General features: G+C 71.6%; 36 protein-coding genes and 1 pseudogene. 28 read left to right on the top strand and 9 right to left on the bottom strand.

Annotated features, from left to right (window positions below):
* The 13 genes from CRP55_RS48540 to CRP55_RS48600 all read left to right on the top strand — a co-directional run bounded on the left by CRP55_RS48540 (nt 1) and on the right by CRP55_RS48600 (nt 24,199).
* The gene (locus CRP55_RS48540) at nt 1-10,023 is read left to right on the top strand and encodes a non-ribosomal peptide synthetase (protein WP_097328897.1); all 10,023 of its coding nucleotides are present in this window, start codon (nt 1-3) and stop codon (nt 10,021-10,023) included.
* On the top strand, nt 10,020-11,660 hold the full coding sequence (locus CRP55_RS48545) for an ABC transporter ATP-binding protein (protein WP_097328898.1): 1,641 nt from the start codon (nt 10,020-10,022) through the stop codon (nt 11,658-11,660). The genes CRP55_RS48540 and CRP55_RS48545 overlap by 4 nt, the downstream gene beginning before the upstream one ends.
* Complete coding sequence (locus CRP55_RS48550; protein ID WP_097328899.1) at nt 11,653-13,485, top strand: ABC transporter ATP-binding protein; 1,833 nt, start codon at nt 11,653-11,655, stop codon at nt 13,483-13,485. The genes CRP55_RS48545 and CRP55_RS48550 overlap by 8 nt, the downstream gene beginning before the upstream one ends.
* Before the next feature lie 3 nt (nt 13,486-13,488).
* Complete coding sequence (locus tag CRP55_RS48555) at nt 13,489-14,283, top strand: alpha/beta fold hydrolase (RefSeq protein ID WP_097328900.1); 795 nt, start codon at nt 13,489-13,491, stop codon at nt 14,281-14,283.
* Nucleotides 14,280-15,071 carry a siderophore-interacting protein gene (locus CRP55_RS48560; protein ID WP_097328901.1) on the top strand — a complete coding sequence of 264 codons (792 nt, stop codon included), beginning with the start codon at nt 14,280-14,282 and terminating at the stop codon, nt 15,069-15,071. Before CRP55_RS48555 ends, CRP55_RS48560 begins: the two co-directional genes overlap by 4 nt.
* Entirely contained in the window at nt 15,064-16,404 is a 1,341-nt protein-coding gene (locus CRP55_RS48565; protein WP_245923936.1) for a cation:proton antiporter, read from the top strand. The genes CRP55_RS48560 and CRP55_RS48565 overlap by 8 nt, the downstream gene beginning before the upstream one ends.
* Nucleotides 16,401-17,153, top strand: a complete 753-nt coding sequence (locus CRP55_RS48570) for a 2,3-dihydro-2,3-dihydroxybenzoate dehydrogenase (protein ID WP_097328902.1) — start codon at nt 16,401-16,403, stop codon at nt 17,151-17,153. Before CRP55_RS48565 ends, CRP55_RS48570 begins: the two co-directional genes overlap by 4 nt.
* 23 nt (nt 17,154-17,176) lie before the next feature.
* Complete coding sequence (locus tag CRP55_RS48575) at nt 17,177-18,352, top strand: isochorismate synthase (RefSeq protein ID WP_245923941.1); 1,176 nt, start codon at nt 17,177-17,179, stop codon at nt 18,350-18,352.
* Nucleotides 18,342-19,901 carry a (2,3-dihydroxybenzoyl)adenylate synthase gene (locus CRP55_RS48580; RefSeq protein WP_097328903.1) on the top strand — a complete coding sequence of 520 codons (1,560 nt, stop codon included), beginning with the start codon at nt 18,342-18,344 and terminating at the stop codon, nt 19,899-19,901. Before CRP55_RS48575 ends, CRP55_RS48580 begins: the two co-directional genes overlap by 11 nt.
* 1 nt (nt 19,902) lies before the next feature.
* On the top strand, nt 19,903-20,529 hold the full coding sequence (locus tag CRP55_RS48585; protein WP_097328904.1) for an isochorismatase family protein: 627 nt from the start codon (nt 19,903-19,905) through the stop codon (nt 20,527-20,529).
* Between the two features lie 11 nt (nt 20,530-20,540).
* A complete protein-coding gene (locus tag CRP55_RS48590) occupies nt 20,541-21,788 on the top strand; it encodes a lysine N(6)-hydroxylase/L-ornithine N(5)-oxygenase family protein (RefSeq protein ID WP_097328905.1) in 1,248 nt (415 codons plus the stop codon).
* A 7-nt stretch (nt 21,789-21,795) separates the two neighbouring features.
* Nucleotides 21,796-23,688 (top strand): ATP-binding protein, encoded by a 1,893-nt coding sequence (locus CRP55_RS48595; protein WP_245923942.1) that lies wholly within the window; start codon nt 21,796-21,798, stop codon nt 23,686-23,688.
* Nucleotides 23,689-23,764: 76 nt separating this feature from the next.
* Entirely contained in the window at nt 23,765-24,199 is a 435-nt protein-coding gene (locus CRP55_RS48600) for a hypothetical protein (RefSeq protein ID WP_097328906.1), read from the top strand.
* A 415-nt stretch (nt 24,200-24,614) separates the two neighbouring features.
* On the opposite strand, the gene CRP55_RS48605 is transcribed toward CRP55_RS48600, so the two are convergent.
* On the bottom strand, nt 24,615-25,193 hold the full coding sequence (locus CRP55_RS48605; RefSeq protein ID WP_245923944.1) for a TetR/AcrR family transcriptional regulator: 579 nt from the start codon (nt 25,191-25,193) through the stop codon (nt 24,615-24,617).
* 134 nt (nt 25,194-25,327) lie between these two features.
* Here CRP55_RS48605 and CRP55_RS48610 point away from each other — a divergent pair, with 134 nt between their 5' ends.
* From CRP55_RS48610 to CRP55_RS52625, 5 genes are all read left to right on the top strand, one after another.
* Nucleotides 25,328-26,770 carry an MFS transporter gene (locus CRP55_RS48610; protein WP_097328907.1) on the top strand — a complete coding sequence of 481 codons (1,443 nt, stop codon included), beginning with the start codon at nt 25,328-25,330 and terminating at the stop codon, nt 26,768-26,770.
* Between the two features lie 146 nt (nt 26,771-26,916).
* Nucleotides 26,917-27,324, top strand: coding sequence for a CU044_2847 family protein (locus CRP55_RS48615; RefSeq protein WP_179855682.1), 408 nt, complete (start codon nt 26,917-26,919; stop codon nt 27,322-27,324).
* Nucleotides 27,321-29,051, top strand: coding sequence for a VMAP-C domain-containing protein (locus CRP55_RS48620; RefSeq protein WP_097328908.1), 1,731 nt, complete (start codon nt 27,321-27,323; stop codon nt 29,049-29,051). The genes CRP55_RS48615 and CRP55_RS48620 overlap by 4 nt, the downstream gene beginning before the upstream one ends.
* Complete coding sequence (locus CRP55_RS48625; protein WP_097328909.1) at nt 29,048-30,046, top strand: AAA family ATPase; 999 nt, start codon at nt 29,048-29,050, stop codon at nt 30,044-30,046. Before CRP55_RS48620 ends, CRP55_RS48625 begins: the two co-directional genes overlap by 4 nt.
* A gap of 10 nt (nt 30,047-30,056) precedes the next feature.
* A complete protein-coding gene (locus CRP55_RS52625; RefSeq protein ID WP_097328910.1) occupies nt 30,057-33,494 on the top strand; it encodes an ATP-binding protein in 3,438 nt (1,145 codons plus the stop codon).
* On the opposite strand, the gene CRP55_RS48635 is transcribed toward CRP55_RS52625, so the two are convergent.
* On the bottom strand, nt 33,491-34,414 hold the full coding sequence (locus tag CRP55_RS48635; RefSeq protein WP_097328911.1) for an AbfB domain-containing protein: 924 nt from the start codon (nt 34,412-34,414) through the stop codon (nt 33,491-33,493). The genes CRP55_RS52625 and CRP55_RS48635 overlap by 4 nt on opposite strands.
* A gap of 172 nt (nt 34,415-34,586) precedes the next feature.
* Here CRP55_RS48635 and CRP55_RS48640 point away from each other — a divergent pair, with 172 nt between their 5' ends.
* Nucleotides 34,587-35,603 (top strand): lipase chaperone, encoded by a 1,017-nt coding sequence (locus CRP55_RS48640; RefSeq protein WP_097328912.1) that lies wholly within the window; start codon nt 34,587-34,589, stop codon nt 35,601-35,603.
* On the opposite strand, the gene CRP55_RS48645 is transcribed toward CRP55_RS48640, so the two are convergent.
* From CRP55_RS48645 to CRP55_RS48655, 3 genes are read right to left on the bottom strand one after another with little or no spacing between them, the layout of a single operon-like run.
* Nucleotides 35,600-37,162, bottom strand: coding sequence for a bifunctional AfsR/SARP family transcriptional regulator/alpha/beta hydrolase (locus CRP55_RS48645; protein WP_097328913.1), 1,563 nt, complete (start codon nt 37,160-37,162; stop codon nt 35,600-35,602). The two genes, CRP55_RS48640 and CRP55_RS48645, sit on opposite strands and share 4 nt — an antisense overlap.
* The gene (locus tag CRP55_RS48650) at nt 37,162-37,797 is read right to left on the bottom strand and encodes a class I SAM-dependent methyltransferase (protein ID WP_097328914.1); all 636 of its coding nucleotides are present in this window, start codon (nt 37,795-37,797) and stop codon (nt 37,162-37,164) included. The genes CRP55_RS48645 and CRP55_RS48650 overlap by 1 nt, the downstream gene beginning before the upstream one ends.
* The gene (locus CRP55_RS48655) at nt 37,794-38,651 is read right to left on the bottom strand and encodes an alpha/beta fold hydrolase (protein WP_097328915.1); all 858 of its coding nucleotides are present in this window, start codon (nt 38,649-38,651) and stop codon (nt 37,794-37,796) included. Before CRP55_RS48655 ends, CRP55_RS48650 begins: the two co-directional genes overlap by 4 nt.
* 257 nt (nt 38,652-38,908) lie before the next feature.
* Between CRP55_RS48655 and CRP55_RS48660 the strand changes: the two genes are divergently transcribed.
* The 4 genes from CRP55_RS48660 to CRP55_RS48675 all read left to right on the top strand — a co-directional run bounded on the left by CRP55_RS48660 (nt 38,909) and on the right by CRP55_RS48675 (nt 43,978).
* A complete protein-coding gene (locus tag CRP55_RS48660; protein ID WP_143235495.1) occupies nt 38,909-40,861 on the top strand; it encodes a hypothetical protein in 1,953 nt (650 codons plus the stop codon).
* Nucleotides 40,862-40,877: 16 nt separating this feature from the next.
* Complete coding sequence (locus CRP55_RS48665; protein ID WP_097328917.1) at nt 40,878-41,792, top strand: aminoglycoside phosphotransferase family protein; 915 nt, start codon at nt 40,878-40,880, stop codon at nt 41,790-41,792.
* Between the two features lie 114 nt (nt 41,793-41,906).
* A complete protein-coding gene (locus CRP55_RS48670; protein WP_097328918.1) occupies nt 41,907-42,926 on the top strand; it encodes an adenosine deaminase in 1,020 nt (339 codons plus the stop codon).
* 41 nt (nt 42,927-42,967) lie between these two features.
* Nucleotides 42,968-43,978, top strand: a complete 1,011-nt coding sequence (locus tag CRP55_RS48675; RefSeq protein WP_097328919.1) for an aldo/keto reductase — start codon at nt 42,968-42,970, stop codon at nt 43,976-43,978.
* 19 nt (nt 43,979-43,997) lie between these two features.
* Here the strand turns inward: CRP55_RS48675 and CRP55_RS48680 are convergent, their stop codons facing one another.
* Entirely contained in the window at nt 43,998-45,305 is a 1,308-nt protein-coding gene (locus CRP55_RS48680; protein ID WP_245923946.1) for an alpha/beta fold hydrolase, read from the bottom strand.
* Between the two features lie 198 nt (nt 45,306-45,503).
* Nucleotides 45,504-46,061 (bottom strand): TetR/AcrR family transcriptional regulator, encoded by a 558-nt coding sequence (locus CRP55_RS48685; RefSeq protein ID WP_097328920.1) that lies wholly within the window; start codon nt 46,059-46,061, stop codon nt 45,504-45,506.
* Nucleotides 46,062-46,145: 84 nt separating this feature from the next.
* Between CRP55_RS48685 and CRP55_RS48690 the strand changes: the two genes are divergently transcribed.
* Genes CRP55_RS48690 through CRP55_RS48700 form a run of 3 tightly spaced genes read left to right on the top strand, consistent with a single transcriptional unit; the run spans nt 46,146 to nt 49,413 of the window.
* Nucleotides 46,146-47,795, top strand: a complete 1,650-nt coding sequence (locus tag CRP55_RS48690; protein WP_097328921.1) for an FAD-binding protein — start codon at nt 46,146-46,148, stop codon at nt 47,793-47,795.
* Between the two features lie 18 nt (nt 47,796-47,813).
* Nucleotides 47,814-48,767, top strand: a complete 954-nt coding sequence (locus CRP55_RS48695) for a LysR family transcriptional regulator (RefSeq protein WP_097328922.1) — start codon at nt 47,814-47,816, stop codon at nt 48,765-48,767.
* Between the two features lie 28 nt (nt 48,768-48,795).
* Nucleotides 48,796-49,413, top strand: a complete 618-nt coding sequence (locus CRP55_RS48700) for a dihydrofolate reductase family protein (protein ID WP_097328923.1) — start codon at nt 48,796-48,798, stop codon at nt 49,411-49,413.
* On the opposite strand, the gene CRP55_RS48705 is transcribed toward CRP55_RS48700, so the two are convergent.
* On the bottom strand, nt 49,360-49,956 hold the full coding sequence (locus CRP55_RS48705) for a DUF4232 domain-containing protein (RefSeq protein WP_097328924.1): 597 nt from the start codon (nt 49,954-49,956) through the stop codon (nt 49,360-49,362). The genes CRP55_RS48700 and CRP55_RS48705 overlap by 54 nt on opposite strands.
* Nucleotides 49,957-49,976: 20 nt before the next feature.
* Complete coding sequence (locus CRP55_RS48710) at nt 49,977-50,309, bottom strand: hypothetical protein (protein WP_097328925.1); 333 nt, start codon at nt 50,307-50,309, stop codon at nt 49,977-49,979.
* A gap of 21 nt (nt 50,310-50,330) precedes the next feature.
* On the opposite strand from CRP55_RS48710, the gene CRP55_RS48715 reads away from it, so the two are divergent.
* Nucleotides 50,331-51,188, top strand: a complete 858-nt coding sequence (locus CRP55_RS48715) for an arylamine N-acetyltransferase family protein (protein WP_097328926.1) — start codon at nt 50,331-50,333, stop codon at nt 51,186-51,188.
* Nucleotides 51,185-51,547: pseudogene (locus CRP55_RS48720) on the top strand (IS5 family transposase); the annotation flags it as partial. The gene CRP55_RS48715 and the pseudogene CRP55_RS48720, both read left to right, overlap by 4 nt.
* Between the last annotated feature and the right edge of the window lie 18 nt (nt 51,548-51,565).

The raw sequence follows: 51,565 nt of genomic DNA on the forward strand, positions 1-51,565 counted from the left end.
TTGACGTACGCCGAATTGCAAGCGCGAGTGGAACGACTGGCTCGCGTGCTGGTGTCTCGCGGCGCCGGCCCGGAGAAGGTCGTGGCGGTGCTGTTGCCCCGCACCGAGGACGCTGTGGTGGCGTGGCTGGCCGCGCTGAAGTCGGGCGGCGTCTACCTGCCGATCGACGTGGACTACCCGCGCGAGCGCATCGACTATCTGCTGGAGGACGCGGCGCCGGCGGTCGTGGTGACGCCTTCAATGCTGGGCGAGGCCTCCGACGCCGCGCTGCCGGTCATCGATCCGTGCTCGGGTGCCTACCTCATCTACACCTCGGGATCGACCGGGCGGCCCAAGGGCGTCGTGGTCGAGCACGCCAGCCTGGCCAACCTGTTCCACCACCACCGGGAGCGTGTGTTCGCGGTCGACGGGCGGATCGCGGTGGCGCTGTCGGCGGCGCTGGTCTTCGACACCTCGTGGGAGGGGCTGCTCTGGCTCGTCGCCGGGCACGAGCTGCACCTGCTCGACGACGAGACCCGCCGCGACGCCGACCTGTTCGTCGGCTACGTCCGGCGGCACCGCATCGACTCGCTCGACGTGGCGCCCTCGCTCGGGCAGGAGCTCGTCAACGCCGGGCTGCTGACCGGCGACCACACACCGGCGCTGGTGCTGCTCGGCGGCGAGGCGGCGGGCCCGGTCCTGTGGGACGCCCTGCGAGAGGCGCCCGGCACGAAGGGCGTCAACCTCTACGGGCCGACCGAATGCACAGTGGACACGTTGATGGCGCACGTCGCGGACAGCGAGACGCCACTGGTCGGGCGCCCGATCGGCAACACCCGGGCGTATGTCCTCGACGGTTGGCTGCGGCCGGCCCGGACCGGTGAGCTGTACCTGTCGGGCGGTCAGCTCGGCCGTGGTTACAAGGACCGCGCGGGCCTGACGGCGACACGGTTCGTGGCCGATCCGTGGGTGCCGGGGGAGCGGATGTACCGCACCGGCGACGTCGTCCGGTGGACGGCCGACGACCAGCTCGAGTTCGTGGGCCGGGCCGACGACCAGGTGAAGATCCGGGGCTTCCGGGTCGAGCCAGGTGAGGTGGCCGCGCTGCTGAGCGAGCACCCTGACGTGTCGCAGGCGGTCGTGCTCGCGGTTGAGGGCCGTCTGGTGGCGTACGTCGTGGGAGATTCCGGCGGTCTGCGTGAGTGGGCCGCTTCGCGGATGCCGGACCACCTCGTGCCCGCGGCCTTCGTGGCCCTGGAGCGGATGCCGGTCACGGTGGCCGGCAAGGTGGACAAGCGGGCGCTGCCGGCGCCCGACTTCGGGGCGCTCAGCGGCGGTGCGGCCCCGCGCACCGCGGCCGAGGAGACTCTCTGCGGCCTTTTCGCCGAGGTGCTCGGGCTGCCGGCGGTCGGCGTCGAGGACAGCTTCTTCACGCTCGGCGGCGACAGCATCGTGTCGCTCCAAGTCGTCGCCCGGGCCCGGACGGCGGGCCTGCACATCACACCGCGGCAGATCTTCGAGCTGCGAACCGTGGCGGCCCTCGCCGCCGTCGCGGCGCCGGCCACCGCGGCCCCGGTCGCCGACTCCAGTGCGGCGCTGGGTGACGTGCCGCTGACCCCCATGCTCGCCTGGCTGCGGGACAACGGCCCGGCCACGCGCTACAGCCAGTCCATGGCGCTGCGGGCGCCCGCCGATCTGACCGCGGCGCGGCTCGAGGCCGTCGTGCAGGCGCTGCTCGACCGGCACGACCTGCTCCGCGCGCGCTGGAACCCGGCCACCGGCCTGTCCGTGCCGCCGCCCGGGTCGCTGGCCGCCGCCACCGTCATCGGCGCCGACCGCCTGCGGCCCGAGCAAGGCGTTCCGCTGCGCGTGACGTGGACCCCGGGGCAGGTCGAGTTCGTCATCCACCACACCGTCGTCGACGGCGTCTCGTGGCGGATCCTGCTGGCCGACATCGCCGCCGCCTGGGATGACGTGCTCGCCGGGCGGCCGATCGCGCTGCCGCCGGCCGGCACCTCGTTCCGGGAATGGGCGCGGTCCCTGCGTCCCGACCCGGCCGAGCTGCCGTACTGGCGCGACGTGGTCGCCATCGACGAGCCGCTGCTCGGCGCCCGGCCGGTCCGCGACACCGTCACCAACGCCCGAACCGTCTCTCTCGACGTGGACGCCGCCCTCATCGACACGATCCCGGCCACGTTCCACACCGGCGTCACCGAGGTGCTGCTGGCCGGGCTGGCCGTGGCCCTCGGCGGCCGGGACGTGCTGGTCGAGCTGGAAGGGCACGGGCGCGACACCACCGAGGCCGACCTGTCGCGCACGGTCGGCTGGTTCACCACCGAATACCCGGTGCGCCTGAGCCCGGGCGGCACCGATCCGGGTGTCGCGCTCAAGCGCATCAAGGAACAGCTGCGGGCCGTGCCCGGCAACGGCGCCGGGTACGGCCTGCTCCGCCCGCAGCTGGACGGACTCGCGGAACCGCAGATCCTCTTCAACTACCTCGGCCGGTTCACCGGCGGCGGGCCGGACGGCGCGGACTGGAGCCCGCTCGGCGGACTGGGCGGCGACGCCGACCCGGAGATGCCCCTCGGGCGGGCCCTGGACATCAACGCGTCGGTGCTCGACGACCGGCTGACGGTGACATTGACCTACCCGGACGGCGTGCTCACCGAGGAGAGCGTGCGGGCGCTGGCCGATTCGTGGTTCGCGGCGCTGGCCGACCTGGCGAAGGCGAAGGGCGGCCGTACCCCGTCCGACCTGCTCCTGGCCGGCGTCACCCAGGAGGAGATCGACGCCCTGGAGCCGGAGGACGTGTGGCCGCTGTCGCCGTTGCAGGAGGGCTTGGTCTTCCTGGCCGCGCTGGCCGGCGAGGTCGATCCGTACGTCGTGCAACAGGTCCTCGACCTTGACGGCCCGGTCGATCCCGGCCGCATGCGGTCCGCCGGGCAGGCGCTGCTCGACCGGCACCCGTCCCTGCGAGTTTCCTTCGTGGACGGTCCCGACGGCACGCTGCGGCAGGTGGTCGCCGGCCAGGTGTCATTGCCGTGGCAGTTCCTCGACCTCACCGAGGAGGAGTTCGAACGGTTCGCCGCCGGCGATCGCGCGCGCCCGTTCGACCTCGCGAGCGCGCCCCTGCTGCGCCTGACGCTCGTGCGGCTCTCCGAGCAGCGGCACCGGCTCGTGCTCACCAACCACCACGTGCTCCTCGACGGCTGGTCCACGCCGCTCGCGGTACGGGAGCTCTTCGACCTGTACGCCGGGCGGTCCCTGCCCGCGCCGCGCCCCTACCGTGACTACCTGCGGTGGCTCCTCGGCGCCGACCGGGCCGCCGCCGAGACCGCCTGGCGTGAGTCCCTGGACGGCCTCGACCAGCCCACGCTGGTCGCGCCGGGCGCGGGCGCCGTGCTCGACAGCCGGCCCGGCAAGCTCGAGAGCGAACTGCCGCGCGAGGTGACCGACCGGCTCACCGCGCTCGCCCGCGACCGGCAGGTCACCCTCAACACCGTCGTGCAGGCGGCCTGGGCGGTGTTGCTGGTGCAGCTCACCGGCCGTACCGACGTCGTCTTCGGCACCACCGTGTCGGGCCGTCCGCCCCAGGTGCCCGGCGTCGACGAGATGATCGGCTTCTTCATCAACACCCTTCCGGTACGGGCGGCGCTCGACCCCGCGGAGAGCTGGGCCGCCCTGCTCGACCGCCTCCAGGCCGGGCAGTCGAAGCTGCTGGGGCACCAGCACCTGCCGCTGACCGACGTGCAGCGCCTCGCCGGGCTGGGCGAGCTGTTCGACACGCTCACCATCTTCGAGAGCTACCCGCTCGACACCGGGGCCCTGCACGACTCGACCGGCTCGGCCGGGCTGCGGATGACGGACGTGACCGGCGACGACGCCCCGCACTATCCGCTCACCCTGGCCGTCGCGCCGGGGGAGCGGCTGCGGCTGGGCCTGGCCTACCGCGCGGACGTCTTCACCGCCGCGCGGGCTTCGGAGATCCTCGACCGGTACGGGGCTCTGCTCGCCGACCTGACCGCCGACCCGTTCCGGCCGGTCGGGCGCGCCGTTGCGGAGCACTCCTTCGCGGATCCGGTGGCTTTCCCCGAAACCACGCTGCCCCAACTGTTCGCCTCCGCTGTCCGAGCCAACCCTGGCCAGGTCGCGGTCGTTTTCGAGGGCGCGACCCTCACCTACGCGGACCTCGACCAGCGCGTGGCCGCCCTGGCCGGCTGGCTTCGCTCGCGGGGCGCCGGCCCGGAGACGGTCGTCGCGGTCGCGATCCCGCGGTCGCTCGACCTCGTCGTGGCTCTCCACGCGGTCCACCGGGCGGGGGCGGCCTACCTTCCGCTCGACCCGTCGCATCCCCGGGAGCGCAACGACTTCCTGCTCGCCGACTCCGGCGCGACCATCGTGCTGACGTCCGCTGAGCACACGGGCACGCCCGTGCCCGAGGCGCCCGACCTGCCGGGCGACGCGGCCGCGTACGTCATCTACACCTCCGGCTCGACCGGCAAGCCCAAGGGCGCCACGGTCTCGCACCGGTCGATCGTCAACCGGCTCCTCTGGATGCAGGACCAGTACCGCCTGCAGCCGGGTGAGCGGGTCCTGCAGAAGACCCCGGCCGGCTTCGACGTGTCCGTGTGGGAGTTCTTCTGGCCGCTCATCGCCGGAGCCACCCTGGTCGTCGCCCGCCCCGACGGCCACCGCGACCCGGCCTACCTGGCCGACGTGATCTCCCGCGACGAGGTGTCGACCGTGCACTTCGTCCCGTCGATGCTGCGCGCCTTCCTGGCCGCCGCCCCTTCGGTGCCTCCGCTGCGGCGCGTCATCTGCAGCGGCGAGGCCCTGCCCGGCGACCTGGCCCGCCGCTTCGGCGAGGTGCTGCCCGGCGTCTCGTTGCACAACCTGTACGGCCCCACGGAGGCCGCCGTCGACGTCACCTTCCACGAGGTCGACACCACGGCCGACGGCCCCGTGCCGATCGGCCGCCCGGTGTGGAACACCGAAGTCCACGTGCTCGACCCGTGGCTGCGCCCGGTCCCGGCGGGCGTGACCGGCGAGCTGTACCTCGGCGGTGTCCAGCTGGCCCGTGGCTACCTGGGCCGGCCCGCGTTGACCGCCCAGCGCTTCGTGGCCAGCCCGTTCGGCGCCGCCGGCGACCGCCTGTACCGCACCGGCGACCTGGCCCGCTTCACCGAGTCCGGCGCCCTCGAATACGCCGGTCGCACCGACGACCAGGTGAAGATCCGCGGCCTGCGCGTGGAGCCGGGCGAGATCGAGGCCGCCCTGACCGCCCTCCCCGGCATCTCCGCCGCCGCCGTGGTCGCCCGCGACGACGGCCCGGCCCGCCGCTTGGTCGCCTACGTCGTCGCCAGCGACGCCCCCACCGACCTTGCCGGCGCCCTCGCCGAAACGCTTCCCGAGCACCTGGTTCCCGCCGCGTTCGTGCACCTGAAGGAACTTCCGCTCAGCCCCAACGGAAAGCTGGACCGTCGCCGCCTTCCCGCGCCGGACTTCGCCGCCCAAGCGGGCGACGGCGAGCCGCGCACTCCGGCCGAGGAGCTTTTCGCCGGCCTCGTCGCCGCTGTGCTCAGGCTTGACCGGGTCGGCATCCGGGACAGCTTCTTCACCCTCGGCGGCGACAGCATCCTCGCCCTTCAGCTGACCGCCCGGGCCCGCGCGGCCGGCTGGCGTCTGTCGACCCGGGTCGTCTTCGCCCGCCCGACCGTGGAGGGCCTGGCCGCCGCCGCGGTTCCGCTGGAAGCATCGCGTTCGGAGGCGACCGACGCCTTGGGTGACGTTCCGCCGACCCCGTTCATGCGAACCCTCGACAACCCGGCCGACCCGCACCTGACCCAGTCGATGGTGATCAGCACGCCCGCGGGCCTGACCCGCGCGGCATTGATCGAACGCCTCCAGAGGCTGATCGACCACCACGACATGCTCCGCGCCCGCTGGACCGGAACCGCCCTGCACGTCCCGCCACCCGGCACCGTCAACGCCGCCGACCTGCTCTCGCCCGGCGTCGCCCCGGCGGAGGGCCGCATGCTCAGCGCCGAGCTCCTGGACGGCGACCGCCTGCGCCTGACGATCCATCACCTCGCGGTCGACGCCGTCTCCTGGCCGATCCTCCTGGCCGACCTGGCAGCCGACGGACCTCTGCCCACGGTGGGCACGTCGTTCCGCTCGTGGGCTCTGGCTCTGGAGGCCGCCACCCGCCCGGAGGAGACCGGCCACTGGGATGCGGTTCTCGCCGGCCCGCCCGCCTATCTCGCCGACGTCCAGCTCGACCCGGCGACCGACACGCTCGGCACGCTCGACCAGGTGACCGCCCGAGTCCCCGTCGGTGGCCTCATCACGACGATCCCGGCCGCCTATCGCGCCAACGCGCAGGACGTGCTGCTGACCGCTCTGGCCGTGGCCACCGGCCGAGACCTGCTGGTCGAGCTGGAGGGCCACGGCCGCGAGGAGCAGATCCTCCCGGGCGCCGACCTCTCCCGCACGGTCGGCTGGTTCACCACAGCCCATCCGGTACGCCTCAGCGCCTCGGGGATGTGGCCGACCGCCCTGAAGCGAGTGAAGGAACAGTTGCGCGCAGCCCCGGACGGCGGCATCGGCTACGGCCTGCTCCGCCGTACCGACCCGCGCCCGCCGATCCTGTTCAACTACCTCGGCCGCGCGGAGGGTGAGGGTCTCCGCCGTGCGGAAGAGAAGGGCTTCGCCCGCGCGGAGGGAGTCATTCCAGGACGCGCTGAAGGTGGTGCTCTCGGTCATGAGGGCGCGGGGCGGGCCTGGGAGCCCGTCGAAGGGATACGCGGGGACGCCGGCGATGAGGTGCCGGCTCGGCATGTGCTCAGTGTTGAGGCGACTGTGGTCGGGGACGAGATCGTGCTGTCCGTTGCCTATCCGCGGGGCGCGGTGACGGAAGCCGGCGTGCGCGAACTGCTCGGAGCGTGGACCACGGCGCTGGCCGAGCTGGACGCGGCGCCCGGTGACGGTGGGCTTACGCCGTCCGACGTACTGGCGAAGGTGGACCAGGCGGCGCTGGACGAGCTGGGTGAGCGTTACCCGGATCTGGTTGACGTACTGCCACTGACGCCGTTGCAGGAAGGGCTCTTCTACCTGCACGCGCTGGACGGGGCCGGAGACGTCTATCTCGTGCAGCAGCAGCTCGAGCTCGACGGGGCACTGGACGCGGGCCGCCTGAAGAAGGCCGCCGGGGCGCTGCTCGACCGGAACCCCAACCTGCGGGCCGCTTTCACGACGACGGCCGATGGGCTGCCCGTTCAGGTCGTTCCGGCCCGGGTCGAGCTGCGCTGGCAGGAGACCGCCGCGGCCAGCCGTGGGGAGGCCGATCTTTTGGCCGACGCCGAGCGGAGCCGGGCCTTCGACCTGGCTGAGGGGCCGTTGATTCGGTTCCTGCTCGTGAAAATGGGGGCGGACCGGCATCGGCTCGTCATGACGCAGCACCACGTCATCGTGGACGGCTGGTCGGGGCCTCTCATGGTCCGGGAGCTTCTTTCGGCGTACGCCGGGAAAGCTCCTGGGAAATCGCGGTCCTACCGGGACTTCCTGGCCTGGCTGGCCGCGGCCGACCGTGATGCCGCGCGGCGGGCCTGGAGCGAGGCGCTCGCCGGGGTCGCCGAGCCGACCCTGGTCGCGCCGGGCGGCACCGGGCGCCAAGCGCGGCTGCCGGGTGAGGTGACCGCTCAGCTGCCGCCGAGTGTCGTCGATTTCGCGCGTGGGCAAGGGGTTACGCCCAACACGTTCGTGCAGGCGTTGTGGGCCGTGCTGCTCGGGCGGCTCACCGGGCGCGACGACGTCGTGTTCGGGGCGACCGTCTCGGGGCGGCCGCCGGAGCTGAGCGGGGCCGAGGAGACGGTCGGGCTCTTCATCAACACCGTGCCGGTGCGGGCGAAGCTGCCGGCCGGTGAGAGCTGGGACGCCTTCCTCCGGCGGTTGCAGCAGGAGCAGGCCGGACTGCTCGCACACCAGCACCTCGGCCTGGCGCCGATTCAGCAGCTCGCCGGGGTGGGGGAGCTGTTCGACACGCTGCTGGTGTTCGAGAGCTACCCGGTGGACGAGGACCGGCTCGACGAGAGCCAGCGTGACGCCGGCCTCAAGCTGGCCGGTGTCACCGGGCGGGATGCCACCCACTACCCGCTGACGCTGGTCGCGGCCGAGGACGACGGATTGCATCTGGCCCTGGAGTTCCAGGCCGACGTGTTCGGCGAGGACTTCGCGCGGCTGCTGCTCGACCGGTTCATGGCGCTCGCGGCGGAGGTGGCGGCGAATCCGCGGACACCGGTGGACCGGGCCGACGCGCTCACCGCCGGGGAACGCCACCGCCTGCTGGCCGAGTGGAGCGGCGACTCCCTTCCGGTGACGCCGGAAACGCTGCCGGACCTGGTCCGCCGGTGGACCGGCCCGGCCCTGGTCGTCGAGGACCGGCGGTGGAGCTACGCCGACCTGGTGGCCGAGATGGACGGTCTCGCCTCGGTTCTGGTCGACCGCGGGGCCGGACCCGGCGAGATCGTGGCGCTGCTGCTGCCGCGCGGCGAGCACATCGTTCCGGCCATCTTCGGGGCGATGGCCTCCGGCGCGGCCTACCTGCCGATCGACCCGGAATATCCGCCGGCCCGGATCGCCGCGATGCTCGACGACGCACGGCCGGTCGTCACGCTCGCCGTGCGGTCCACGGCCGAACTGCTTCCGGCCGGCACGGCCACGTTGGTGCTCGACGAGCCGTACGAGCGGGGGACCGGAACGCCACAACCGATCAGCCCGGACCATCCGGCGTACGTCATCTACACCTCCGGGTCGACCGGCCGGCCCAAGGGCGTGCTGGTGCCGCACCGCACCGTGGCGACCCTTCTGGCCAGCCACACCGCGCGGATCCTCGGGCCGGCGGCGGAAAAGCTGGGGCGGCCGCTGCGGGTGGCGCACAACTGGTCGTTCGCGTTCGACGCCTCCTGGCAGCCGCTGCTCGCGCTGCTCGGCGGCAACGAGCTGCACCTGGTCACCGACGGGCCTCGCCGCGACCCCGAGCTGCTCGCGAAACTGTTGCGGGACAACACGATCGACATGATCGAGGTGGCGCCGTCGCACCTCGACCAGCTCCTCGCGGCCGGCTTCGACGCGGCCGGACTGGCCGTGCTCGGCGTCGGCGGTGAGGCGGTGCCCGACCCGCTGTGGGCCGGGATGGCCGCGCTGCACGACACCGAGTCGTACAACTTCTACGGGCCGACCGAGTGCACGGTCGACACGATCGTCCAGCGGGTCAAGGAGGTGCCGCGGGCGCTGATCGGGCGGCCGGTCGCCAACACCACGCTCTACGTGCTCGACGGCCGGCTGCGGCCGGTGCCGCCGGGCGTGGCGGGGGAGCTCTACATCGGCGGGGCGCAGCTCGCCCTCGGCTACCTGCACCAGCCGGGGCTGACGGCGACGCGATTCGTCGCGGATCCGTTCGACCCGGCGCCGGGCCGGAGGATGTACCGCACCGGCGACGTGGTCCGGTGGACTGCGGACGGCCGCATCGACTATCTGGGCCGCTCCGACGACCAGGTGAAGATTCGGGGCTACCGCATCGAACTGGGCGAGGTGGCCACCGTCCTGTCGCAGCATCCGTCGGTCGGGCAGGCGGTTGTCGTCGCGGATGCGGGGCGCCTGATCGCGTACGTCGTCGGGAAAGCTCTTGACCTGAGATCCTGGGCCGCCGAAAGGCTGCCGGGCCATCTCGTCCCGGCGGCCGTCGTCGAGCTGGAAGCGTTGCCGCTGACCGTCAACGGCAAGCTTGACCGCGCCGCGCTGCCCGCCGTCTCGTACGTCTCCGAGACGCGCGCGCCGCACGGCGAGGCGGAGGAGAGGCTCGCGGCGCTCTTCACCGAGGTGCTCGGCGTGCCGGTCGGCGCCGAGGACAGCTTTTTCGACGCGGGCGGCGACAGCATCGCGGCCATGCGGCTGACCAGCCTGGCCCGCGCGCGGGGAGTGGAAGTCCGTCTGTCCGATCTGGTCGCGCTGAAGACCGTGGCGGCCCTGGCCGAGGTGACCCGATGAGCCCGTCCGTTCTGCTGCGCTGGGCCGTCCGCGACTCGGCCAAGGGGCTCACCGCCTCCTGGATCGGCGGTCTCGGCTATCAGGCCGGGCTGATCCTGCTGCCCTGGTGTCTCGGCCGCGCCCTCGACGAGGGCATCACGCCGGGCGACCGCGGCCCGCTGCTCTACTGGGCCGCGGCCACGCTCATCGTCTCGGTCGCGCTGACCGGGGCCGAGTTCGCGATGCGGTGGTGGGCCACGCTGGCCGGCGTCCGCACCGGCAACCGGCTGCTGCTGCGCCTCAGCGAGCGGGTGCTCGGCTGGGATTCGGCCACGGCACACCGGTTCTCGGCCGGCGACCTCGTCACCCGCGGCACCCGCGACGTCGAGCAGATCACCATCTGGATCTCGACCGTGCCGTCGCTCGCCAGCGGGGTTCTCGGCTTCCTCACCGTGCTGGTCGTGGTCGCGACGCTGGACCCGATGCTGGCCATCGTCGGCCTGAGCACGGTGCCGCTGCTGATCGCGGTCAACCTCTGGTACCCGCGCCGCTACGAGGGCGCCAACGCCGCGCTCTCGGCGGCGCACGGGGCTCGCGCGGACGCGGTGGAGGACCTTCTTTCGGCGAGTACGGCGGTACGGGGTCTCGGCGGTGAACAGGTGCTCATCGAGCGCCACCACGAGGTGAGCGCCACGGTCCGCGATCGCACCCTGGCCTTGGCCCGGATCGCGGCCGGCTGGGCGGCCAACGCGCCGTTCGTGCCGTGGCTGGCCACGGCGATCGGTGTGGCGTTCGGCGGTCTGGCCGTGCTGGACGGGCGGTTCTCGGTCGGTGGGCTCGTTTCCTTCGCGAGCTGGATGACGTTGCTGGGCCGGCAGGTGATGATGCTGACGTTCCGGTTCGGGCAGCTCGGTGACGCGTGGACGGCCGCCGGGCGGATCGAGACGGTCCTGAGTGCTAATTCGGAAATGCCCGAAAAGTCGTTGAGAGAGTTGGCCGCCGGGTCGTTGACCGCATCCGGTGTCACGGTGCGCCTCGAAGGCCGCGAACCGCTGCGGCTCCCGGATTTCCGCGTCGACCCGGGCGAAATGGTCGCCGTCGTCGGGCCGGTCGGCACGGGCAAGTCGACGCTGCTGCGTCTGCTGGCCCGGCTCGCCGACCCGGCGACGGGCGCCATTCGTTACGGCGGCACGGATCTGCGCGACGTGGCGATCGCCGACGTGCGCGACACCATCACGATCGTCGGCCAGCGCCCGCTGCTGCTCTCCGGAACGATCGCGGAGAACCTGCGCCTGGGCCGCGCCGAGCTCACCGACGAGCAACTGCGCGACGCCTGCCGGATCGCCGGGATCCTCGAGCACATCGAGTCGCTGCCCGAAGGCTTCGCCACCGTGGTGGGCGAGCGCGGCAGCACCGTCTCCGGCGGCCAGCTCCAGCGCCTCGCCCTGGCCCGGGGTCTGTTGCGCAGGGCCCGGGTGCTGCTGCTCGACGACGTCACCTCGGCCGTGGACGCCCGCACCGAGCAGCGCATCCTCGACGGCCTCCAAGGCTTGGACGTGACGATCGTGTTCGCCACTTCTCGTACGGCGGTCCGGGACCGCGCCGACCGCGTCGTCGACCTCGGCGTCCACGAGGGAGAGCTGGTGTCCCATGGCTGACGTCCGCCTGCTGACCGAGGAGCCGGACCAGCGGCACGTGCTGCGCCGCGTCTGGCCGCATCTGCGGGAGCACCGCCGGGCGATGGCCGGGGCCATCGCGGTCAACCTGCTCTCCACGCTGTCGCTCACGCTGGTGCCGTTGATGATCGGCCGGGCGGTGGACGAGCTTCTCGACGGCGACCGTACGGGGCTGCTGGTCACCGCCGGGATCGTGCTGGGCCTGGTCATCGCCCGGACGGTGCTGCTGCGCTGGTCGGAGCTGCTGCTCACCCGGGTCGGCGAGAAGGTGGTGCACAGCCTGCGCGACCTGGTGGTCGAGCGGCTCGGCACCACGTCGCTGCGCTTCCTCGAGGCGCACCGCGGCGGGGACCTCCTCCAGCGGGCCACCGTCGAGATCGCAGAGCTGGCCACGTTCGTACGGAGTCAGTTGCCGGACCTCATCTCGCTCGGCGGCTACCTGGTGTTCAGCGTGATCGTGCTGCTCTCCTCGTCGTGGCAGCTGTTCGGGCTCCTGGTGCTGGTGTTCGGGCCGCCGATGTGGTTCATCTCTAAGCGGTTCCGGCGGGCGGCGGCCGGCGCGTACCCGGCCGAGGCGGCGGCTCAGGCGACGCTGGCCGCGACCTTCTCGGAGAGCCTGCTGGCCCGTGAGCAGCTCCAGATCGACGGCGCCACCGGCACGTGGCTCGGCCGCCTTCGAGGGGACGCCGACGCCTACTTGAAGACCGCCCGGACCGCACAGCGAGGCGCCACCTGGATCGACGCGACCTGGATCGTGCAGGGCCTGACCAGCGCCGCCCTGTTGATCGCCGGCGGCTACCTGGCCACCGAGGGAGTGGTGACCATCGGCGTCGTCGTCACCTTCGTCCTGGCCAGCCGCGACCTGTTCAGCTCCATCGACGACTTCACTTTGGTCGCCGGCGAAATGCTCGAGTCGCGCGTGGGCTTGGCCCGCTTGCTCGACCTGTTGGAAGTCACCGCATCACCCTTGACGCCTCTAAATGCCGAAAAATCGGGCAGTGCCGGCGCGGTCGAGGGCGTGGGCGGGGCGGTCGAGGGCGTGGGCAGTGGGCGCGCGGTGGAAAAGAGCGCGGCTTCGGATCGGGCGGCGGAGTCGGGGGCTGTCGACGGTAGCGGCGCGAGTGCGGGGGTGCGCGTCGCGGGTGGTGGGTTGAGGGCTGAGGCGGTCACCTATGGCTATCGGCCCGGGGAGCCTGTGTTGCACGGGGTCAGCGTTCACTTCAAGGCCGGTGAGCACGCCGGGATCGTGGGGGAGACCGGGTCCGGGAAGACCACGCTGGCCAAGCTGCTCTGTGGGCTCTATCTGCCCGATGCGGGAGCGGTGCGGCTGGGCGACGCCGACCTCAGCGGGCTCGGCGCGGGTGAGGTGCGGCGGCGGCTCGTGCTCATTCCGCAGCAGGTTCACATGATTGCCGGGAGCTTCGCCGACAACCTCGCCCTCACGCCGGGGCGGCCGGGGCCGGAGGACTTCGCGCGGGCGGCCGAGCGGCTCGGGCTCGGCGGATGGGTGGCCGGGCTGCCCGGTGGCTTCGACGCCGAGCTGGGGCGGCGCGGCGAGCGCTTCTCGGCCGGCGAACGGCAGCTCGTCGGGCTGCTGCGGGCCGCCATGACCGAGCCCGAGGTGCTCATCCTCGACGAGGCCACGGCCGACCTCGACCCGGGCACCGCGCACCGCATCGAGGAGGCCCTGGCCCGCCTGCGCCGCAACCGGACCGTGCTGGTCATCGCCCACCGGCCGTCCACCATCGACCGCCTTCCCCGCGTCGTGCGCCTGCACGCCGGGCGGATCACATCCCTGGAGGACTGACCGATGCCCGTCATCGACGGCCTGCACTACGCCGAGGCCGGCCATGGCCCCGGGGTGCTGCTGCTCGCCGGCAACGGCGCGCGCGGGCGCACCTGGCACCTGCACCAGGTGCCCGCGCTCGTCGAAGCCGGCTACCGGGTCGTCACCTACGACGCCCGGGGCCTGCCGCCCAGCGACACCCCCGACGTGGTCACCATGGCCGATCTGGTCGCCGACGCCGCCACCCTGATCGAGCGCCTCGATCTGGGCCCGTGCCGGATCGCCGGTTCCTCCATGGGCGCCCGGGTCGCCGCCGAGCTCTGCCTCGAACGGCCCGACCTGGTCGACCGGGCCGTCCTGATGGCCACCTTCGGCCGGCGCAGCGCCTACCAGGCCGCGATGACCGCCGCCGAGCGCAGCCTGCAGGCGGCCGGGATCGAGCTGCCGGACGCCTACCTGGCCGTGGTGCGCGCCGCCTTCAACCTGTCGCCGCGGACCCTCGCCGACGACCGGCAGGCCCAGGACTGGCTCGACGTCTTCCAGATTCCGTTGCCGGGCGCGGCCGGGACGCCCAGCCGGCAGGAGGCCGGTGCCGAGGAGGACCGGCTGAAGGCGTACGGCGGAATCGAGAGCCCCTGTCTGGTCGTGGGTTTCGCCGACGACCTCATCGCGCCGGCGAACGGCGGGCGCGAGGTCGCCCGGGCCATCCCCGGCGCCCGGTACGCCGAGATCCCCGACGCCGGCCACTACGGATATCTGGAACAGCCCGAACGGCTCAACGCCGAGCTTCTCACGTTCTTCGATGGAGAGATCGCATGACCATCCAGGCCCGCGAGGTCGAACTCGTCTGGCACGACCTCACCCCCCGGCTGCTGGAGGTGATCCGGGTCGAGCGGCTCACGCCCGGCATGGCCCGCGTCACGCTCGGCGGCGAGGAGCTCGACGGCTTCAAGTACGGCGCGCCCGACGACCACGTAAAGGTGTTCTTCCCGGAGGCCGGCGCGGAGCTGCCCGTCATGCCGACCCTCGGCGAGGAAGGGCTGGAGCCGCCGCCGCCCGGCTCGCCGCTGCCCATCTACCGCGACTACACGATTCGGTACCTGCGCCCGGAGGTTCGCGAGCTCGACATCGACTTCGTGCTGCACGAGCACGGCCCGGGCGGCTCGTGGGCGGCCACCGCCAAGCCCGGACAGCGCGTGGGCATCCTGGGCCCGCGCGGGTCGAACCTGGTCCCGTACACCTTCGACTGGTATCTGCTCGGGGCCGACGAGACCGCCCTGCCCGCGCTCGCCGCCTGGCTCGAGCAGCTTCCGGCCGGCGCCACCGTGCTCGCCTTCGCCGAGGTGGCGAACGAGCAGGAGAAGCACGCGCTGGACAACGTCCGCTGGCTCTACCGCGATCGCGGCCAGACGCTCGGCGCGGCGATCGAGCAGCTGAGCCTTCCCGGGGGCGACGGCTACGTCTGGATCGCCGGTGAGGCAACGGGATTGAAGCCGATCCGCCGCGAGCTTCGGGGCCGGGGCCTCAACCGCAAGTGGATGGAGATCGACGGCTACTGGAAGAGGGGCGTCGAAAACCTGGACCACCACGAGGACGACGGTGAGTAGCCCGCTGCCCAGCCTCGCGCCGCACACCCTGCTGGTCTTCCTGCTCCAGGTGTCGCTGCTGCTGATGGTCGCGCTGGCGCTGGGCCGGCTGGCCACCCGCTTCGGCCTGCCCGCGCTCGTCGGCGAGCTGCTGACCGGCGTCATTCTCGGCCCGTCGCTGCTGGGCGCGCTGGTCCCCGGCGCCTTCGCCTGGGTGCTCCCGGCCGACGCCGACCAGCTGCACCTGGTCGACGCCGTGGGGCAGTTCGGTGTGCTCCTGCTCGTCGGAGTCACCGGCGTACAGCTGGACTCCGCAATGCTGCGCAAGCGCGGCATCACCGGAGCCAAAGTCAGCCTCGCGGGTCTTCTGCTGCCCCTGGCGCTGGGCATCGCGGCCGGGTTCCTCGTGCCGGCCGCGCTGCTGACCCAGACCAGCGACCGCGGCACCTTCGCGTTGTTCCTCGGCGTCGCCATGTGCGTGACGGCCATCCCGGTCATCGCCAAGACGCTGTCCGACATGGGCTTGCTGCATCGCGACATCGGCCAGCTGACGCTGGCCGCCGGCATGGTGGACGACGCCGTCGGCTGGTTCCTGTTGTCGGTGGTCTCGGCCGCGGCGACCACGGGGGTACGGGCCGGGGCGGTGACGCTGTCGGTGGTTTACCTCATCGGCTTCGTGGTGGCCGCGCTCGTCGTCGGCCGTCCGCTGGTGCGCTGGGTGCTCGACCTGGCCGGCAAGGCCGGTGACGGCGGGCCGCGGGTCACCGCGTCGGTGGTGCTGATCCTGCTCGGCGCGGCCGCCACCCACGCCATGGGCATGGAGGCGCTGTTCGGCGCGTTCATCGCGGGCATCCTCATCGGGCAGGCCCGCGCGGCCGAGAAGCCCGACCCGCGGCCGGGCCGCTCGATCTGGCAGGACCTGTCGCCGCTGCGCACGATCGTGCTCTCGGTGCTGGCGCCCCTTTTCATGGCCACGGCCGGCCTGCGGATGGATCTGACCGCGCTGGCCGATCCCAAGGTGCTGCTGGCCGGCATCGCCCTGCTGCTGGTGGCGATCGCCGGCAAGTTCGCCGGCGCCTACATCGGCGCGCGGGCCAGCAGGCTGTCGCACTGGGAATCGATCGCGCTCGGCGCCGGCATGAACTCGCGCGGCGTCGTCGAGGTCGTCGTGGCCACGACCGGCCTGCGCCTGGGGGTGCTGTCCATCGCCACGTACACGGTCATCGTGCTCATCGCCGTCATCACCTCGGTGATGGGACCGCCGATCCTGCGCTGGTCGATGTCGCACGTCGAGATCACCGAGCTCGAGCAGGAGCGAGCTCTCGCATTCTCCGGACAGGGGGCACGGGCATGAGCGGCATCGCATTCGTCACCGGCGCCGGCCAGGGCATCGGCCGGGCCGTGGCGCTCGCCTTCGCCGAGGCCGGCACCCGGGTGGCCGCGGTCGACCGGGAGGCCAAAGGCGTCGAGCAGCTGGCCGCCGAGCATGACGGCATCACCGCCTACGTCGCCGACGTCTCCCGCTCGTCGGAGGTGCAGGGCGTGGTCGAGGCGGTGGAGCTCGGGATCGGGCCCATCACGGTGCTGGCCAACGTGGCCGGCGTGCTGCGCACCGGCGCGGTCGTCGACTTCTCCGACGACGACTGGGCGGCGTTGTTCGACGTCAACGTGGGCGGGGTGTTCCGGGCCAGCCGGGCGGTGGCCCGGCGGATGGTGACGCGGCGGGCCGGGGTGATCGTCACGGTCTCGTCCAACGCGGCCGGGATCCCGCGCTCCGGCATGGCCGCCTACGCCGCCTCCAAGGCCGCCTCGACCGCGTTCACCAAGAGCCTCGGGCTCGAGCTGGCCCCGTACGGCATCCGCTGCAACGTGGTCGCCCCCGGCTCCACCGACACCCCGATGCAGCGGTCCCTGTGGGACGACAAAGGCCCGGACACGGTCATCGCGGGCGATCCCGCGACGTTCCGCACCGGGATCCCGCTGGGCCGGCTCGCCGAGCCCGAGGACGTCGCCGACGCGGTGCTGTTCCTCGCCTCCGACCGCGCCCGGCACATCACCATGCACGACCTGTACGTCGACGGCGGCGCGACGCTCCGGGCCTGAGCCTGAGAAGGAGAACCATCCAAGTGACTACCGTCTCCGCCGCGACCACCGCGGCCGAGCTGCTGGCGGGCTACCGCCCGGGCCGCTCGTCGCTGTTCGCCTCACCGAGCGGCACCCTGCTCGCCGAGGGCACCTATTTCGCGGTTCCGCCGTCGGGCCGCCGGGACGGCCTGGCCGACCTGGCCCACCGGGTCGACGCCGTCCTGGGCGTCGCCGAGGCGGCCGGTCACGAGGTCCGCGCCGTGGTGGGCGCGGTCCCGTTCGCCCCCGACGCGCCGGCGCACCTGGTGGTGCCGGCGCGGCTGCGGCGCGGCGGCCCGCCGATCTCCGCCACCGCCGGCGAAGCGACCATCCAGGTGAAGGAGATCCGGCCGGTGCCGGACCCGAGCCGCTACACCGCCGCCGTGGCCGAAGCCGTCCGGCAGATCAACGCCGGCCGCTACACCAAGGTGGTGCTGGCCCGGTCGCTGCGGGCCGACGCGCCCGGCTTCGACCCGGCCCCGGTGGTGCGGGCGCTGGCCGGCCGCGACCCGAGCGGCTACACCTTCGGCGTCGACCTCGGCGGCGGGCGCACGCTGTTCGGGGCCAGCCCCGAGCTGCTGGTCTCCCGCCGCGGCACCCGAGTCACGGCCAACCCCCTGGCCGGCTCGGCCGCGCGCAGCGACGACTCGGCCGAGGACGCCCGCCGGGCCGAGGCGCTGCTGCGCTCGGAGAAGGACCGGCACGAGCACGCGGTGGTCGCCACCGCTGTCGCCGACGGGCTCCGCCCGTACTGCCGCGATTTGCATGTGCCCTCCGAGCCGTCGCTGGTCCGCACGGCCACCATGTGGCACCTGTCGACCCTGATCACCGGAACCGTGGCCGACCTGGCGGCCTCGGCGCTGCGGCTGGCGACCGCGCTGCACCCCACCCCGGCCGTCTGCGGCACGCCGACCGCCGCCGCCCGCGCCGCCATCAGCGAGCTGGAGCCGTTCGACCGCGGCTTCTACACCGGCATGGTCGGCTGGGTCGACGCCTCGGGCGACGGGGAGTGGGCGGTCACCATCCGCTGCGCCACCGCCGACGAGGACGGCCTCGACCTGTTCGCCGGGGCCGGCGTGGTGGCCGGATCCGATCCGCGAGCCGAGCTGGCCGAGACCACAGCCAAGCTCGGGACCATGCTCGCCGCTCTGGGATTGGAGCACTCCGATGTCCTTTGAGGACCTGTATCGCGCGCGCGGCTACTGGATCGGCCAGACGTTCGACGACCTTCTCCAAGCCGCTTTTGACAAGCACGGAAGCCGCGTCGCCATCGTCGACGGCGACCGTGAAGTCACCTACGCTGAGCTCCGAGACCGCGCGCTGCGCCTCGCCGCGGGCTTCCACGGCCTAGGGATCGGCAAGGGCGACCGGGTCGTCGTTCAACTGCCGAACACGGCTTCGTACTTCGAGGTCATCTTCGCGCTGTTCCGGCTGGGCGCGCTGCCGGTCTTCGCGCTGCCCGCGCACCGGGCGGCCGAGATCGGCTACTTCTGCTCGCACACGTCGGCCGTCGCCTTCGTGACGACCGGGGTGCACGAGGGCTTCGACCACCGGAGCCTCGCGGCGGCCGCCGGCACCGCCCGGATGATCGTCGACGAGGATCTCGCGTCGCTGTACGCCGATCCGGCCGGCCTGCCGGACGGTCCCTCTGCCGACGAGCTGGCCTTCCTTCAGCTCTCCGGCGGCAGCACCGGGCTGCCCAAGCTGATCCCGCGCACCCACGACGACTACCTCTACAGCGTGCGCGAGAGCGCCGACATCTGCCGCCTGACGCCCGACAGCGTCTACCTCGCGGTGCTGCCGGTGGCGCACAACTTCACGATGTCGTCGCCGGGCGTGCTCGGCGTGCTGCACGCGGGCGGCCGCATCGTGCTCGCCCGCCGGCCCGACCCGGCGACCGTGCTGCCGCTCATCGCGGTCGAGCGGGTCACCATCACCGCGGTCGTGCCGCCGCTGGCCCAGCTCTGGATCGACGCGGTCGCGGCCATGGACGAAAAGCCCGACCTGTCCAGCCTCCAGGTGCTGCAGGTGGGCGGCGCGAAGCTGGGCAGCACGGTCGCGGCCCGGGTCGAACCGGTGCTCGGCTGCCGCCTGCAACAGGTGTTCGGCATGGCCGAGGGGCTCGTCAACTACACCCGCCTCGACGACCCGGACGAGATCGTGCTCACCACGCAGGGGCGGCCCATCTCGCCGGACGACGAGATCCTCGTGGTGGACGACGCGGACGAGCCGGTCGAGCGGGGCGAGGTCGGCCATCTGCTGACGCGAGGCCCGTACACCATCAAGGGCTATTGGAACGCCGAGGAACACAACAGGACCGCGTTCACGGCCGACGGCTTCTACCGCACGGGTGACCTGGTGCGGCACCGGGCGGACGGCTATCTCGTGGTCGAGGGGCGGGCCAAGGACCAGATCAACCGGGGCGGCGAGAAGATCGCGGCCGAGGAGGTGGAGAACCACCTTCTCACCCACCCGGCCGTGCACGACGTGGCCGTGGTCGCCATTCCGGACGCGTATCTGGGCGAGCGGACGTGTGCCTTCGTCGTGCCGCGTCCGGGTCTTTCCCTCACGTTGCCCGAGATCCGTTCCTATCTGAGGGAACGCGGGCTGGCCGCCTACAAGATTCCCGACCGCCTGAACGTGGTCGGGGCATTCCCCGTCACCGGCGTCGGCAAGATCAGCCGGCGTGAGCTGCGTGCGGCCCTGCGATCGCTGAAGGAAGGCTGACATGCTCCCGCGCATCACCCCGTACCCCCTCCCCACCGGTTTCTCCCTGACCAGCGCCCGCGTCGGCTGGCGCCCGGACCCCCGGCGGGCGGCCCTGCTCGTGCACGACATGCAGAACTACTTCCTCGCCCCGTTCGGCACCGCCGACCACGCCCTGATGGCCCGGGTCATCGACAACATCGCGGCGCTGCGCAAGCACGCCCACGAGGCCGGCATGCCGGTCGTCTTCTCGGCCCAGCCCGGCGGGCAGAGCCTGGCCGAACGCGGTCTGCTGCAGGACTTCTGGGGCGACGGCCCGCCGCCGTCGCAGAGCGCCCTGGCCATCACCGACGCCCTCACTCCCGGCCCCGACGACGTCCAGATCACCAAGCGGCGCTACAGCGCCTTCGCCGGCACGCCCCTGGCCTCGTTGCTCGAAGGCCGAGACCAGCTCATCGTCACCGGGGTCTACGCGCACATCGGCGTGCTCGCCACCACCCTCGACGCGTTCATGCGTGACATCCAGCCGTTCGTCGTCGCCGATGCCGTCGCCGACTTCAGCCCCGCCCACCACCGGGACGCGCTGCGGCACGTCGCCGACCGGTGCGGCGTGGTCGGCACGGCCTCCGAGATCGCCACCTTCCTCTGAAAGGCACAACCATGATGGTGTACGACCTCGTCGGCATCGGCTTCGGGCCATCGAACCTGGCGCTGGCCATCGCCATCGAAGAGCACGACACCCCGCTGAACGCGGTCTTCCTGGAGAAGCAGGAGGACTTCGGCTGGCACCGGGGCATGCTCTTCGAGGACGCCACCATGCAGGTGTCGTTCCTCAAGGACCTGGTCACCATGCGCAACCCGGCCAGCGACTTCAGCTTCGTGTCCTATCTGCACGCCCACGACCGCCTGGCCGAGTTCATCAACTTCAAGTCGATGTACCCGCTGCGCGTCGAGTTCCACGACTACTTCATGTGGGCGGCCCGGCGGATGAGCCACCTGGTCCGCTACGGCCACACGGTCACCGACGTCGTGCCGGTGGTCGACGAGAACGGCGAGGCGTGGGCGGTCGACGTCATCAGCCCGCGCGGCACGTTCCGGGCCCGCAACGTCGTCGTCGCGGTCGGCCTCGAGTCGAGCCTGCCGCCCGACGTCACCCCCGGACCGCGGGTCTGGCACAACCTCGATCTGCTCCATCGGGTGGCTTCCTTCGACGTGCCGCAGCCGCAACGGTTCATCGTCGTCGGTGCCGGGCAGAGCGCCGCCGAGTCCGTCGCCTACCTGCATTCCCGCTATCCCACGGCCGAGGTCAACAGCGTTTTCTTCCGGTACGGCTACAGTCCCGCCGACGACAGCAACTTCGCCAACCAGATCTTCGACCCGGCGGCCGTCGACCTCTACTACGACGCACCGGCCGACGTGAAGCGGATGCTGTTCGACTACCACCGCAACACCAACTACTCGGTGGTCGACGGCGAGCTCATCGAGGAGCTGTACCGGCGTACGTACAGGGAAAGGGTTTTGGGCCGAGATCGTCTGCACATGATGCGCGCCTCGCGGATCGCCGATCTGACGCCACGCGCGGACGGGGTGACCGCCGTGGTCGAGCACATGCCGACCGGCGAGCGGCAGACCCTGGAGGCCGATGCCATCGTCTACGCCACCGGATATCGCCCGGTCGACGTGACCCGGCTGCTCGGCACGGCGGGCAAGCACTGCCTGCGCGACGAGGAGGACCTGCTGCGGGCCGAACGCGACTACCGTCTCGTCACCGACGCGGGGCTGAGCGCCGGAATCTACCTCCAGGGCGGGACCGAGCACGCGCACGGCATAACAGCCACCCTGCTGTCGGCCGGCGCGATCCGGGCCGGTGAGATCGCCCGCTCAATTTCCGCGGCGGGGCGCCGATAGGACGAACGTGCCGGAGCAGCTGTACCTGCTCGCGAACCTGGTCATCATGGTCGCCTACGCGGGGATCATGGTGGCCATCGTGGTGCCCGTGAGCCGCGAGGGTCAGCTGCGCAGCAACCGGCTGGCCCTGGCCACCGCGCTCATCTTCTTCAGCTGCGCGGTCGGGCACGGGCTGCACGCGTGGACGGCGTACAGGGCGATCGTCGACCACACCGGCCACCTGCCCGGCTGGGAGCTCGCCCTGTGGGACGCCCTGACCGCCGCGGTGGGCGTCTACTACTGGTCGCTGCGCCGCAGTTACGGGGTTCTGCTCGGTCCGGGCGCCATGTACGTCTCGCCGGGTGAGGAGAAGCGCCTGGCCGAGGCCCGCTCGACACTGGCGGCCGTGGTCGAGTACACCGACGACGCCATCATCGGTCTCGGCATGGGCGGCCTGGTGACCGCCTGGAACGGCGGCGCCGAGCGCCTTTTCGGCTATCGGGCCGACGAGATCATCGGACAGCCGGTCTCGATCCTGGCCGACGACACCGGCTTCGCCGAGCAGCAGGAGGTCCGGGCCCGCATCGCGGCCGGCGAGCGTGGCGTCTACTACGAGGCCCGGCGGCTGCACAAGGACGGCTCGCCGGTCGAGGTCTCGCTCAACGTGGCACCCATCCAGGAGGTCAACGGCGTGGTCACCGGCGTCTCGGTGGTGGCCCGCGACATCCGCCAGGCCCGGGAGGCGGCCGAGCGGCAGCGGGCGCTGGAGGAGCGCACCCATCAGGCCCAGCGCATGGAGAGCCTCGGCAAGCTGGCCGGCGGCATCGCCCACGACTTCAACAACATCCTGGCCATCATCGTCAACTACACCGAGTTCGCCATCGAGGAGAGCGAGAGCAATCCGGGTGTACGGGCGGACCTGACCCACGTGCGCACGGCGGCCGACCGGGCCATGGGCCTGACCCGGCAGCTGCTCACCTTCACCCGGGGCGACACGGTGCAGCCGCAGGACGTCGACCTCAACCTGGCCCTGGCCGAGGTGCGCGACATGCTGGAACGCACCATCGGCGAGCACATCACACTGGTCGCCCGCCCCGCCCCGGCGCCGGTGGTCGTGCGCGCCGACCCGGGTCAGCTCCAGCAGATCCTGCTCAACCTGGCCATCAACGCCCGCGACGCGATGCCCGACGGCGGCTCCCTGGTGCTGGAGGCCGGCACGGCCGAGCTCGACGGCGACGAGGTGAAGATGCAGCCCGCCCTGCCGGCCGGCCGCTACGCCCGCCTCCAGATCAGCGACACCGGCGAGGGCATGCCGCCGGAGGTGGTCCAGCGCATCTTCGAGCCGTTCTTCACCACGAAACCCCGGGGCCGGGGTACGGGCTTGGGCCTGTCAACGGTCTACGGCATCGTGACGGAGGCGGGAGGAGCCCTGAACGTCTACTCCGAGCCCGGCGTGGGCACGACATTCCGCATCTACCTACCGTTGGCCGCGGTCACAGGCGAAGCGGCGGTGGCGGCCCGTCCGGCCGCCCCACCACCGGGAGACGGCCGCACGATCCTGGTCGTGGAGGACGAGATAGACCTGGCCCGGGTGGTGACCCGCATCCTGACGGCCGGCGGCTACCACGTGCTGCTGGCCGACAGTGCCCCACACGCGTTGGAGTTGTTCGCGGAAAGGCCCTGCGACGCCCTGCTGACCGACGTCATCATGCCGGAGATGTCCGGCCCCCGCCTGGCCGAACTGATCCACCAGCAGCGCCCCGACCTCCCCGTCGTCTACATGTCCGGGTACAGCAACGGCCTGCTCGGCGAGACCCGCGTTTTGGACCCCGGCATCCCCTTCGTCGAGAAGCCGTTCACCCGCCAGGACCTCCTCCACAAGGTGCATGACGCCCTGGTGCCCGCCCGGGTAGCCCCGTAGCGCTACAGGGCTTATCTGCCGCATGTTCCTGCCGACTGTGTGGGGCAGACGTCGAGGCTGGTGCCGGGAGAGTTTCATGCATGTACGGCTGTTGAGCGACTCGTGCACCAAGGGATGGGCCAGTTGGGGTCACGGTGAGCTGTGGCTGACCGAGGACGCGCTGGTACGGGTGGGCAGGCCGGCCCTTACCGCTCGAGCCGTGCTCGGTGGAGCTGCGGGGGCGGTCGGTGGCCTGCTCGGTGGCGCCTTGGCCACGGCAGCCCTCGCGGGGCTCTCGAAGCCGGCGCCGACGCAGGACATCGAGATCGAGCCGGGCGCCTGGTTCGGTTACATCGCCGCGCGGAAGGATGTGTTGATCTTTCCCTACGCGCGAATCATCATGGCCACCTTCAAAGAAGGACTGACCACCAGTAGCCTGACGATCCGGCTCCGTGACGGCTATGACGCCAAGCTTTTGTGGAAGCGGTCTCCCGCAGCGGCCCGCGTAATCCGATCCGTGCTGCCGGTCTAGCCCTTGCCCACCTGGTCGGCGCGGGGGAGGTGCTCGACCGTGGTGCCGGCGCGGCCCAGGATCGGCTACTGCGCCGACAACCCGCTCACCGGGCACGGGTCGCCGATCGTGCGACCGGCCGGAGTCTCGGGCCGCGTCGAGTGATGTGACGACTCGGCCGGAGCCGGTGCTCACCGAGGACCAGGCCGTTCAGTTGGCGCTCTCGCCCGAGCTCTGTCTGTTTCCCTGAACCCGCGAAGGTGTGGTCGGAACGGGAAAACGCAGCGAAGGAGTTGCACATACCGCTACCGTCGCAATCCTGATGATCTTCCGTGCGCGGTGACGGCAGCTGCCGCGTGCGGAGCAGGCGAATCGCCCGGGAGACCACCCGAAAGCTGGATGACCGGCCGGCTCAGGGGGTCACCCGGGCGATTCGTTATTCGACGGGCGGAACGCCCTGCGTGAGCGTCGCCAGCATGGCGTCGAGGCGGGGGAGGGGGTCGTCGAGGGTGCCGGCCAGGTAGTCGTCGTACCAGACGCGGAAGACGCCGGTGGCGTTGACGACCAGGACGCGTACGCGCCAATCGTCTTCGTCTTTTCCGGACAGCGCGGCCAGCCGCCGTACGATCTCCGCCTCCTGCTCCGGAGGCACCCCGGCGTGCGCGGCCCGCAGATGCTGTGACTGCCGCGCCACGTGCCGCAGGGCCGCCAGCCACTCGCGATGGTCGGCCACGAACGCGCCCACCTCGCGCATCGCCGCGCTGATCAGCTCGGCCGGGGCAAGGCCGGCCGGCGCGGACGCCAGGTGGTCCGTCACGATCGCGGCCATCCGGCGGATCGGGTCGGTGACCACGTCCTCCTTGGCCGCGAAGTAACGGTGGAACGTGCGCGGCGCGATGTCGGCCGCGGCGCAGATGTCGGCCACGGTCACGTTGTCGTACCCGCGCTCCATGAACAACCGCCACGCCACCTCGACGGTCTTGACGCGGTTCTGCTCGCGCTTGCGGTCCCTCAACCCGGTGATCGCCCGCTCCTCTCGTGTTTGTGACGGCGCTCTCAGAGAGCCCGGTAGGCCATGCCCTCGCAACACTATCGTGGCAGTCTCTGCCTCGTGGCAGAGTCTGCCACTTTGAGAGGTGGGGAGATCTCATGGCACAGGCTGTCTCGACGACGCCTTCGGAAGCGCCGCCGGCGCCCAAGGCGTGGTCCGGGAAGCAGATCGTCGTCCTGCTGGTGATCGGCGTCGGCGCCCTGATGGTGTCGCTGACCCAGTCGCTGCTCGTGCCCGTGCTGGGCGAGCTCGCGGTCGACCTCAACGCGACACAGGACGGCGTCGCCTGGCTGCTGACCTCGACGCTGCTGGTCGGCGCCGTGGCCGTGCCCGCCTTCGGCCGGCTCGGCGACCTCTACGGCACCCGCCACCTGGTGATCGTCGCGCTGGGCGCTCTCGTCGTCGGCTCGCTGGTCTGCGCGCTGTCGAACAGCCTGGAGATGATGATCGTCGGCCGTGCCGTCGTCGGCCTGTCGGTGGCCACGGTCCCGCTGAGCATCAGCCTGATCGGCGTCATCCTGCCCAAGGAGCACGCCGGCGCCGGCATCGCCCTGATCAGCGCGATGCTCGGCGTGGGCGGCGCGCTCGGCCTGCCGCTGGCCGGTGTCATCGCCCAGTACGCCGACTACCACGTGCTGTTCTGGGTCTGCGTGGCCGGCGGCGTCATCGCCATCCCCGGCATCCTGCTGCTGGTGCCCTCACCCAAGCCGGCCGCCAAGGGCCGCATGGACATCCCCGGCACCGTCCTGCTCGGCGCGGCCATGCTGGCCCTGCTGCTCCCGCTGGCCCAGGGCGAGTCGTGGGGCTGGACCGACCCGCTGACGCTGGGTCTGCTGGCGGCCGCGGTGGTGCTGCTGGCCGCGTTCGTGCTGATCGAGCTGCGCATCACGTCGCCGCTGGTCGACGTCCGTACGACGGCCCGCCCGGCCCTGCTGCTGACCAACATCGCGTCGCTGTTCGTGGGCTTCGCCCTGTTCGCCACCCTGATCGGCACGGCCACGTACGTGCAGGCGCCTGAGGCGACCGGCTACGGTTTCGGCAAGTCCATCCTGGTCGGCGGCCTGTGCATGCTCCCCGGCGGCCTGGCCATGCTGGTCCTGTCACCGTTCTCGGCCAAGCTGGCCCCGCGCACGGCCCTGATCATCGGCTCCCTGATCATCGCGGTCGGCTTCGCCAGCCGCATCTGGCTCACCGGCAGCCTGTGGGAGGTCATCCTGGGCGCCACGATCGCCGGCGCCGGCACGGGCATCGCGTACGCCGCCATGCCCGGCCTGATCATGCACGCCACCCCGCGAGGGGAGCTGGCCGCCGCGAACGGCTTGAACGCCCTGTTCCGCAGCGTGGGAAGCTCCCTGGCCAGCGCCATCGGCGGCGCCATCCTGGCCGCCAAGACCTTGGACCTGGGCGGCCACGCCCTCCCGTCCCTGGGCGCCTACCAGCTCCTGTTCGTCATCTGCGCCGGGGCCGCCGTGGTCGCCGCCCTTCTGGCCCTGGTCATCCCCAAGCACTCGGCCACCGCCGACGCTGCTCTGCCGGAGTAGGACCCGAACCGCCAGTACCGGCCCGGCTCTGAGGAGCCGGGCCGGTACTGATTCATCCCCTGGGGTACCGGACGGAAAGCTGATAGTGCCCAGGCCCGCGACGGTAGATGCTCGATCCACCCCATACCGTCCGGGAGGGACCAAACGTGCCCACTGAGCTCATGCGTGTACAGGCCGACGACGGCAGCGCCGTGCTGATCGAGATCGACAAGCCGGACTCCGGGTTCGGTGAGGTCGCCTTCGACGGCGCCGTCTTCAAAGCGAAGGAGACGCTCGAGCAGGCCCTCGACGGTGTACGGAACATCGCGCTCAAGGCGCTCGACGAGTTCCGCAACAATGACAGGCGCGGTCATGGTCCCGACTCTGTTGAGCTCGAGTTCGGCGTGAAGTTCAAGGCCGAGGCGGGGGCCGCTGTATTCGCCAAGACCGCGGCCGAGGGTCACATCGTCGTACGAATGGCCTGGTCGGGCCGGGAGCATCCGGTGGGCCGCCCGGCCTTCGACGACGAGGACGACCCGAGGGCGACCGATGACTTCGAGGAGCCGCGGGCTTGACCGAGGCGTTCTGGCAGGCGCGGGTGGACATCCCGGGCACGATCCGGTGGGGGTCAGGCTTCCTGGTCACCAACCGGCACGTCGTCACCTGCGCTCATGTCGTACGAGGACACGAGGAAGCGCAGGTGACGCTGCGCGACGGCACTACGGCCAAGGGAACCGTGCTCCGCCACGGGCCGTGGTGGACGCCGCAGTCCGAGGGCGCCGACGTCGCGGTGCTGGAACTGACCGAGCCGGTCGATGTGCGCCCAGCGCGATTGGGCCCGTACGCCGCTTTGGAAATTTACGCCGGGCAGTCCCTCGACATCTTCGGTTTCCCGGACCGTCATCGGGAGAACGGCGTCCACACCGGCTACACCGCCGAGCCGCACCACTTGGTCGGAGCCGACATCCAGCTCAGCGCGACCGACGCGATCGGCGTCCGGCTCCAGGAGGGCTTCAGCGGCGCCGCCGTGGTGCACGGGCCCACCCAGCAGGTCGTCGGCATGGTGCGCAAGGCGGCCACCGGCGACGAGCGGATCGGTCTGATGGTGCCGGTCGGCACGCTGGTCGAGCATTGTCCGGCCCTCGGCGAGCAAATTTGGCTGGGGCCCTTCGACCCCGCGGTTTACCGCGGACTGCGGGAGGCTCTTCGGAGGGTCCACTGCCGTCCGGAGCGGCTCCGCCGGATTCTGAGCTTGGTGCGCCGGCAGGTGCCGGCTCTGCGTGCCGACCTCCGCACCGTCGAGGGCGTCGTCGAGGCGCTCGTCGTGGACACGGTCACCGTCGACGACCGCGAGACGAGATATCACCTGCGCGGCATGCTGGGCGAGCTGGAGAGCGACCCGGTGGACGAATGGGTGATCCGGGAGCTCGGCGCCGGTGAGAGGACGGAGCAGCGGGCCGTACGCCCAGGCCCGCTCCACGACGGCGGGATCGTCGTCTGCCTGGAGCCCATCGCGGGCGGCGGCGGCGAGTCGTACCGCCTGAAGATCTGGACCGTGACCGAGGCCGACGGCCTACTGGAAGAGCCGGTCGCCGACGTTTCCGGCCTGGCCCGCGGCGAGTGGCAGGAGCGCGTCGAACACGAGCTGCTCCGGGCGCTGGAGCGGATTCCGCGCACTGTCCGCGAGGTGGCCGTCGAGTTCGTCCTGCCACGAATGTTCCTGAGCGAACCGGTCGACGAGTGGTTCGACCACCGTGAGGACACGCCGCTGGGCGTCAGCCGGCCGGTCATGGTGCGTGATCTCGACTGGTTCATAAACGGGGAAGCGGACGTTCTCGCGCAGCGGACGGATGATCTGCGATCGCGGCGGGCGGGGGTCGGCGACGCGCTGATGTGGCGCGACTGTACCGACCCGCTGCCGAGGTTGCGTTCCTTCAAGGCCTGGCTGCGTATGAATGGGAGCCCGCGGGCGTTTGGCCTGGCCGGCGAGTGGTCGCGGCCCGAGTTCGTCGTCGCCGCGGTGGCCGCCGGCCCGCCGGTGCTGCTGTGGCAGCGGCGCCCGTGCGCGTCCGGCGTGCACGCGGAGGACGTCGAGTGCACCGGCCGCCGGTTCGTGCGGGAGCTGAAAGAGGAGCTGGCCGGCGTGCCGGTCGACGCGCTGGCGGACAAGGTCCGCCAGCTCCGGGCCGTGTCGATGGCCGAGGAGGACGCGGGCCACTGCGGCAGCGGGCTGGTGCTGCTTCGGGACGACGGCCAACGCCGCCCCATGGTGCTGGGATTCGCCGAACAGGAGCAGGGATGACCGTTGCCGACGACGCGTGGCATATCTACCGGGGCATCGGGGAACCGCACGACCGGATCACCTCGTTGCCGCCGCCACCACCCTGGCGTGCCTTCGACGTGGACCCTGGCTTGGCAAGCGAGCCGGCGTGGGTGCCCGAGACGCGCGAGCGTGAGCGCCGGGCGGGATCGGGCTACCGCCCCGACGCGGACACCGTCCAGAAGGTCAACGCCGCGCTCTACCTCCGCCGCCCGCTATTGATCACCGGCGCGCCCGGCACCGGCAAGTCCACCCTCGCCAGTGCCATCGCGTACGAGCTGAAGCTGGGCCGGGTGCTGCGCTGGAACGTGACCAGCCGGGTGACCCTACGCGACGGCCTCTACCAGTACGATCCGCTCGCGCGCCTCTATGCGGCCAGCCGCGTCGAGCGTGAGCAGGCCGGCGAGGACCTCGGCCGGTACCTGCGGCTCGGTCCGCTCGGCACCGCCCTGCTGCCCCGCCGCCGTCCCCGGGTGCTGCTCATCGACGAGGTCGACAAGGCCGACCTGGACCTGCCGAACGACCTGCTCACCATCTTCGAGGACGGCGAGTTCGAGATTCCGGAGCTGCTGCGCAACGCCGAGCACCAGCCCGAGGTGGAGGTCGGCACGATCGACGGCGCCCAGCGCGTCGTCGTTCGTGACGGCCGGGTGCGGTGCAGCGCCTTCCCGATCGTGGTGATGACCAGCAACGGCGAACGCGAGTTCCCGCCCGCGTTCCTCCGCCGCTGTGTCCAGGTCTCGATCGCCACCCCGGACGAGAACAAGCTACGGCAGATCATCGAGTCGCACCTGCCGGACATGGCGCCCGGCAGCGCCGACGTGATCCGGCAGTTCCTGGAGCAGCGCGGCGACGGCCGGCTTTCCACCGACCAGCTTCTGAACGCGATCTACCTGGTGCATGCGGCGGCGATCGACAACGATGGGGCCCGGCAGGATCTGGCCGAGGCCGTGATGACCTCGCTGGTTTCGGAGTGAGCGCGGCCGCGTGAGCAGTCTCAACGACATCATCCGAGCGTTGCGCGGCGCCGGGATCGAGCCAACCGCCCAAGAACTCGCCGAGTCTCTGTGGCTCGCCGCCCAGATAGCTAGTGCCGGCGGGGACCCCAGCGAGGCCGGCCCGGGCCCCCTGCGGCCCGCGCCGGCCACCCGGGCCGAGCCGCCCCCGCCGCCGCCGGTCCGGCCGCCCGAGCCGGCGCGGGCTGAGCCGCCGCCCGGCGAACTGGAGCTGGAAGCGTCCCTGCCCGCCGACAGCCGGGCGGACTTCCCGGCGATGAAGCCGCGGCCGGTCAGGCTTGAGGAGCGGCTACCGTTCCAGCGCGCGCTGCGGCCGCTGCTGCGCCGGGTGCCCGCGCCCGGGCTGGGCGTGCTTGACGAGGAGGAGACCGCCTCCCTCGCCGCGGAGATGCCGCCCGGAGTGCGATGGCTGCCCGTCCTGCGTCCGGCCGCGGAGCTGTGGCTGGACGCCGTCGTGGTGATCGACCAGGGCGACTCCATGCTGATGTGGCAGGACCTGGCGACCGACGTGGTCGGCGCGCTGCGCGAATCCGGCGCGTTCCGCCAAGTCGCCCGCTATCGGATGGACGGCGCGAGCGGCGAGATCGGTGAGTGGGGCGGCCGCGCCCTGACACCATGGCGGCTCGTGGATCAAGGCAACCGCCGCCTGACGATCGTGGTCAGCGACTGCGTCGGCCCGGCCTGGCGTTCGGGCGCGGCCGGGAACGCGCTGCACACCTGGGGACGGCACGGACCCGTGGCGATCCTTCAGCCGTTGCCGGAGCGGCTCTGGGCGCGCACCGCGGCCCCCGCGGTCGCCGGTACTCTGTCCGCTCCGCACCCCGGCGCGCCCAACCGGTCGCTCACGTTCACCGCTTTCGGCGGGCGGGACCAACCATGGGGCACAGTGGTTCCGGTGCTTCAGATCGACGGGGCTTGGCTGCGCCGCTGGACCGGGCTTGTCGCGGGTGGACCGCCGATCACGGCCGCGGTCACAACGGTGACCTCACTTCCGCCGGAGCCACCGCTTCCGGCCCGCGCATATCGTCCGAGCCCGGAGCAGCGGGTGCGCTACTTCCGCGCGGCCGCGTCCGACGAAGCATTCCGGCTGGCGCGGTACACGGCGATGGCGGAACCGCACCTCGACATGATGCGGCTCGTTCACCAGGCGCTGTTCCGCCCGGCCCATCCGGCGCACCTGGCGGAGGTGCTCCTGAGTGGGCTCCTGCGGGTGGAGGACGGCAAGCGCGGCCGGTACCGCTTCGTCGACGGTGTGCCGGAGGCTCTGCTGTCGGCGCTGTCGGTCAGCGAGACGATCCACGCGGCCCGGGTGCTGGACGATATCGCTGGGCTCGCGCGCCTGGACGGCGGCTCCGAAGTCGCCGTGGCGCCGCTGGCCCGGCACCGGGTGACGATGGCACACACTCAAATGCAGCGATGGGTGGAGCCGGCGAGCCCACATCCGCCCGCGCGGGAGGGGCTGCTCGACCCGGCGAACGCTGTGGTGCGGTTCGGATTCCGCGAGCCGGAGCTCACCGAACTGTTCGACTGGGCCGAGGGTTCCGGCCCGGCCACCACGACGATCGTCGGGCTGGCCGGCACTGGCAAGACCCGCCTCGCGCGGGAGCTGACCGCGCGCCTGCGGGCGCGGGGCTGGCTGGTCGCCGAGGCCGGCGCGCCGGTGCCCGCGGGCGACGGCGACTTGCTCGTTCTGGTCGACCAGGCAGATCTCGACCCCGGCCGGCTGACGGCGGCGGAGAGCATCGAAAGGCCGGGCCGGGTACGGGTTCTGGCGCTGGCCCGCACGTCCGTCGACCGCCCGGTCGTGGTGCGCCTGCGCGCTCTCGCCGGGCCGGAACGGCAGGTCTTCTACGTGCATGCCGTCGAGGATCTCGATCGGGCCCTGACCGGCGAGGATCGCCCGCCGGCGCCGGGCGGGCACAGCGACGAGTATGGCGACACCCCGCTGGCGATCTCGCTTGCAGCGTTGCGGGCCGTCGCCGGTCAGGGCGCCCATCCGGCGCTGGAGGCGCTGGCCGAGCGCGAACTGAGGCTCGCCGAGCGTCTCACCGACATTGAACCGCCCCAGAGGGACCTGGCGGTGGCCGCGGCTCAGCTCTTCGGCGCCGCCACCGCGGCCGAGGCCGAGAGCCTGGTCGGCCCCGGCGACTGGCTGCACCGGCTTTATCCCGGCGATGGCGACGAGTATTGGGGACTGCTGCCGGAGCCGCTGCGGGAACAGCTCGTGCGCTTGGCCGGCCCGGCCCTGCTGGAGATGCTGCCGCGGGCGACCGAGGCCCAGGCGATCCGGGCCCTCCGGTTGCTCGTACGCCTCAGCCGAGAGGCGGCCGGCCCGGTGTGGGCGGCCGCCGCCAGGGATCCTTTCCTCGCCGGTTCGATTCTCGTCGAGGCGAGCCGCGCCGCGCGCCTCATCGACTTCGTCGAACCGGCCCTGGAGACGGTCACCGACCCTGATACGCCGGATGCCGTGCTGCTGGCCGTCATGGCGGGAATGAGCGAACTGGCGGGCGATGTCGTGCGCGCCCGGGCGCTCACCGCTTACGCCCAGCGGCTCGACCGGGAGGGCCGGTGGGCGGACGGGCTGGCCGCCGCCACCGAGGCGATCGGGCTTCTCCAGTGGCTCGGCCCGGAGTACGCCGAGCAGGAGGCGTACGCCCGCACACAGCAGGCCGGCCTGCTCAGCCGCCTGGGCCGGCTCACCGAGGCCGGCGAAGCCGCCCGCGAGGCCACCAACCGCTACCGGCAGTTCGCGGTGGCCGACCCGCGGCACCGGGCCGGCCTGGCCGACGCCCTGCTCCTGGAGACCGCCACCGCCCGCGCCCGCGACCAGCGGGACCTCGCCCTCAAGGCCGGCGCCGAGGCGGTCGAGCTGTACGAGAGGCTGGACGCCGAGGACCCGGGCCGGCATCGCCTCCGCCTGGCCTACGCGTGTTGCGCGCACGGTATGGACCTCGGTGAATACCGCTCGGACTCGGCCGCCCTGGACTGGCTGGACCGCGCGGCGCGGCTCTACCGGGACATCGACGTCTCCGGCCTGGCCACCGCGCAGGCCGGCCGGGGCGAGTTCCTCACCCGCCTGGGCCGCCCGGCCGAGGCAGCCGAGGCCTACGCCGAGGTGGTCGCCCTGCACCGCCGGCTCGGTCGGCGGGACCGCTCGCTGGCCGGGGCGCTGACCGCGCAGGCCGAGGCGACGGCGGCCGCCGGGCGGCTGGACGAGGCCGCAGGCCTACTCGTCGAGGCGAACGGGCTGCGCTTCCAGCTCTACACGGACGACTCGATGGACGTCGGGTTGCGTAAGGAGCTGATCGCGGGATACCGCCTTCTCGCAGGCGTCCACCAGCGCCGGGGTGACCAGGCGGCCCGCCTCGAAGCGCAGACCGCCGCCAATCTGTTCAGCCGAGGAGGCTAGGGATTGCGTACGACGAAAGCCGTTGCCTGGTGGGGGGAGACCTGATCCAGATGGATGCCGCCGTCGCGGGCGACCAGCACGTGGGAGGGGTAATTGGTGGCGGCGAAAGTCAAAGCGCCGCCCGATGACCTCGGGCAGAATGTGGCGTCGAAGGCGAACAATTGTGAACCGTCCTGCCGGTCGAGGCGCAGGATGAAGTTGCGGTGGCGCAAGAAATAGCCTGGATAGTTAACTGATTCCAGGGAGACGCAGCCCTGCCCGTTCAAACCGTTGCGGACGGTGAATCGGGAATTGTCGCGTTCCGCTTCGGTGCGGAGCACTTCGAGCGTGGCCAGGAAGTCACGGTGCCGCAGACGGCGCCCGGACTGGTCGGCGGCCTCGAGGGCGACCCTGGCCCCGGGGACCAGAGCCGGCGCGGGCGTGGTCGGCGCCGGGGGAGTGGTCTTTGCCGGCGGCGCCGTCGTGGCCCTCTCGATCGGCTTCGTCGTGGTCGTCCGGACCGGCGTCGTCGGCGGCGGGACGAACGTCGGAGGAGCGGCCGAGGAGCTCGCCGGCTCGGGGCGGATCGAGACGGGCGCGGCCGGGGAGAACGGCGGCACGACGAGCTGCGCCGCTGGTGGGGGCGGTGAGGCCGGGTCGTCACCGTCCAGGGCGAGCGCGATCAGGCCCGCGCCCAGGATCACGACGGCGGTGACGCCGGCCAGGAGCACGCGCCGCGGTGAGCCGCCGCTGAGGGTGTCGGTCAGAGAGTGCCGTGGCGGGTTGGCGCCGAGCAGGGCGAGCAGTGAACGCCGGGCCGAGCTGCCCGCGGTGAGCGGGGGAACGCTGCGCGGGGAACGGGACGGGCCCGGCGCGGGGCCGTCATGGTAGGGACCCCACCCTTCGATCCGCAGACGCTCGTCCCTATCATCTTCGGTCATCTGAATTCCGCTCCGAGGGACGCCCGCTAAGACTTTCTTAAGCTGTCGAAAAGGCATTCTTACGGCGAAGGACGCCAATGGCAAGATTCTTCACGCGTTCGATCGTGATCGAACTTTCCGCGGCTGGTCTCCGTACTCCGGGCTGACGGCGCCCGCACGAGGAGACGACGCCATGGACGGCCCTGGCTCACAGCAGCAGCACGCACTGGACGAAACCGCCGGTTGGCCGAGGATCTCGGACTACTGGCCCGACACCCCCGACACCCCCGGCACTCCCGGCGGGGACAGCGACGAGCCGTACCCCCGGCCGGAAACGCGCCGCAAGCCGCGGCACCTGGCCTTGATCGCCGGTGTGGCCGGCGTCGTCGTGCTGATCGTGGTCACCGGGGTGGTGTTGCTGCGGATGGCCACGACGTCCGACCGTACGCCCGCCGCCGCCCCCAACCCCGAGATCGTGGTGCCCTCGCCCAGCGCGCCGGTGTCGATCGAGCCGGCGCCGGTCTCGCCCAGCGCCACCACCCCGTCGGCCGCCGCGTCCCAGGCGCCGCTGTCGCCACCGCCGGCGCCGTCCTCGCCGGCCGCCACGTCGAAGCCGCCGTCCGGCCCGGCGTTCCCCGCGGCGACGTTCGTGCTGGCCGGCGGCATGCGGGAGCTCAACGTCACGGTCGGCCGGCCGCCCACCAACGGCATCGCCCGCGTGTCCACGCCCGGCGACAGCAGCGTGACGCCGGACGCGACCCTCAAGGGCACGACGCTGACCTTGACCACCAAGGAGAACGACCAGGAGGGCGAGGCCGTCGTCGACGTCATGCTCGACGAGCGGATCGCCTGGACGATCAAGACCGTTCATGGTGTACGCCGGGCGACGTTCACGATGGCCGAGGGCAAGGTCGGCGGGTTCGACCTGCAGGGCGGCGCCAACAGCTTCGAGATGACGTTGCCGCGGCAGGACGCGGAGATCCCGCTGCGCATGTCGGGCGGCGTGAACAGCTGGAAGATCCGTACGGAGGGATCGTTTCCGGTCAAGCTGATCGTCGCCAAAGGCATCGGGGAGTCGAACCTCAACGGCCGGCGCGACCAGGATCTCGCCCCCGGCGACACCCGGCAGTCGGACGGCGACGACTCCTCGGGCGGCCTGAAGATCGACGCCGTGGGCGGCGTCGGCACCCTGGAGGTGAAGCCGCTCTAAGCCCCGATGAAACCGGCGATCTCGTCCACGATCCGGTCGAGGTCGGCCGCGTCGGGCAGGTGGTAGCGGCCCTCGAGGGCGATCAGCCGCGCGTCGGGCAGGCCCGCGGCGAGCTGCCGGCCGCCGTCGAACGGGATCACCCGGTCGCCGCGGTAGTGCAGCACGAGCGCGGGCGCGGTCACCTTGGGCAGCAGGTCGCCGACGTCGGCCTCGTAGGCGGCCTCGAGATAGGCGGCGGCCACCTCGCGGTCGGCCGAGTCGCGCAGCACCTCCGCCAGATGCTGGGCGGCGTGGTCGCTCGCACCGGGCCGGTACAGGTCGGCGAAGACCTTCGAACCCAGACCCCAGTGTGTACGGATCATGGCGACCAGGGCCGCGTTCAGCTCGGGCCGCCGGAAGGTCGCGGGCCCGTCCGCGTACGTGCCGACGAACACGAGACGGTCGACAAGCTCGGGCTGGGCGGCGGCCAGGGCCACTGCCAACGGTCCGGCTTCGGACATGGCCAGGACATTTGCCCGTACGCCCAGACGGGCGACCACGGCCCGAAGCTCGGCGACCGAGGCTTCGAGCCCGAAGTCGCCGACCGGCCCGCGCGACAGTCCCGTGCCGTACCGGTCGAACAGCGTCAGCGCGCACCGCCCGGCCAGGCGCTGGAGAAGACTCGACCGGGGATCGCGCCCGGACGCGATGACGTCGAGAGCCGACACCCAGCCCGGCAGGGCGACCAGCGGTGGCCCCTCCCCGAGCGTGGCCGTGGCGATCGAGCGGCCACCACCGGGCACGGACACGTAGACCGCGCGCAGCCGCGACAACGGCGGCGCCGACGGCACCTCGCGCGGCAGGTCGTGGCGCAGCACCCGCAGATGCGTCTCACGGATCGCCGCGGCCGGCTCCAGCCCCAGCTCCCCGGCCAGCCGCTCGGTGTAGTCCCGGTAGCTGTCCAGCGCCTCGGCCTGCCGCCCGAGCGCGTACAGAGTGCGCAGCAGCAGATCACGGGCGTGCTCGCGCAGCGGATGCTCGGCGACGAACGCCTCCAGCCCTGGCAGCGACTCGGCCGCCCGCCCGGCGCCGAGCAGCGCCCGATGCCACTGCTCGGTGGCGTGCAGGCGCGCCTCACCGAGCCGGATGGCCTCCAGCCGGGCGATCTCCGAATCGGCGACCTCGGCGTACGCGTCACCACCCCACAACCGCAGGGCCTCCTCCAACAGTGACGCCGCGCCGGCCGGTGACTCGCGGGCGGCCCGCGCGACCAGGTCGTCGAAGCGGGCGGCGTCGAGCTCACCGGGCGCGAGCCGCAGCACGTACCCGGGCGGCTCGGTGACCAGCCGGGTGTCCTCGGGCAGCGCCCGGCGCAGCCGCGACACCTGGCTGTGCAGCGCCGCCGCCGGATCGGCCGGCAGCCGCTCGCCCCAGATCAGCTCGGCCAGCCGGTCGGCCGCGATGGTGCGCCCGGCGCGGGCCAGCAGGGCCGCGAGCAGCGCCCGCTGCCGGTCACCGAGCGGAATCGGGGTGCCGTCGGCGGCGTACGCCCGCACCGCACCGAGCACCCCGAACCGCATCAGCGCACCGCCACGCCGGCGATCTGCGTGTTGATGGGCAGGAACACCGACCGCACCCGGTAACGCGACACGGACAGCTCGGCGAACCCGGCGGCCTGGAGCAGTCCTTCGGTGTCGCGGCTGACCTCGCACCCTTCGAAGAACCAGCGCCACGGCGTGGCGACGGCCCGCTGAAGCCGGTCGTAGCCGCTGCCCCGCGCGGCGCCCACATGCTCGACGAAGATCAGCCGCCCGCCGGGCCGCAGAATCCGGGCGATCTCCCGCAGGGCGGCGGCCGGATCGGGCACAGTGCACAGCACGAGCGTGCTGACGACGGCCTGGGCCTCCCCGTCGTCCAGGCCGGTGTGCTCGGCACTGGCGGCCCGCAGGTCGACGGTGACGCCGCGGCGGCGGGCGTTGGCCATCAAAGGCTCGTGCATGTACGGGTTCGGCTCGATCGCCACAAGCCGCGTGCCGGCCCGGTAGTGCCGCAGGTTGGCCCCGGTGCCGGGCCCGATCTCGACCACGGTGCCGGGCAGCCCGGCGAAAAGCTCACGTTTGCGCTCACCGAACAGATGGTCGGCGTACCCGTCGACGCTCCGGAAGACAGCCGCGTTGAGACGCCCGCGCACGGGGTGGGCGGTGAAGGCGGTCATCGCGCCACCTCCGCGAAAGCCCCGATCAGGCCGGCCACCGTTTCGGAGCGGGTGACATGGGGGCAGTGGCCGGCGCCGGCCAGCTCGACAAGCCGGGCGCCCCTCACCTGGGAGGCCAGCTCTCGTCCCCAGGCGGGCGGGCAGATCTCGTCGCGGTCGCCGTGGATCACCAAGGTGGGCGCGGTGACGCGGGTGGCGAGGCCTCTCAGGCGTTCGCTGTCGCTCTGCCGCCGGGCGACGGTCGCGGCGAGCACCTCGGGCGTGTTGTCGAGGCCGGCCGAGCGCCCCAGGGCGAGGGCTTCCGGGGTGGCCTCGGCGCCGAGCGCGGTCGCCACGAACCAGTCCACGAAGCCAGGGTAGTCACGCTGCCAGGCGTGACGGTTGTAGTGACGCCAGCCGGACTCGGCACTCCAGGCAGGATCGGGCTCCTCGAAGGTCGCCATGGCCTGGTGCAGCGGGCTGGGCGCGCCGCCTCGCAGGTCGACGGTGGCGCCGATGAGGACGAGCCCGGCCACGCGGTCCGGGTGCAGCGCAGCGGCGAGAAAGGCGACCAGCCCGCCGAGCGAGTTGCCGACCAGCACAGCCCGGTCAACGCGCGCGTCATCAAGCACGGCAAGCAGATCGGCGACAAGCTCGGACGGCTCGTAGGCGCCCGGGTCGAGCGGTCGGCCGGACCCACCGCTGCCGCGCCCGTCGTACGAGACCACCCGGAACCGGTCGCCCAGGGCGGCGACCTGGCCACGCCACATCCGCCGGTCGGTGACCATCCACGCGGGCAGAAGGGCGATCGCCGGCGCGGGGGCACCGGTCACCTCGTACTCAATCTTGAGACCTCGACTGGAAAGGGCGTGCATCAGGAACTCCTTCTCCCTCGGATGCCACCGACACTGCCCACCCCACCTGTCACCCCACGGTCATCCCACTGCCACCCACCTGCCGAGCGACGTTTCGCCGGCGTGACACTGACGCTTACGTTGAGCCGGTGCTGAACGGGATTGCCGACATCGACTGGGCCCACCTCGACATCGACTGGATCGCCTTCTGCCGGGGGGAGGAGTCGTACGAGCACATTCCCGGCGATCTGCACGAGGTGGGGTCATCCGATGCGAAGGTGGCCGGCGACGCGCGGAGGGATCTTCTCGCGGAGATCCAGGTTTGGTCGGGCTACGTCACCCCCGTCGCGGAATTCGTCATGCCGTTCCTGGTAGAGCTGGCCAGGACCTCAGGCGTACACGGGCGCGTCGATCTTCTCCGCGCTCTCGGCGATCTCTGCGATCCGCGCCGAGCCCACGGCCCAGGGCAACCACGCGCTCACGCGGTGATCGCCGCGCACAGCGAGCGACTCCTTCCGCTACTCAGCGATCAGGATCCTAAGATTCGCTCGTATGCCGCCTACGCGGTCGCACGCAGCGGGCCGCATACCGGCGGCGCCATCGCCGCCCGCTGGAAGGTCGAGACCGACAGCGAGGTCCGGGCAGCGCTCCTGTCCGGCCTGGTACTGATCGATCCGGCCTGCGCCGAGCGCATGGCCGCGTCTGGTGAGGCCGCCGGGGTGCGTCTCGCCGGGAGCCTTGCGGCGGCCTGCGCCGGTCTCGGCCTGCCACCAAGTGACATCGCCCATGTCTCCGAGGCGTTCGTTGCGAGCGACGGTGATTGGCGGGCCTGGCCCGGCTATCTGCCGACCCTGACCGAAGTGCTTGACGAGCTCGACCTGGGCACCGCCCGAACGCTCGCCGACACGATCAGGCCGGCGGCGGGGGCCGCCCTGAGGAGGAGTCTCGCCGCCGCCCTCGCCGACCGGTTCAGTCGTTCCCGCTCTGCTCCGAGCAGTCTGATCGACGTCGTCCGCGATCTGCTCGGCGACGCCGATCCGGCCGTTCGGAAGTCCGCCGTCGACGCGGCCAAATCCGCCGGTGAGGCGGCCCTCCATGCCGCCGGCGAACTGGCCGCGGTGGCGGCCGACACTCGCGACCGGCACACCGCTGAGGCAGCGCTGGAACTGCTCGTCCGGCTCGATCATCCGCTCTATCGGGAACCGCTGCTGACGGCGTGGAGTGTCGGCCACTATCCAGGCGTGTGGGGCGAGCCGTTTCTTCCGAGGTTCGATCCCTCGGTTCTCGCCGGCGCCCGCGAGCGGCTCGGCGGCCCTGCGCCGGGTCCGTCCAGCTCGCTCTTCGTCGGCTGCCTCATCGGGACGAGGGACCGGGACCATTCCACGCCCCAACTGCTCAAGCTGCTGGCTTTCTGGGGAGCTGACGCCGCCGCCGCGGTTCCAGAGATCCTCCTGACACTGCCCCGCCTGCCGTTCGACGCCGTGAACGCGCTGGCGGCGATCGGCCCGGCCGCGGCTGAGGCCGTTCCGGCCCTGACGGAGATTGCCGACGGCGGTGAGGTGAAGGCCGGGCACGCCCTCCTTCGGATCACCGGTGATCCCGGGCCGCTCGTGGCGGCCGCGGCGCAGGTCCTGCCGACGAAACCGCGATTCGTCAACTTCGACCTTCATCTTGCCGCTGAGGCGGGACCGGCCGCCCGGCCTCTAGTTCCTCTGGTGTTGCCTTGGCTGTCCGAAGACAGCGACGTGCTCCCACGCGACCAGGTCGCGGTGGCCCGATTGCTGTGGAATGCCACCGGGGATCCAGATCTGGTGCTGCCGACGCTCCGGAGGACGGTCAGCATCGATTTCGTCCGCAAGGACGAGGTCGGCCTTCTCCTGGCTGAGTTGCCGCCTGTCCCGGACCTGCTGCCGTCCTTGTGGCAGACAATTCGTTCGGGCGGCGATGGTCTGATCGGCGCCGCCCGAGCGGCGTGGCGCTGGGGCGAATCGCCCGATGAACTCGCGGCGACGTTGGTCCCCCTGTTCGCCGCGCAAATCTACGGGGACCCCGGCATCCTGGACCTGATAGCGGAGATGGGTGCCGCCTCGGCCGTACCGGGTCTCACCGAGCTCGCCGACCGAGACGAGCGGCAGGTCACGTGGACCGGCCGGGGTTTGTCCTGGGAGGACGACTCGCTGCGGCACCGGATCCGGGAAACGGTCACCACGCTCATCTCGGGGACGAGATAGCGCTACGTTTGTCAGCGTGATCACTGTGCCGGCGCGGCTTGTCGCCAACCTGCCCAAGTATTTCGGGGAGCGTGGGCGGGCCTGGGTTGCCGACGCGCCGCGGCTTGTGGCCGAGCGGCTGGCGGCGTGGGATCTGACGGTTGATGGGCCGGTCATGAACGGGGTGGTCGCGCTTGTCGTGCCCGTTCAGGGGCCCGGTGGGGCGGCCGTGCTCAAGTTTCAGATCGACGACCCCGAACACCCGGGGGAAGCGGCCGCTCTGCGCACCTGGGACGGGGACGGAGCGGTGCGCCTGCTCCGCGAGGATCCGGCCTCGGGGGCGTTGCTGCTCGAACGCCTCGACTCCGGGCGGGACCTGCGCAGCGTTCGCGACGATGTGCACGCCGTTCAGATCGCCGCTCAGCTGCTGGTGCGGCTCAACGCGTACAAGGCGCCCGAAGGTGTTCGGACCTTGGAGGAGATCGTCCAGGGGATGCTGGAGTTCGCTCCGGTCGCGGCTCGGCGGCTCAGCGATCCCGGTGAAGGCCAGGTGCTTCTGGGCTGCGCCGCGGCCGTGCGGGAGGCGGCCGGTGACAGCGGCGACCGGCTGCTGCACTGGGATCTGCACTACGAGAACGTGCTGGCCGCCCAGCGCGACGAGTGGCTGGCGATCGATCCGAAGCCGCTGGCCGGCGATCCGGCGTTCGAGTTGCTGCCGGCGTTGCACAACCGGTGGGACGAGGTGCTCGCCGCCGGCGATCCGCGTCGGGCCGTACGCCGTCGCTTCGACGCGATGGTCGAGGTCATGGGGCTGGACCGGGAGCGGGCGGTGCGCTGGACGCTGGGCCGCACCCTTCAGAACTCGCTGTGGACCATCGAGGACGGTGGCCGCGCCCTGGAAGCGGAGCAGGTCCTCGTCGCCGCATCGCTGACGACGGGTTGTCGGTGGTGAACGGTTTTGTTAGCGTGCCGATGCGGGTCGAGAGGCGCTGCGACGGATGATTGTCCGCCACGCTCGACTCGTCCCTGAGGTTCAAGGGCGCCTCCCATGGGGAGGTTGCGCACGATGGCATCGGACCTGACTGACTTCATTGCCGGACTGCCCAAGGTGGAACTGCACGTCCACCACGTCGGGTCGGCGACCCCGCAGACCGTGGCGCGGCTGGCCGAGCGGCACGCCGGGAGCACGTCGGTGCCGGCCGATCCGGCGCTGCTGGCCGACTATTTCACGTTCACCGACTTCGAGCATTTCATCGAGGTCTACCTGTCGGTGGTCGATCTGATCCGCGATGCCGAGGACCTGGCCACGCTCACCTACGACATCGGTGCCGGCCTGGCGGATCAGTCGGTGCGATATGCGGAGCTGACTTTGACCCCGTACTCCTCAATCGCTCGTGGTATTTCGGCTGAAGCCTATTGCGAAGCGGTGGAGGACGCCCGGTTGCGGGTCGCGCGCGACCGCGGGATCGAGCTGCGCTGGTGTTTCGACATCCCGGGCGAGCCGACGATGACGGGCGCCAATGTCACCCTCGACGTGGCCCTGAAACAGCGCCCGGACGGCCTGGTCAGTTTCGGGCTGGGTGGGCCGGAGGCGGGCATTTCCCGCGCTCGATACGCCGATCACTTCGCCGCGGCGCGGGCGGCGGGACTGCGCAGCGTTCCGCACGCGGGCGAGTCGACCGGTCCGGAGACGATGTGGGATGCCGTACGCCATCTCGGCGCGGAACGCATCGGCCACGGCATCGCCGCGGCCCGCGATGCCGAGCTGATGGATCACCTGCGGGAGCACGACATCGCGCTGGAAGTGTGCCCGACCTCGAACGTCTGCACCCGCTCAGTGCCGTCGCTGGCCGAGCACCCGCTGCCGCGGCTGGTGGCGGCCGGTGTGCCGGTGACCATCAACTCCGACGACCCGCCGATGTTCTCCACCACGCTCAACCGGGAGTACCAGGTGGCCGCCGACCTGCTCGGGCTGGACGAGCGCGGTGTCGCCGAGCTGGCCCGCCAGGCGGTGCGCTACTCGTTCCTCGACGAGCGGGGCAAGTCGGGTCTGCTGGCCGAGATCGACGCGTACGCCAAGGATTGAGGCTTGACCTCAAGTGCACTCGAGGGCCTAGCGTTCCCCACATGCAGACGATCGAACTGGGCCGTACGGGGCAGCATGTCAGCCGGCTGGCGCTGGGTGCCATGCAAATGGGAAACGCGACGGGAGAGGAGGATTCGTTCCGCATTCTCGACCGCTATTTCGAGGTTGGCGGGTCGTTCGTGGACACGGCGAACTGCTACGAGTGGTGGGCGCGGCGGGACAGCCGCGGCGGGGAGAGCGAGGAGCTGCTCGGGCGCTGGATGCGCCGGGGCAACCGGCGCGACGAGGTCTTCCTGGCGACCAAGGCCACGGCGCTGCCGCACTACTCGCCCGACCTGTGGGCGGCGGACGGCACGCCGGACTGGGAGCTGGCTCGCCGCACATTCGAGGGGGCGGGGGCGGAGACGCTGCGCAACGCCCTCGACGGGAGCCTGAAACGGCTCGGCACCGACCACGTCGACCTGTTCTACGTGCACGTCGACGACCGGAACACGCCGCTCGAGGAGACCTTGGAGGCCCTGGCGGGCCTGGTGCGGTCGGGCAAGGTGCGTCACCTCGGCTGGTCCAACGTACGCACGTGGCGGCTCGAGCGGATCCGGGGGCTCTGCCGCGCGAACGGGTGGCCGCTGCCGGTGGCGATCCAGCAGCAGCACTCCTACCTGCGGGCGAACCCGGGGGCGGACAGCGCCTCCATCGTCGACGGTGAGCAGCTCGACTACCTCCGCGAGCACGACGACCAGACGCTGGTCGCGTATTCGCCGATCCTCAAGGGCATCTACGACTCGGCGGCCAAGCGGGCCGAGCACTGGGTGTTCAGCTCGTACGGCGGCCCGGACACCGACGCGCGGCTGGCGGCGCTGCTCGAGGTGGCGGACGAGGTCGGCGTCACCCCCAACCAGCTGGTGCTGGCGTGGCTGATGCACCAGAGCGCGCCGCGGGTGCTGCCGCTGATCGGGCCGCGCACGCCGGAGCAGTTCGAGGACATGCTGCCCGCGCTGGACGTGAAGCTCAGCGACGAGCAGCTGTCCCGTCTCGACACCGCCGGCGTCTGACCCGCCGGCAGAAAAAGGATCAGCGGAGGCGGTCGGCGATCCAGTCGGCGACCGTCTCCGTCGAGGCGAAGACGGCGCCGTCGTGGGTCTGGCCGGGCAGTTTGTCGTACCGGACCGGGCGGTAGTCGTCGAGCTGGTCGACGAGGATGTCGGTCACGGCGGCCGGCACGGCCTCGTCGGCGGTGCCCTGCACGATCAGGATCGGGGCGCTGGGCGCGGTCTGGGCCGGGTTGTCGTAATGGGCCAGCTTGGCCACCCAGGCGTCGGGGAGCTGGCCGCCGTTGAGCAGCTGGGTCGCGGTCAGCGGGGCGTAGGCGGCCAGGATCTCGGTGAGGCAGCCGGTCTCGAGGACGCCGGCCCGCTGGCGGGCGGGGGCGGCGAGCACGTCGGCCGGGCGGAAGGAGGGTTCGACGGCGCTGAGACCGTAGACGCCCATGACCAGGTAGCCCTGCCCGGGGGTGCCGGGAATCTGCGGGGCGAGCACGTCGACGTTGGAGACGGGGGCGATGCCGGCGGTGCCGCGCAGCTGAAGGTCGCCGTCGTAGGACGGGGCGAGCTGGTTGGCGAACAGGGCGCCCTGGCCGCCCTGCGAGTGCCCGTCGATGGCGTACTTCGCGCTGAGGGAAGGGTTGAGGCGGCGGGCGGCGCGGACGCTGTCGATGATCGAGCGGCCTTCGCTGGCGCCGATCAGGTAGGGGTGAGGCTGCGGGGTGCCGAGGCCGGGATAGTCGGGGGCGGCCACGGTCCAGCCGCGGCTGAGCAGCTCGGCGACGGCGGCGCGGGCCTCGGGCCAGAAGACGTCCTGGTGGGTGGAGGGCGCGCAGCGGTCGGCGAGGCCGGTGGTGCCGTGCGCCCAGACGACGACGTTGTCCTTGCGGTTGGTACGCGGGGTCAGCACGAGCCCGGTCGCGGTGATGCGCTCGCCGCGAACGTCGGTGGTCACGTACTTGACGAACCGGCCGGTGGCCGCGCCGGCGAGCTCCTTGGGGAGGGCCGCGACCGACGAGCTGATCACGCTGCCGGGAGGGGCGCCACCACCCGCGATCGGCGACTGGGCCGGGCCGGCCTGCGTGGCTGTCGCCCCGGCGTGCGTGGCCGTCACGCCGGCTTGTGCGGCCGTCGACCCGGCTTGTGCGGCCGTCACGCCAGCTTGGGTGGCCGTCGACTCGGCGTGCGTGGCCGTCACGCCGGCTTGGGTGGCCGTCGACTCGGCGTGCGTGGCCATCGCGCCGGCTTGCGCGGCTGTCGCGCCGGTCTCCGCGGCGGTGACAATGGCGGTGCTGCTGATCAGTAGCGACACCGTCAGTAGGCGATGGGCTCTCCTCATGCGTACTCCCCGAGCGTGGCGACGTGAATGCGGGAGACGTTATGCGTGACAAATCGGAGATGTCGGCAATGTACCTCGATGGTTGCGCGCCGAAACTCGATCGGGTGACGCGTGGCGTGCTCGGCTTCAGGCGCGCGGGGGTGCTTGGTTTTGGGTGCGCGGGGTGCTCGGTTTTGGGCGCGCGGTTTCGGGGACGCGCTATTGCTTCTGATCTGCCCGGGCCGGGCGTACTCCCAAAAGCCGCAAGGCGGACGCGGTGAGTAAGGAACGCAGGGCCTCGTCGTCCATTTTGGCCAGGTGGGGGTCGGTGCCGGCGGTGATCAGGCCGCCGCTGACCATGGTGACGCCGATGCGGGTGGCGGGGTCGGGATCGGGGCCGGCGATCATGTCCAGCAGGCTTTCGACGGCGCGCATGGCCGGGTGAGGGCGCACCAGCTGGATCACCACCGGGTCGAAGCTCAGCACCGCCGACAACCGCCGGTAGTCGACGACCAGGTCGACCACGCCGGCGATCGCGTGCCGCACCCGGGCCGGGCGGCCGCGCTGACCGGCCGTGCTCTCGGCCAGCGCCACCAGGCGGTCCATGGCCGGCGCGATCGCGGTCAGGACGATCTCCTCCTTGGTCGGGAACTGGTGGTACACGGCCGCCTTCGTGACGCCCAGACGGTCGGCGATCATCTGCAGCGACGTGCCGCTGACCCCGTTCTCGGCGAACAGATCGAGGGCGGCGCCGATGACCCGTTCGCGAGCACTCATGCCGAGGATCGTAGCCACCCCTTGTTTTGCACTAGCCGCCCGGCTACCTTGCAGCCTAGCCGATCGGCTAGCCAAGGAGGCGTTGTGGCGTGGGATCGTGAAGTCGACGTACTGGTAGTGGGAACGGGCGCCGCCGCTCTGAGCGCCGCCATCGCCGCGGCCGAGGCGAACATGCGGGTGCTCGTCATCGAAAGCACGGCCAAATGGGGCGGCACGACCGCGCTCAGCGGCGGCGGCCTGTGGATGCCGACCAATCCGCTGATCGGCAAGCAGGGGCGCGAGGATTCGGTCGCCAAAGCGCTGACGTACATGCAGGAAGCCATCGGCGATGCCGGACCGGCCAGTTCGCCCGAGCGCCGGCAGGCCTTTGTCGAAACCATTCCCGAGGTCTTCCAGCTGCTGGCCAAACGGGGCGTGCGATGGACGGCGGCCAAGGATTACCCCGACTACTACCCGGACCGGCCGGGCGGAATGACCGGGCGCAGCATCGAGGCCGAGCCGTTCGACATCCGCAAACTCGGCCCGATGCGGGACTCGTTCCGCGGTCTCGACAGCATGCCGGCGCCGCTCAAGACCGACGATGTGTGGCTGCTTTCCCGCGCCTGGTCGACCCCGAGCGGCTTCGTCCGCGGCGCCCGTTTCGTCTTCCGGACGCTCGGCGGTCTCGCCACCGGCAAACGCCTTTACGGCATCGGCTCGGCATTGTCGGCCAGCCTGATGAGCATCGTCCGGCGCCAGGGCACCGAAGTCCTTCTGCAAACCCCGTTGACCGGGCTCGAGCGGGACGCTTCCGGCGCCGTCGTGGGTGCGGTCATCGGATCCGGCGTACGGGTGAGAGCGCTGGGCGGAGTAGTCCTCGGGGCGGGCGGCTTCGCGCGCAACAGCGAATGGCGCCAGAAGCATCACGGCATCCCCGGATACAGCTCGGCGCCGGAAGGCGACCTCGGTCAGGCCATCGACATCGCGGCGGAGGTGGGCGCGCAACTGGAGCTGATGGACGACGCCTGGTGGGGCGCCTCGGTGCCGCTGCCCAACGGCTCCAGTCAATTCGTCCTGTCCGAGCGCTCGATGCCGTTCAGCATCGTGGTCGATTCCGCGGGGTCGCGCTACACCAACGAATCGGCCAGCTACATCGACTTCGGCCACGCCATGCTGGAACGCGACAAGACGGTGCCCGCCATTCCGAGCTGGCTGATTCTCGACGTACGCCATCGTCGCCGTTATCTCTTCAATGCTTTCCTCACCGGCACCAAGGAGTTGCGGGCGGCCGGCATCGTCCGCTCGGCGTCCACGATCGAGGCGCTGGCGGCCGACCTCGACATGGAACCGGCCAAGCTGCGGGCGACGGTCGAGCGATTCAACGGTTTCGCCCGGGCCGGCGTGGATGAGGACTTCGGCCGCGGCCGTACGGAATACGACAACTATTACGGCGATCCCCGCGTCAAGCCGAACCCGAACCTGGGGCCGCTGGAGAAAGGTCCTTTCACGGCGGTGCAATTGGTGCCGGGCGATCTGGGCACGAAGGGTGGCCTGCTGACCGACGCGGACGCCCGGGTGATCGACACCGCGGGCGACGTCATCGAGGGCCTCTACGCTGCGGGAAACACCACGGCCTCGGTCATGGGCCGTACGTATCCGGGCCCCGGCGCCACGATCGCGCCGGCCGTGGTGTTCGGATATCGGGGTGGCCGCGCCGCCGCGGCCCGAGCTGCGGGGACCCCCGTGAAACATTGATGAACTACTCTCGTCCCGGTGGAGCTGGAACTGCGCCACCTGCGCCTGGTCTGTGCGATAGCCGACGCCGGCAGCGTCACCAAAGCCGCCGCCGTCCTCGGCGTCGCCCAGCCGGCCCTGGCCACCCAGCTGCGCCGGGTCGAGCGCATGCTCGGCGGCCCGCTGTTCGTCCGCGGCCGCCGGGGCGTGCTCCCCACCGAGCTGGGCGACCTGGTGCTGTCCCGCGCGAGGGTGCTGATCCCCGCGGTGAGCGGCCTGCACGACGACGCCAGTGTCCTGGTCACGGCCGGCTCCGACGCCCGCTTCCGGATCGGTGCCACGAACGGCCCGATCGTCGCCGGCCTGGTCCAGCGCCTGGCCGAGGCCTATCCGTCCAGCCCGGTCTCGGTCCACTCGACATGGTCGGAGAACGAGATCGTCCGCCTGGTCCAGGACGGCCGCCTCGACTACGCCCTGGTCGGTGCGTGCGCGACCGGCCAGCCCGGCACCGACGACCTGTCCGGCCTCTCCTGGCGGGTCCTCTGCGTCGACCCGGTGTGGGTCCTGGTCGACGAGAACCACCCGGTGGCCACCCGCTCGGAGGTGAGCCTGAGCGAGCTCGCCGGCGAACAATGGGTGAGCGCCCCCGGCGACGGCTGCTTCAACGAATGCTTCGCGGCCGCCTGCGCGCGGGCCGGCTTCACCCCGCGTTTCCCGTACGAGATGGACGCCGGCGCCGTCTTCGACCTGGTCACCACGGCCCGGGCCGTGGCCCTGTGCCAGGCCACGGTGCGGGACGTCCCAGGCGCGGTGGCCGTCCCGCTGACCGGCTCCCCGCTGAGCTGGCGCCACATGCTGGGCTGGGACTCGCATTCCCCGTACGCATTAGAGGTGGCCACTTTCGCCACAGCCGCCTATCTGGAGATAGTCGACCGCCGCCCCCGCTACGCGACGTGGCTGACCAAACATCCAGCCTTCGGCACCGTAGTCTGATCGCCACGCATAAAGGGGGAGCAGCGCGATGAGACCACTGCGATACTCGATCAACGTCACGCTTGACGGCTGCGTCCATCACGAGGCGGGGGTCGCTCCCGATGAGGAGTCGATGCGCTACTGGACCGAGGAGATGGGGCGCGCCGACGCCCTGCTGTTCGGCCGGGTGACGTACGGGATGATGGAGTCGGCGTGGCGGCGGCCGGATACCGGCCCGTGGCCCGACTGGATGGACGAGTGGGAGATCCCGTTCGCCGAGACCATCGACGCGGCGAAGAAGTACGTCGTGTCGAGCACGCTGACCGAGGTCGACTGGAACGCCGAGCTGGTGCGAGGCGACCTGGGGCCGGCGGTTCAGCGGCTCAAGCAGGAGCCGGGCGCGGGCCTGTTCGTCGGTGGCGTGACGCTGCCCCTGGCCCTGGCCGATCTGGGACTGATCGACGAGTACGAGTTTCTCGTGCAGCCGGTCCTGGCCGGGCACGGGCCGACGTTGCTCGCCGGTCTGCGCGAGCGCATCCAGCTCGAGCTCGTGGATCGCCATGAGTTCCGGTCGGGAGCGTTCGCCCTGCGGTACCGGCCCAGGCGCGATTCCTCAGAACCAGACGCTGGCCCGGAGTTGTCCGGTGTTGCCGAGGTCCAGGGGTGACGGCAGGGTGACGAGCTGGCGTGTTCCGCCCTTCGAGACGGCGACCGCCAGCGACGCGCCGGTGTCGGCCGCACCGCTGATGTTGGTGACGGTGTTGCGCCAGGACAGCATGGTCAGCGCGCTGGTGCCCGGTTTCAGCACGAGACGCTTCGGCGGCGCGGTGTAGTAATTGCTGGGCACGATGGAGATCTTCAGCGGACGGCCGTCCTCGTCGAGCACGACGATGTCCGGCCGCCCCTTGACCTCGTACGGCTCGGTGCCGCAGTTGCGAACCGTCAGCGCCATCTCCCGGTATCCCATGGCCGCCTCACCGCGTTCCGCCGTGATGAGCACGCCGGTCAGGGAGCACGCGGACACCGCCTCGACCGCCGGCGGCGCGGTGGGACCACTGGCGGTGGGAACAGCGACCGGCGAGGTCGTGACGCTGGGCGCAGGCGTCGGTGCCAGCCCGTTGCTGGCCTGCCATGGCGTCGAGCACGAGGCAACCAGCGGAACAGCAAGCAAAACGATCAAACGGCGCAGCCCAAACACGCCGACGATCATGCCTCACCCCCGCAAACCGGTTATGTCGGATCGGGGATGACCTGGCAGGCGCCGCCGATCTCCCCTTCGCGGACCAGCCCCTCGATGGCGTCGATCATCGCCGTGAGTCCGGGGCGGGGCGTGATGACCAGGTCGGTGGTGAAGAAGTAGCGGCCACCGGCGGCCTCGCCGGTCACGGCCCACCGGCGCAGCGCGGCGTCGATCGCGCCCAGGGTCATCACGGTGGCGTAGTAGGTCGGGCCCCCGGTGAGGGTCACGTAGAAGTCCTGGTCCTCGAGCTGCTCCAAGTCGTCGGCGGGAGACGCGGGGAAGCGCGCCACGAACTGGTCGCGCTCGACGACGAGGAAAGGCATCTGAGCCAGTTTAATGGATCTATGGATGTGGACGGCTATCTTCGGCGGCTGGGGCTTGGCGGGAAGGTCGGGCGGTCGCCCAGCGTGGACGAGCTGGGCGTGCTGCATCGGGCGCACGCGGAGCGCGTTCCGTACGAGAGCCTCGAGATCTGGCTTGGTAGGCCGACGACTCTGGAGCCCGGGGACTCGGTGGCGCGGATCCTGAAGGGGCGCGGCGGGTACTGCTATCACCTTAACGGGGCGTTCTCGATGCTGCTGCGCGCGCTCGGATATCAGGTGAGCCGGCATGTCGGTGGGGTGCAGGGCAACGCCGAGCGGCCGGCTGGGGCGGACGCCAATCATCTTGTCCTGACCGTCTCGGGGTTGCCGAGCGCCGAGGCGCCGGACGGGCGCTGGCTGGTCGATCTGGGAATGGGTGACGGGCTGCACGGGCCGTTGCCGCTGGTCGAGGGGCGCTATCGGCAGGGTCCGTTCACGTACGGCCTGAGTCCCTCGAAGGTTGAAGCCGGCGGCTGGCGATTCGAGCATGACCCGCGCGGGGGTTTCCTCGGCATGGACTTCCGGCCGGAGGCGGTGGAGATGGTGGCGTTCGCGGAGAAGCACCATTTTCTGTCGACCTCGCCGGAGTCCGGCTTCGTGCGGACCGCGACCGCGCAGCGACGGGACGCCGAAGGCGCCGACGTGCTGCGCGGTCTCACGTTGAGCCGGGTGGGGGAGACGGTCAGCCGCACGGAGATCGAGACGCGCGGCGACTATTTTGCGGCGCTGGCCGACGTTTTCGGGATCACGCTCGGCGACGTCTCCGCCGCCGAGCGGGCCGTGATGTGGCGCAGGCTGGTGGAGGCTAGAGCGCATCTGACGGATCATCACGCGCTATGACGGTCGATCGTTGGTGTGTTGTGGCTGGTGATCTGACTGATCAGGAGTGGGAGCGGCTGGAGCCGATGCTGCCGTCCATGGCGTTCCAGCGTGGTGGGCGGTGGCGTGATCACCGGCAGGTGATCAACGGGATTTTGTGGCGTGTCGACAACGGCGCGAAGTGGGATCAGATTCCGGAGCGATACGGGCCGGCGAAGACGTGTTATGACCGGTTCGCCCGGTGGGAACAGGACGGGACGTGGGCGCGGATCCTGCAGCGGTTGCAGGCCGACGCGGACGCGGCCGGAGACCTGGACTGGAACGGGCAGGTCGACTCCAGCGTGGTGCGGGCACATCAGCATGCCGCGGGGGCTCGTAAAGGGGGTTGAGCCCGGCGG

This window comes from Paractinoplanes atraurantiacus, from assembly GCF_900215205.1.
Classification (GTDB): Bacteria; Actinomycetota; Actinomycetes; order Mycobacteriales; family Micromonosporaceae; genus Actinoplanes; species Actinoplanes atraurantiacus.

What these genes read in the sequence shown, in the direction of transcription:
- CRP55_RS48685 (WP_097328920.1), bottom strand. Translation starts at nt 46,061, where the DNA reads ATGAGTGCTCGCGAACGGGTCATCGGCGCCGCCCTCGATCTGTTCGCC.
- CRP55_RS48555 (WP_097328900.1), top strand. Translation starts at nt 13,489, where the DNA reads ATGCCCGTCATCGACGGCCTGCACTACGCCGAGGCCGGCCATGGCCCC.
- CRP55_RS48545 (WP_097328898.1), top strand. Translation starts at nt 10,020, where the DNA reads ATGAGCCCGTCCGTTCTGCTGCGCTGGGCCGTCCGCGACTCGGCCAAG.
- CRP55_RS48710 (WP_097328925.1), bottom strand. Translation starts at nt 50,309, where the DNA reads ATGCCTTTCCTCGTCGTCGAGCGCGACCAGTTCGTGGCGCGCTTCCCC.
- CRP55_RS48580 (WP_097328903.1), top strand. Translation starts at nt 18,342, where the DNA reads ATGTCCTTTGAGGACCTGTATCGCGCGCGCGGCTACTGGATCGGCCAG.
- CRP55_RS48550 (WP_097328899.1), top strand. Translation starts at nt 11,653, where the DNA reads ATGGCTGACGTCCGCCTGCTGACCGAGGAGCCGGACCAGCGGCACGTG.
- CRP55_RS48705 (WP_097328924.1), bottom strand. Translation starts at nt 49,956, where the DNA reads ATGATCGTCGGCGTGTTTGGGCTGCGCCGTTTGATCGTTTTGCTTGCT.
- CRP55_RS48700 (WP_097328923.1), top strand. Translation starts at nt 48,796, where the DNA reads ATGAGACCACTGCGATACTCGATCAACGTCACGCTTGACGGCTGCGTC.
- CRP55_RS48670 (WP_097328918.1), top strand. Translation starts at nt 41,907, where the DNA reads ATGGCATCGGACCTGACTGACTTCATTGCCGGACTGCCCAAGGTGGAA.
- CRP55_RS48625 (WP_097328909.1), top strand. Translation starts at nt 29,048, where the DNA reads ATGACCGTTGCCGACGACGCGTGGCATATCTACCGGGGCATCGGGGAA.
- CRP55_RS48585 (WP_097328904.1), top strand. Translation starts at nt 19,903, where the DNA reads ATGCTCCCGCGCATCACCCCGTACCCCCTCCCCACCGGTTTCTCCCTG.
- CRP55_RS48655 (WP_097328915.1), bottom strand. Translation starts at nt 38,651, where the DNA reads ATGCACGCCCTTTCCAGTCGAGGTCTCAAGATTGAGTACGAGGTGACC.
- CRP55_RS48600 (WP_097328906.1), top strand. Translation starts at nt 23,765, where the DNA reads ATGCATGTACGGCTGTTGAGCGACTCGTGCACCAAGGGATGGGCCAGT.
- CRP55_RS48560 (WP_097328901.1), top strand. Translation starts at nt 14,280, where the DNA reads ATGACCATCCAGGCCCGCGAGGTCGAACTCGTCTGGCACGACCTCACC.
- CRP55_RS48610 (WP_097328907.1), top strand. Translation starts at nt 25,328, where the DNA reads ATGGCACAGGCTGTCTCGACGACGCCTTCGGAAGCGCCGCCGGCGCCC.
- CRP55_RS48680 (WP_245923946.1), bottom strand. Translation starts at nt 45,305, where the DNA reads ATGAGGAGAGCCCATCGCCTACTGACGGTGTCGCTACTGATCAGCAGC.
- CRP55_RS48590 (WP_097328905.1), top strand. Translation starts at nt 20,541, where the DNA reads ATGATGGTGTACGACCTCGTCGGCATCGGCTTCGGGCCATCGAACCTG.
- CRP55_RS48675 (WP_097328919.1), top strand. Translation starts at nt 42,968, where the DNA reads ATGCAGACGATCGAACTGGGCCGTACGGGGCAGCATGTCAGCCGGCTG.
- CRP55_RS48570 (WP_097328902.1), top strand. Translation starts at nt 16,401, where the DNA reads ATGAGCGGCATCGCATTCGTCACCGGCGCCGGCCAGGGCATCGGCCGG.
- CRP55_RS48635 (WP_097328911.1), bottom strand. Translation starts at nt 34,414, where the DNA reads ATGACCGAAGATGATAGGGACGAGCGTCTGCGGATCGAAGGGTGGGGT.
- CRP55_RS48715 (WP_097328926.1), top strand. Translation starts at nt 50,331, where the DNA reads ATGGATGTGGACGGCTATCTTCGGCGGCTGGGGCTTGGCGGGAAGGTC.
- CRP55_RS48640 (WP_097328912.1), top strand. Translation starts at nt 34,587, where the DNA reads ATGGACGGCCCTGGCTCACAGCAGCAGCACGCACTGGACGAAACCGCC.
- CRP55_RS48650 (WP_097328914.1), bottom strand. Translation starts at nt 37,797, where the DNA reads ATGACCGCCTTCACCGCCCACCCCGTGCGCGGGCGTCTCAACGCGGCT.
- CRP55_RS48645 (WP_097328913.1), bottom strand. Translation starts at nt 37,162, where the DNA reads ATGCGGTTCGGGGTGCTCGGTGCGGTGCGGGCGTACGCCGCCGACGGC.